Source organism: Prauserella sediminis (assembly GCF_014195435.1).
Classification (GTDB): Bacteria; Actinomycetota; Actinomycetes; order Mycobacteriales; family Pseudonocardiaceae; genus Prauserella; species Prauserella salsuginis.
The window spans coordinates 1,293,548-1,350,616 of record NZ_JACIBS010000001.1 but is presented as its reverse complement, the minus strand read 5'-3'; the positions used below and the strand labels follow the sequence as shown (position 1 = coordinate 1,350,616).

General features: G+C 70.0%; 58 protein-coding genes (2 of these 58 only partly in view). 43 read left to right on the top strand and 15 right to left on the bottom strand.

Translation table 11 applies throughout. The features are described 5' to 3' along the window. Positions 1-214, top strand: the 3' end of a protein-coding gene (gene hemC / locus FB384_RS06035) for a hydroxymethylbilane synthase (protein WP_183779980.1). 728 nt of this gene lie to the left of the window's left edge; 214 of the gene's 942 nt are visible here — the last part of the coding sequence; the start codon falls outside the window, past its left edge; it ends in the stop codon at positions 212-214. A 211-nt stretch (positions 215-425) separates the two neighbouring features. After that, complete coding sequence (locus tag FB384_RS06030) at positions 426-1,958, top strand: bifunctional uroporphyrinogen-III C-methyltransferase/uroporphyrinogen-III synthase (RefSeq protein ID WP_183779977.1); 1,533 nt, start codon at positions 426-428, stop codon at positions 1,956-1,958. Between the two features lie 186 nt (positions 1,959-2,144). On the opposite strand, the gene FB384_RS06025 is transcribed toward FB384_RS06030, so the two are convergent. After that, positions 2,145-3,269, bottom strand: coding sequence for a M20 family metallopeptidase (locus FB384_RS06025; RefSeq protein ID WP_183779974.1), 1,125 nt, complete (start codon positions 3,267-3,269; stop codon positions 2,145-2,147). A gap of 102 nt (positions 3,270-3,371) precedes the next feature. Between FB384_RS06025 and hemB the strand changes: the two genes are divergently transcribed. Then, the gene (hemB, locus tag FB384_RS06020; RefSeq protein WP_183779971.1) at positions 3,372-4,352 is read left to right on the top strand and encodes a porphobilinogen synthase; all 981 of its coding nucleotides are present in this window, start codon (positions 3,372-3,374) and stop codon (positions 4,350-4,352) included. A gap of 97 nt (positions 4,353-4,449) precedes the next feature. Here the strand turns inward: hemB and FB384_RS06015 are convergent, their stop codons facing one another. Both FB384_RS06015 and FB384_RS06010 read right to left on the bottom strand, forming a co-directional pair. Next, a complete protein-coding gene (locus tag FB384_RS06015) occupies positions 4,450-5,274 on the bottom strand; it encodes a class I SAM-dependent methyltransferase (protein WP_183779968.1) in 825 nt (274 codons plus the stop codon). After that, on the bottom strand, positions 5,271-5,951 hold the full coding sequence (locus FB384_RS06010) for a TetR/AcrR family transcriptional regulator (protein WP_183779965.1): 681 nt from the start codon (positions 5,949-5,951) through the stop codon (positions 5,271-5,273). Before FB384_RS06010 ends, FB384_RS06015 begins: the two co-directional genes overlap by 4 nt. A gap of 163 nt (positions 5,952-6,114) precedes the next feature. On the opposite strand from FB384_RS06010, the gene FB384_RS06005 reads away from it, so the two are divergent. The 10 genes from FB384_RS06005 (at position 6,115) to FB384_RS05960 (ending at position 16,166) form a co-directional block, all read left to right on the top strand. Continuing rightward, entirely contained in the window at positions 6,115-6,633 is a 519-nt protein-coding gene (locus FB384_RS06005; protein ID WP_183779960.1) for a hypothetical protein, read from the top strand. Then, on the top strand, positions 6,630-7,316 hold the full coding sequence (locus FB384_RS26745; protein ID WP_228725969.1) for a hypothetical protein: 687 nt from the start codon (positions 6,630-6,632) through the stop codon (positions 7,314-7,316). Before FB384_RS06005 ends, FB384_RS26745 begins: the two co-directional genes overlap by 4 nt. Further along, on the top strand, positions 7,309-7,809 hold the full coding sequence (locus FB384_RS05995) for a hypothetical protein (RefSeq protein WP_183779957.1): 501 nt from the start codon (positions 7,309-7,311) through the stop codon (positions 7,807-7,809). The genes FB384_RS26745 and FB384_RS05995 overlap by 8 nt, the downstream gene beginning before the upstream one ends. 156 nt (positions 7,810-7,965) lie before the next feature. Continuing rightward, positions 7,966-9,288 (top strand): glutamate-1-semialdehyde 2,1-aminomutase, encoded by a 1,323-nt coding sequence (gene hemL, locus FB384_RS05990; RefSeq protein ID WP_183779954.1) that lies wholly within the window; start codon positions 7,966-7,968, stop codon positions 9,286-9,288. After that, positions 9,285-9,914: a histidine phosphatase family protein gene (locus FB384_RS05985; protein ID WP_183779951.1), complete on the top strand. Its 630-nt coding sequence runs from the start codon at positions 9,285-9,287 to the stop codon at positions 9,912-9,914. Before hemL ends, FB384_RS05985 begins: the two co-directional genes overlap by 4 nt. Beyond that, a complete protein-coding gene (locus tag FB384_RS05980) occupies positions 9,911-10,531 on the top strand; it encodes a TlpA disulfide reductase family protein (protein ID WP_183779948.1) in 621 nt (206 codons plus the stop codon). The genes FB384_RS05985 and FB384_RS05980 overlap by 4 nt, the downstream gene beginning before the upstream one ends. Positions 10,532-10,851: 320 nt before the next feature. Next, positions 10,852-11,610, top strand: coding sequence for a cytochrome c biogenesis CcdA family protein (locus tag FB384_RS05975; RefSeq protein WP_183785039.1), 759 nt, complete (start codon positions 10,852-10,854; stop codon positions 11,608-11,610). Beyond that, entirely contained in the window at positions 11,607-13,367 is a 1,761-nt protein-coding gene (resB, locus tag FB384_RS05970) for a cytochrome c biogenesis protein ResB (RefSeq protein WP_323985133.1), read from the top strand. Before FB384_RS05975 ends, resB begins: the two co-directional genes overlap by 4 nt. A 12-nt stretch (positions 13,368-13,379) precedes the next feature. Next, complete coding sequence (gene ccsB, locus FB384_RS05965; RefSeq protein WP_183779945.1) at positions 13,380-14,372, top strand: c-type cytochrome biogenesis protein CcsB; 993 nt, start codon at positions 13,380-13,382, stop codon at positions 14,370-14,372. A gap of 216 nt (positions 14,373-14,588) precedes the next feature. Further along, positions 14,589-16,166 (top strand): MinD/ParA family ATP-binding protein, encoded by a 1,578-nt coding sequence (locus FB384_RS05960; RefSeq protein ID WP_228726214.1) that lies wholly within the window; start codon positions 14,589-14,591, stop codon positions 16,164-16,166. A gap of 135 nt (positions 16,167-16,301) precedes the next feature. Here FB384_RS05960 and FB384_RS05955 read toward each other — a convergent pair whose 3' ends face one another. Both FB384_RS05955 and FB384_RS05950 read right to left on the bottom strand, forming a co-directional pair. Then, positions 16,302-16,511, bottom strand: a complete 210-nt coding sequence (locus FB384_RS05955) for a hypothetical protein (protein ID WP_183779942.1) — start codon at positions 16,509-16,511, stop codon at positions 16,302-16,304. 110 nt (positions 16,512-16,621) lie between these two features. After that, positions 16,622-16,831: a BldC family transcriptional regulator gene (locus tag FB384_RS05950; protein WP_183779939.1), complete on the bottom strand. Its 210-nt coding sequence runs from the start codon at positions 16,829-16,831 to the stop codon at positions 16,622-16,624. Positions 16,832-17,045: 214 nt separating this feature from the next. Here FB384_RS05950 and FB384_RS05945 point away from each other — a divergent pair, with 214 nt between their 5' ends. The 3 genes from FB384_RS05945 to cds1 are packed head-to-tail and all read left to right on the top strand — an operon-like array spanning position 17,046 to position 19,216. Further along, positions 17,046-17,522 carry an Lrp/AsnC family transcriptional regulator gene (locus FB384_RS05945; RefSeq protein WP_183779936.1) on the top strand — a complete coding sequence of 159 codons (477 nt, stop codon included), beginning with the start codon at positions 17,046-17,048 and terminating at the stop codon, positions 17,520-17,522. A gap of 3 nt (positions 17,523-17,525) precedes the next feature. After that, entirely contained in the window at positions 17,526-18,143 is a 618-nt protein-coding gene (locus FB384_RS05940) for a DUF4229 domain-containing protein (RefSeq protein ID WP_183779933.1), read from the top strand. Beyond that, positions 18,140-19,216: an L-cysteine desulfhydrase Cds1 gene (gene cds1 / locus FB384_RS05935; protein WP_323985132.1), complete on the top strand. Its 1,077-nt coding sequence runs from the start codon at positions 18,140-18,142 to the stop codon at positions 19,214-19,216. Before FB384_RS05940 ends, cds1 begins: the two co-directional genes overlap by 4 nt. 60 nt (positions 19,217-19,276) lie before the next feature. Here the strand turns inward: cds1 and FB384_RS05930 are convergent, their stop codons facing one another. Next, positions 19,277-19,693 carry a CBS domain-containing protein gene (locus FB384_RS05930; RefSeq protein ID WP_183779930.1) on the bottom strand — a complete coding sequence of 139 codons (417 nt, stop codon included), beginning with the start codon at positions 19,691-19,693 and terminating at the stop codon, positions 19,277-19,279. A 43-nt stretch (positions 19,694-19,736) separates the two neighbouring features. Further along, complete coding sequence (locus FB384_RS05925) at positions 19,737-20,771, bottom strand: baeRF2 domain-containing protein (RefSeq protein WP_183779927.1); 1,035 nt, start codon at positions 20,769-20,771, stop codon at positions 19,737-19,739. A 578-nt stretch (positions 20,772-21,349) separates the two neighbouring features. Here FB384_RS05925 and FB384_RS05920 point away from each other — a divergent pair. From FB384_RS05920 to mbp1, 3 genes are all read left to right on the top strand, one after another. Then, positions 21,350-21,826 carry a DUF6292 family protein gene (locus FB384_RS05920; RefSeq protein WP_183779925.1) on the top strand — a complete coding sequence of 159 codons (477 nt, stop codon included), beginning with the start codon at positions 21,350-21,352 and terminating at the stop codon, positions 21,824-21,826. Between the two features lie 515 nt (positions 21,827-22,341). Beyond that, the gene (locus FB384_RS05915) at positions 22,342-22,551 is read left to right on the top strand and encodes a DUF2795 domain-containing protein (RefSeq protein WP_183779923.1); all 210 of its coding nucleotides are present in this window, start codon (positions 22,342-22,344) and stop codon (positions 22,549-22,551) included. 149 nt (positions 22,552-22,700) lie between these two features. Then, positions 22,701-22,949 (top strand): microaggregate-binding protein 1, encoded by a 249-nt coding sequence (gene mbp1 / locus FB384_RS05910; protein WP_183779921.1) that lies wholly within the window; start codon positions 22,701-22,703, stop codon positions 22,947-22,949. Between the two features lie 147 nt (positions 22,950-23,096). Here mbp1 and FB384_RS05905 read toward each other — a convergent pair whose 3' ends face one another. From FB384_RS05905 to FB384_RS05885, 5 genes are all read right to left on the bottom strand, one after another. Further along, positions 23,097-23,834, bottom strand: a complete 738-nt coding sequence (locus FB384_RS05905; RefSeq protein WP_183779919.1) for a GAF and ANTAR domain-containing protein — start codon at positions 23,832-23,834, stop codon at positions 23,097-23,099. Continuing rightward, positions 23,831-24,262 (bottom strand): STAS domain-containing protein, encoded by a 432-nt coding sequence (locus FB384_RS05900; RefSeq protein ID WP_183779917.1) that lies wholly within the window; start codon positions 24,260-24,262, stop codon positions 23,831-23,833. Before FB384_RS05900 ends, FB384_RS05905 begins: the two co-directional genes overlap by 4 nt. 350 nt (positions 24,263-24,612) lie before the next feature. After that, positions 24,613-25,485, bottom strand: a complete 873-nt coding sequence (locus FB384_RS05895) for a 1,4-dihydroxy-2-naphthoate polyprenyltransferase (protein ID WP_183779916.1) — start codon at positions 25,483-25,485, stop codon at positions 24,613-24,615. A 328-nt stretch (positions 25,486-25,813) separates the two neighbouring features. Then, positions 25,814-27,052, bottom strand: coding sequence for an AMP-binding protein (locus FB384_RS05890; RefSeq protein WP_183779914.1), 1,239 nt, complete (start codon positions 27,050-27,052; stop codon positions 25,814-25,816). Positions 27,053-27,130: 78 nt separating this feature from the next. Further along, a complete protein-coding gene (locus FB384_RS05885; RefSeq protein WP_183779912.1) occupies positions 27,131-28,054 on the bottom strand; it encodes a 1,4-dihydroxy-2-naphthoyl-CoA synthase in 924 nt (307 codons plus the stop codon). Positions 28,055-28,102: 48 nt separating this feature from the next. Between FB384_RS05885 and menD the strand changes: the two genes are divergently transcribed. Together menD and FB384_RS05875 are read left to right on the top strand one after the other, a co-directional pair. Further along, entirely contained in the window at positions 28,103-29,809 is a 1,707-nt protein-coding gene (menD, locus tag FB384_RS05880) for a 2-succinyl-5-enolpyruvyl-6-hydroxy-3-cyclohexene-1-carboxylic-acid synthase (RefSeq protein ID WP_183779909.1), read from the top strand. A gap of 250 nt (positions 29,810-30,059) precedes the next feature. Continuing rightward, a complete protein-coding gene (locus FB384_RS05875) occupies positions 30,060-30,530 on the top strand; it encodes a DUF3592 domain-containing protein (RefSeq protein ID WP_183779907.1) in 471 nt (156 codons plus the stop codon). An 85-nt stretch (positions 30,531-30,615) separates the two neighbouring features. Here FB384_RS05875 and FB384_RS05870 read toward each other — a convergent pair whose 3' ends face one another. Further along, a complete protein-coding gene (locus tag FB384_RS05870; RefSeq protein WP_183779905.1) occupies positions 30,616-31,443 on the bottom strand; it encodes an inositol monophosphatase family protein in 828 nt (275 codons plus the stop codon). Between the two features lie 320 nt (positions 31,444-31,763). Between FB384_RS05870 and FB384_RS05865 the strand changes: the two genes are divergently transcribed. From FB384_RS05865 to FB384_RS05840, 6 genes are all read left to right on the top strand, one after another. After that, on the top strand, positions 31,764-32,882 hold the full coding sequence (locus FB384_RS05865) for a glycosyltransferase family 4 protein (RefSeq protein WP_183779903.1): 1,119 nt from the start codon (positions 31,764-31,766) through the stop codon (positions 32,880-32,882). A gap of 25 nt (positions 32,883-32,907) precedes the next feature. Then, positions 32,908-34,059: a glycosyltransferase gene (locus FB384_RS05860; RefSeq protein WP_323985131.1), complete on the top strand. Its 1,152-nt coding sequence runs from the start codon at positions 32,908-32,910 to the stop codon at positions 34,057-34,059. Between the two features lie 224 nt (positions 34,060-34,283). Continuing rightward, entirely contained in the window at positions 34,284-34,781 is a 498-nt protein-coding gene (locus FB384_RS05855; RefSeq protein WP_183779898.1) for a hypothetical protein, read from the top strand. A gap of 38 nt (positions 34,782-34,819) precedes the next feature. After that, positions 34,820-35,428, top strand: coding sequence for a DUF3558 domain-containing protein (locus FB384_RS05850; RefSeq protein ID WP_228726209.1), 609 nt, complete (start codon positions 34,820-34,822; stop codon positions 35,426-35,428). A gap of 80 nt (positions 35,429-35,508) precedes the next feature. Next, entirely contained in the window at positions 35,509-36,846 is a 1,338-nt protein-coding gene (locus FB384_RS27055) for a hypothetical protein (RefSeq protein WP_183779894.1), read from the top strand. 6 nt (positions 36,847-36,852) lie between these two features. Further along, positions 36,853-37,590, top strand: a complete 738-nt coding sequence (locus tag FB384_RS05840; protein WP_183779891.1) for an ESX secretion-associated protein EspG — start codon at positions 36,853-36,855, stop codon at positions 37,588-37,590. A 60-nt stretch (positions 37,591-37,650) separates the two neighbouring features. Here the strand turns inward: FB384_RS05840 and FB384_RS05835 are convergent, their stop codons facing one another. Beyond that, on the bottom strand, positions 37,651-39,171 hold the full coding sequence (locus tag FB384_RS05835) for a class I adenylate-forming enzyme family protein (RefSeq protein WP_183779888.1): 1,521 nt from the start codon (positions 39,169-39,171) through the stop codon (positions 37,651-37,653). Between the two features lie 132 nt (positions 39,172-39,303). Continuing rightward, positions 39,304-40,272: a phosphotriesterase family protein gene (locus FB384_RS05830; protein ID WP_183779885.1), complete on the bottom strand. Its 969-nt coding sequence runs from the start codon at positions 40,270-40,272 to the stop codon at positions 39,304-39,306. 123 nt (positions 40,273-40,395) lie between these two features. Between FB384_RS05830 and FB384_RS05825 the strand changes: the two genes are divergently transcribed. From FB384_RS05825 to FB384_RS05750, 16 genes are all read left to right on the top strand, one after another. Then, positions 40,396-41,001 (top strand): QsdR family transcriptional regulator, encoded by a 606-nt coding sequence (locus FB384_RS05825; protein WP_183779883.1) that lies wholly within the window; start codon positions 40,396-40,398, stop codon positions 40,999-41,001. Positions 41,002-41,169: 168 nt separating this feature from the next. Next, a complete protein-coding gene (locus tag FB384_RS05820; RefSeq protein WP_183779880.1) occupies positions 41,170-41,883 on the top strand; it encodes a class I SAM-dependent methyltransferase in 714 nt (237 codons plus the stop codon). Positions 41,884-42,139: 256 nt separating this feature from the next. Continuing rightward, on the top strand, positions 42,140-43,411 hold the full coding sequence (locus FB384_RS05815; RefSeq protein WP_183779878.1) for a geranylgeranyl reductase family protein: 1,272 nt from the start codon (positions 42,140-42,142) through the stop codon (positions 43,409-43,411). A gap of 558 nt (positions 43,412-43,969) precedes the next feature. After that, on the top strand, positions 43,970-44,377 hold the full coding sequence (locus tag FB384_RS05810) for an NADH-quinone oxidoreductase subunit A (RefSeq protein ID WP_258938053.1): 408 nt from the start codon (positions 43,970-43,972) through the stop codon (positions 44,375-44,377). A gap of 6 nt (positions 44,378-44,383) precedes the next feature. Continuing rightward, entirely contained in the window at positions 44,384-44,932 is a 549-nt protein-coding gene (locus FB384_RS05805) for a NuoB/complex I 20 kDa subunit family protein (protein ID WP_183779873.1), read from the top strand. A gap of 9 nt (positions 44,933-44,941) precedes the next feature. Further along, positions 44,942-45,700 carry an NADH-quinone oxidoreductase subunit C gene (locus FB384_RS05800; RefSeq protein ID WP_183779871.1) on the top strand — a complete coding sequence of 253 codons (759 nt, stop codon included), beginning with the start codon at positions 44,942-44,944 and terminating at the stop codon, positions 45,698-45,700. 112 nt (positions 45,701-45,812) lie between these two features. Then, on the top strand, positions 45,813-47,186 hold the full coding sequence (locus FB384_RS05795; RefSeq protein ID WP_183779869.1) for an NADH-quinone oxidoreductase subunit D: 1,374 nt from the start codon (positions 45,813-45,815) through the stop codon (positions 47,184-47,186). Continuing rightward, entirely contained in the window at positions 47,183-47,947 is a 765-nt protein-coding gene (nuoE, locus tag FB384_RS05790) for an NADH-quinone oxidoreductase subunit NuoE (RefSeq protein ID WP_183779867.1), read from the top strand. Before FB384_RS05795 ends, nuoE begins: the two co-directional genes overlap by 4 nt. A gap of 73 nt (positions 47,948-48,020) precedes the next feature. Further along, positions 48,021-49,373, top strand: a complete 1,353-nt coding sequence (gene nuoF / locus FB384_RS05785) for an NADH-quinone oxidoreductase subunit NuoF (RefSeq protein WP_183779864.1) — start codon at positions 48,021-48,023, stop codon at positions 49,371-49,373. Next, positions 49,370-51,844 (top strand): NADH-quinone oxidoreductase subunit G, encoded by a 2,475-nt coding sequence (locus FB384_RS05780; RefSeq protein WP_183779861.1) that lies wholly within the window; start codon positions 49,370-49,372, stop codon positions 51,842-51,844. The genes nuoF and FB384_RS05780 overlap by 4 nt, the downstream gene beginning before the upstream one ends. Further along, on the top strand, positions 51,844-53,226 hold the full coding sequence (nuoH, locus tag FB384_RS05775; RefSeq protein WP_183779858.1) for an NADH-quinone oxidoreductase subunit NuoH: 1,383 nt from the start codon (positions 51,844-51,846) through the stop codon (positions 53,224-53,226). Before FB384_RS05780 ends, nuoH begins: the two co-directional genes overlap by 1 nt. Then, entirely contained in the window at positions 53,213-53,779 is a 567-nt protein-coding gene (gene nuoI / locus FB384_RS05770; RefSeq protein WP_183779855.1) for an NADH-quinone oxidoreductase subunit NuoI, read from the top strand. Before nuoH ends, nuoI begins: the two co-directional genes overlap by 14 nt. Further along, a complete protein-coding gene (locus FB384_RS05765) occupies positions 53,776-54,696 on the top strand; it encodes an NADH-quinone oxidoreductase subunit J (RefSeq protein WP_183779852.1) in 921 nt (306 codons plus the stop codon). Before nuoI ends, FB384_RS05765 begins: the two co-directional genes overlap by 4 nt. Further along, on the top strand, positions 54,693-54,992 hold the full coding sequence (nuoK, locus tag FB384_RS05760) for an NADH-quinone oxidoreductase subunit NuoK (RefSeq protein WP_183779849.1): 300 nt from the start codon (positions 54,693-54,695) through the stop codon (positions 54,990-54,992). The genes FB384_RS05765 and nuoK overlap by 4 nt, the downstream gene beginning before the upstream one ends. Positions 54,993-55,010: 18 nt before the next feature. Then, positions 55,011-56,909, top strand: coding sequence for an NADH-quinone oxidoreductase subunit L (gene nuoL / locus FB384_RS05755; protein WP_183779846.1), 1,899 nt, complete (start codon positions 55,011-55,013; stop codon positions 56,907-56,909). Further along, positions 56,906-57,069 carry the beginning of an NADH-quinone oxidoreductase subunit M gene (locus FB384_RS05750; RefSeq protein ID WP_183779843.1) on the top strand. Its footprint extends 1,384 nt past the window's final position, so 164 of the gene's 1,548 nt are visible here — the first part of the coding sequence; it begins with the start codon at positions 56,906-56,908; its stop codon lies off the right edge, out of view. Before nuoL ends, FB384_RS05750 begins: the two co-directional genes overlap by 4 nt.

Genomic DNA, 57,069 nt, shown 5'->3' with positions numbered 1-57,069 from the left:
GGGAGCGCTCGCCGATGTCGTGGAGGACCTCGACAGCGAGGGACAGGTCGTCGACCGTCTCTCGTTGCGCGGGATCGCCGCCACCGGGGTCGACGGTGACTCCGTGAACATCCTGAAGGCCTCGGCGATCGCCGAGACGAAGGACGCCGACGAACTGGGCCGCGCGGTCGCCGCCGAGCTGCTCGACCTGGGCGCAGGCGCGCTCTCGTCCTGAGTCGGCGCGTTCGCTTCCGCCGCGGCGGGAACCCGGTGGGCGTCGGGTGCGTGGCCGGCGCCTGCGCTGTGCAGGCGCCGCAGCCGGAGCACGCAGGCAACACGTAACGGACGTGACATTCGCGTCGGGAACGTCAGAGAACCGCAGAAGGACAAGTACGAGTTCGGCCGCCGGCCTCGGTGCGGCCGCTGCATGAGGAGAGACGAAGCACATGACCCCCCCAAGCAAGACCACGGGGCGCGTCGCCTTCGTGGGCTCGGGCCCCGGTGACGCGGGACTGCTCACGGTCCGCGCCCAGGAGCTGCTGGCCAAGGCCGACGTCGTCGTCACCGACCCGGACGTGCCGGCGGGCGCGCTCGCCTACGCCCGCGAGGAGGCCGAGGCGCGTCCCGCCGTCGGCGAGCCGGGGGACGTCGCCAAGGACCTGGCCACCGAGGCCGAGTCGGGCCGCGTCGTGCTGCGTCTCGTCGCGGGTGACCCGCTGACGCAGCCCGCGGTCGTGGCCGAGGTGCAGGCCGTGTCGAAGACCGAGGTCGTGTTCGACATCGTGCCGGGTGTCGCGCCGAGCACCGCGGTCCCGGCGTACGCGGGCCTGCCGCTCGGCGGCACGCACACCGAGGTCGACCTCACCCGCGACGTCGACTGGAAGGGCGTCGCGCAGGCGCAGGGCCCGATCGTGCTGCACGGCACGTCGAGCCACCTCGCCGAGGCCGCCTCGCAGCTCGTCGACAACGGTGTGCCCGCCGACACGCCCGTGGCCGTCACGTCGAACGGCACCATCAACACGCAGCGGACGACCGAGACGACCCTCGCCTCGCTCGGCGCCGACGCAGGTGAGCTGGCGGGTTCGCTGATCGTCACCGTCGGATCGATCGTGGCGGACCGCAAGCAGCTGTCGTGGTGGGAGTCCCGCGCCCTGTACGGCTGGAAGGTCCTCGTGCCGCGCACGAAGGACCAGGCCGGCGACATGGCCGAGCGGCTCCGCAGCCACGGCGCCACCTCGCACGAGGTGCCGACGATCTCCGTCGAGCCGCCCCGCAGCCCCGCGCAGATGGAGCGTGCGGTGAAGGGCCTGGTCGACGGGCGGTTCCAGTGGATCGTGTTCACCTCGGCCAACGCGGTGAAGGCTGTGCTGGAGAAGTTCACCGAGTTCGGCCTCGACGCCCGCGCGTTCGCCGGCGTGAAGATCGCCTGCGTCGGCGAGGCGACGGCCGAGAAGGTGCGCTCGTTCGGCATCCAGCCGGAGCTCGTGCCCGAGGGCGAGCAGTCGAGCGAAGGCCTGCTCAAGGAGTTCCCGCCCTACGACGACGTGCTCGACCCGGTGAACCGCGTGCTGCTGCCGCGCGCCGACATCGCCACCGAGACGCTGTCGGCCGGGCTGACCGACGCGGGCTGGGAGGTCGACGACGTGACGGCCTACCGCACCGTGCGTGCCGCGCCGCCGCCCGCCGAGACCCGCGAGATGATCAAGACGGGCGGGTTCGACGCCGTGTGCTTCACCTCGTCGTCCACCGTGCGGAACCTGGTCGGCATCGCGGGCAAGCCGCACGCCCGCACGCTCGTGGCGTGCATCGGCCCCAAGACGGCCGAGACGGCGACGGAGTTCGGGTTGCGCGTCGACGTGCAGCCGGAGACGCCGAACGCCGTGGTGCTCGTCGACGCCCTCGCCGCCCACGCGGCGAAGCTGCGCGCCGAGGGCGCCCTGCCGCCGCCGAAGAAGGCCAAGCGCACGCGCCGCTCCTGAGTCTCGCCGAAACGCCCCGCCGCACACCCCGTGCGGCGGGGCGTTTCGCTGTCCAGGCCCGTGTTGCGGTTTCCGGGGCCCGTGTTGCGGTGTCGGAGTGCAGGACACGCGTGCCGGAGTGCAGGACACGCGGTGCTGGGCGCAGGACACGCGGTGCTGAGTGCAGGACACGCGATCAGGCGGTGCTCATGCTTCGCACCACCGGGCGGCGACCCGGCGGATGGTCTCCTCCGACTCGCGGAGTTTGGCGATCGACACCCACTCGTCGGTGACGTGCGCCAGCTCGGGTTCGCCCGGGCCGCAGACGACGGTCGGCACGCCGCCCAGCGCCGGCGCCAGCACCGACGCGTCCGTGAAGTACGTCGCCGCCCGCGGCTCGCTGCCCTGAGGCCGGCCGGTGACGTCGGCGGCGATCGCGGCGACGGACGCGGCCCAGCCGTCGGCAGGGTCCGTCCACACGGCGGGCAGGTCGATGAGCGCCTCGAGTGCCGCGTCGTCGCCGACACGGGCCTGCAAGCGGTCGGTGATCGCGGCGTGGTCCTGGCCGGGCACGGTGCGGATGTCGACCGTCGCGACCGCCGAGTCCGGCACGGAGTTCGTGTTCAGCCCGCCGTGGAAGGTGCCGACGTTCAGCGTCGGCGCGCCCATCGCCGGATGCGCCTGCTCGGTGAAGGCGAACCGTTCGAACGTTCCCACCGCACGGGCCAGCTTGTAGACGGCGTTGTCGCCCAGGTGCGGCATCGACCCGTGGGCCGTCACGCCCTCGGCCCGCGCGGACAACCACAGCGCGCCCTTGTGCCCGTGGAAGACGGCGCCCGCCGTGGGTTCGGCGATCAGCAGCGGACCCGACGGCTTGCCGCGCAGCACGTCGAGGGCGCCCCGCGCGCCGTGCGAGCCGGTCTCCTCAGCGGCTGTGAGCACGAGGCGCAGCCCAGCCCGCGGCGCGCGAGTCGACGTCGCGACACCGATCGCCGCGCACACGATCGCGGCCACCCCACCCTTCATGTCCGTCGTGCCGCGGCCGTACAGCCGGTCGCCGTCGGGCTCGGCGCGGAACGGGTCGTGGGACCACTCGGCGCTGCCCAGCGGCACCGTGTCGACGTGCCCGGACAGGCACAGCGGCGGTGTCTGCGCATCGGTGTGCCACTCGGCGATCAGCGTGCCGCGGCCCGGTTCGTGCTCGACGGTCCGGACGTCGAAGCCCGCCTCCTCCAGGTGCGGCGCCACCACGGCGAGGGTGCGGCTCTCGTCGTGATCGATGGTGTCGACGGCGACGAGTTCTCGGGTCAGGCTCAGCACGTCCGGGCTCATGACGATGTCCTTCCGCTGGGGCGGTGTCGGTCCCGCCGGGCCGGCGGGCCGGGGATCTTGCCGCCGTCAGGGTAGGCGCACGCGCGGGAGTACGGTGTCGATGTGTTTCCCGAGCATCGTCCACGCAGGCTGCGGACCACGCCGGCCGTGCGCCGGCTCGTCGGCGAGACGACGATCCGCCCGCGTCAGCTGATCCTGCCCATGTTCGTCTCGGAGGAGGCCGACGCCGCGGGTGCGCCGAAGCCGATCTCCAGTATGCCCGGCGTCGTGCAGCACACGAGGGACTCGTTGCGTGCCGCGGCGGCGACGGCCGTCGAGGCGGGTGTCGGCGGGCTGATGCTGTTCGGCGTTCCGTCCACACGCGACGCCGTCGGTTCGGGTGGGACCGACGACGACGGCATCCTCAACGTCGCGCTGCGCGACCTGCGGTCCGATCTCGGCGACGACACGGTCCTCATGGCCGACACGTGCCTCGACGAGTTCACCGACCACGGCCACTGCGGCGTGCTCGACGACGCCGGCCGGGTCGACAACGACGCGACGCTCGAACGGTACGCCGAGATGGCGCTGGCCCAGGCGCGCGCGGGTGCGCACTGGCTCGGGCCGAGCGGCATGATGGACGGACAGGTCGGCGCGATCCGCCGTGCGCTCGACGACGGCGGATTCGGCGACGTGAGCATCCTGGCCTACTCGGCCAAGTACGCGAGCGCGTTCTACGGGCCGTTCCGCGAGGCCGTCGACTCCCAGCTGCAGGGCGACCGCAACGCGTACCAGCAGGACCCGGCCAACATCCGCGAGGCGAGCCGCGAGATCGAACTCGACCTCGCCGAGGGCGCCGACGCGATCATGGTCAAGCCTGCGCTGTCCTATTTGGACGTCATCAGGGCGGCGTCGGAGATCTCGTCGGTCCCGGTCGCGGCGTACAACATCTCGGGCGAGTACTCGATGATCGAAGGCGCGGCCGCCAGCGGCTGGGTCGATCGCGAGCGCACGATCCTGGAGGTGCTCACCTCGATTCGCCGCGCAGGCTCCGACATGATCCTCACGTACTGGGCAGCGGAAGCCGCCACCTGGCTCGACTGAACCACCGCACCGGTGCGGAGCTGCAACATTCGCGGTCCTGGCGGCTGCCCCAAGGGCACCTTGGGGGCGCCAGCGGTGTTGCGGGGGTGCGACGTGATCAGAAGCGGTAGCGGACGATCCAGGCGCCGCGGCGGGCCTGCGCGGGCCAGCGGGCGAACGTCCGCGCCATGAGCCGGTACGCCAGCGGCAGGCGCTCCCGCTCCGGTGCGGCATCGCCCCACTGCTCCTCCACGAAGGTCAACTCCGGCGCGAGGGCCACGACGTCCTGCGGATCGCCGATACCGAACGTGCGGTAGTCCGGCGGCATGCCGACCGTCCGCAGGTATCGGCCCGCCATCCGGGCGGCCAGCCTGCTGTAGGCGTTGAAGACCAGTTCGCCGCTCGCGAAGTGATCGGTGATGTGCGGCAGCAGCCGCCGGTTCTGCTCCTCGGTGAGGAATCCGACGACCCCGTCGGCGACGACGATCGTCGGCCGGTCCCGCGGAATCCCGTCGGTCCAGCGCGTGTCGAGCAGTGAAACGCCGACGCCGTGCGCGTCGTCCCGGTCCGGAAGCAGCCGTTCCCGCAGCTCGATGACCTCGGGAAAGTCGATGTCGTACCAGTCGACGGTCTGCGGCGGGTCGACGCGGAACCGGCGCGTCTCCAGTCCGCTGCCGAGCTCGACGACGACGGCGTCCGGATGGGTGCGGACGAACCCGGCGACCGCGCGGTCGAGCATCGCGCTGCGGATGGCGACCGCTTCCGGCACGCCCGCCATCAGTTTCACCGAGCCGGTGTCGTAATCCAGCCGGCCGAGCACGTCGGTGGCGAGCGCGTCGCCCAGGAGAGGATTGGCGCCCTGGCTGTCGACCGCCCGTCCTTTCAGCGTGATGAGCAGTGTCTTCTGCATCGGCGTGAGGTGGTCGATGGACACGAGGGTCACGGCTCGCCTCCCCGGTCGTCGGTGCGGTACTCGGCGGTGGATGCGCGGATCCGCTCCCCGGCCGGCGAGGCCGCGAAGTCGGCCATGGCGGCGTAGACGTCGAACATCGCCGCGCCGATCCGATGCGGGTGAGCACGGTCGAGCGGATCGACGCCGAGGTGGCGCCCGATGTGCCGGTGCAGGACGACCGTGCCGGCGTGCATCGCCGTCATCACCGCCGCGGCACTGTTCGCCGCCGCCGAATCCGGCGGGAACCGGTCCGGCCACGTGGTGCTGAGGAACTCCGCGGTACCCGCCGCGAGGCGGTCGAAGACAGTGTCGGCCGCAGGTGACCCGTCCACCGTGGCGCGGGCGAAGTACCGCAACAGCGGGCCGCTCGTGGCGAGGAGTTCGGCGAGCAGGCCCGACTCCACCAGCGAACCGGCCGTGGCGGCGGCCGCCAACCGGTGCCCCAACGCGTCGACCACGGCGTCGTCACACGCGCGCCGCAGGGCCTCCTTCGACCCGAAGTGGTGCTGCACCAGGCCCGGTGAGACGCCGGCCGCCTCGGCGATGCCCCGCATGGTCGCGCCCGCGACACCGCGTTCGGCGAACTGGGTCAGCGCCGCGTCGCGGATCCTGGCGCGCGCCGTCAGGTCGCCCGGCGGTCTGTCCACCGCTTCATCGGCTTGAACCACATGTCGACAATACGGCTGACCAGTATCCCATTCAACTGTATTGTCGCCGCAGTCGCCGCAGTCGCCGCAGTCGCCGCAGTCGCCGCAGTCGCCGCAGTCGCCCGCCCGTCGCCCGGCCACCGCCCCCCAGTGCGCCGCTCCGCGGCCCCTACTCTTTGGGGGCATGAGCGAAGCCGACGAAAGCGACGACCAACGGCGGGCACGCGGTCTGCCGCCCTCGCCGCACCTGCCCGGCGATCCCGACCGGGAGCTGCCCGAGCCGCCGAAGCCCGTCAACGTCGGGTTCGGCCTGATCGTGGCCGCGGCGGTGGTGCTGGTCCTGGCCTTCGTGCTGCAGCTGCTCGACAAGGACGCGCTCACCGAGGAACTGATCTCGCAGAACACCGACGAGAACGTCACCAATGCCCAGATCGCTGCGGGTGTCGAATCGATGCTGTGGGCACTCGTCGTCGGGGCGGCCGCGGTCGGCGGCCTGATCGTGCTGTTCGCCTGGAAGGCGCGGCAGGGCACCCGTTCCGCGCGCACCGTCGTGACCGTGCTCGTCGTCGTGATCGCGCTGTTCTCGCTGCTCGGTGGTGGTTACACGGTGATCGGCGCGGTGCTGCTCGCACTCGGCGGCACATCGCTGATGTACCTACCCAGCGTCGACCCGTACTTCCCGAGGGTGGTCAAGAACCCGTGACCGGCAACGACGCCGAGGACACACGCGCCGAGGACACGGCCGCCAAGGGGACACGCGCCGGGGACAACGAGTCCGCCGACACCGCCGACACCGCCGACACCGCCGACACCGCCGACACCGAGGACTCCGACACCGATGACTCGGGCACCGATGACTCCGACACCGTGTCCTCGGTAGCCGAGGGCACGGCCGCCGAGGACACACGCGCCGAGGACGAGGGCACAGCTGCAGTCCCTGACGAGGTCACGGTTCACTACCAAGAACCGGGCGCGACGCTGTGGCGGCTCGGGCTCGGTCCGGCGTTGGCCGCGCTGGGGTTCGTCACGGAGCTGATCCTCGGCCAGCCGCCGCACTGGTTGATGTGGATCATCACCGGCGTCGGTCTGCTGTGGCTGAACGGCCTCTGGGTGTTCGCTCGCCGCAAGTTCCTGCGCGTCCGGGTCACCGACACCGAGTTGGTGCAGGGCACCGAGACACTGCCGATCGCGGACATCGCCTCGGTGCTCACCCGCGAGCCCAAGCTGGGCACCCGCGTGCTCGGCGGTGGCCAGACCGTGCCTCGCCGGTACGAGGCCGTCGGACTCAAGCTGGTGGGCCGCAAGCACGTGCAGGCGTGGTCGCAGGACTCGGAGACGTTCACGGCAGCGTTGCGGACGGCCATGCGAAACTCACGCCGTGACTGAATCCGCGGATCGCACCGCCACCGACTCCGCCGCGCCGGCCGGGCCGGCCGCGTCCGCGGCGCCGCGCGCGCCCCGGCCACGGGGCCGCCGTAGGGCCGGAGCGGGCCGCGGCAGGCTGCACCAGCCGTGGCGGATCGTCGTCGCCGTCGTCGAACTCGTCGTGGCCGCGGTGGCCGTGTGGGGTGCCTTCCCGCTGTGGGGGTCGGCGATCCGCGAGGTCACCGTCCGCCTCGACGACGGCAGTGCGCTGACCTCACGCGTCTACGAGGGTGACCGGATCGCGCTGGCCGTCGCGCTCGGAGCGCTGGCGGCCGTGCTGGTGATCGACGCCGTCCGCCAGGTGATGCTCGGCGTCGCGGCCAAGGGCAAGAAGCCGAAGAAGCGTAAGCAGCCGGACCCCGATGCGGACGTTCCCGACCCGGACCGTCCCGAAGGGGACCGCGACGGTGCGGAAAGCGGCGGTGCCGGGCGCGCGGCCCGCGCACGAGACTGAACACCACACGCGCCCGTTCGGGAGCCCGTCCGCGGTCCAAGCCCGAGTCCCACCGGCAGGCACACCGAGCCGCCCGGTCGCTCGGGAGCATGCCCGCGGTCACTCCCGCCGGAGGCAGTCGTCGCAGGCCGCGGCCGTTTTGCGAGACTGGCGGACGTGACAGGTGGCAAGAGCACGGTCGAGAAGTCCCAGTCCTGGTTCCGGCGGGCCGCCGCGGCGACCCCCGGTGGCGTCAACTCCCCGGTGCGCGCGTTCGCATCCGTCGGCGGTGACCCGCGATTCGTGGTGAAGGCCGACGGTCCCTACCTGTGGGACGCCGACGACAACCGCTACGTCGATCTCGTGTCCTCGTGGGGGCCGATGATCCTCGGGCACGCCCATCCCGCCGTGGTCGAGGCGGTGCGCGAGGCCGCGTCGCACGGCCTGTCGTTCGGCACGCCCACCACCGGTGAGGTCGAGCTCGCCGAAGAGATCATCCGCCGCGTCGAGCCGGTCGAGCAGGTGCGCCTTGTCAACTCGGGCACCGAGGCCACGATGAGCTCGATCCGCCTGGCCCGCGCGTTCACCGGGCGCGCGAAGATCGTCAAGTTCGCGGGCTGCTACCACGGCCACGTCGACGCGCTGCTCGCTCAGGCGGGCTCGGGTGTGGCCACGCTGGGCCTGCCGACGTCGCCGGGTGTCACCGGTGCGCAGGCCGCCGACACGATCGTCGTGCCGTACAACGACCTCGACGCCGTGCGGAAGGTGTTCGCCGAGAATCCCGGCGACATCGCCGCGGTCATTACCGAGGCCGCCGCGGGCAACATGGGTGCCGTCCCGCCCGTCGAAGGGTTCAACGCCGCGCTGCGCGACATCGCCCACGAGGAGGGCGCGCTGCTGATCATCGACGAGGTCATGACGGGCTTCCGCGTGTCGTCGGCGGGCTGGTACGGCCTCGACGGCGTCGCGGGCGACCTCTACACGTTCGGCAAGGTCATGTCAGGTGGGCTCCCCGCGGCGGCGTTCGGTGGCCGCGCCGACGTGATGGCCAAGCTCGCGCCGCTCGGGCCCGTCTACCAGGCGGGCACGCTCGCCGGTAACCCCGTGGCGGTGGCCGCGGGCCTGACGACGCTGCAGCACGCCGACGCGTCCGTCTACGAGAAGCTCGACACCAACGCGGGGCGGGTCGCCTCGATCCTCGGCGACGCCCTGTCGGCCGAGGGCGTCACGCACACCGTGTCGCAGGCGGGCAACCTCGTGACCGTCTTCTTCGGCGACCGGCAGCCGACGAACTTCGACGAGGTCGCCGCCACCGAGACGTGGCGCTACGGCCCGATGTTCCACGCCTTCCTCGAGGCGGGGGTCTACGGCCCGCCGAGCGCGTTCGAGGCCTGGTTCGTCAACTCCGCGATGGACGACGCGGCCTTCGAGGTCATCGAGGCGGCCGCACCCGCAGCGGCCCGCGCCGCCGCATCGGCGACCCCGCCGGAGCGGGTATGACCAGCACGGTCGTCCACCTGCTGCGGCACGGTGAGGTTCACAACCCCGAGGGCATCCTCTACGGCAGGTTGTCCGGTTACGGGCTGTCCGAGCGGGGCAGGCAGCAGGCGGTGACCGTCGCGCAGGCGCTGAAGCCCCACAACCTGGTGCGGGTCGTGGCCTCGCCGCTGCAGCGCGCGCAGGAGACGGCCGCACCGATCGCGGGCGGCCACCGGCTCGACGTCGTCACCGACGAACGCCTCATCGAGGCGGACAACGTGTTCGAAGGCATGCGGGTCAGCGTGGGCGACGGGGCGTTGCGCAGCCCGAAGCACTGGCCGAAGCTGCGCAATCCCGTGGTGCCGTCGTGGGGTGAGCCGTACGTCGACATCGCGCGCCGCATGCTCGGTGCCGTCTACCGGGCGCGGGCCGCAGCCGAGGGCGGCGAGGTGCTGTGCGTGTCGCACCAGCTGCCGATCTGGACCGTGCGCCGGTTCCTCGAAGGCAAACGGCTCTGGCACGACCCGCGGGCCCGGCAGTGCTCGCTGGCGTCACTGACCAGTCTCGTGTTCCGTGAGGAGGAGCTCGTGGACATCGTCTACAGCGAACCCGCAGGCGCGACGGACCCGACGGTGACCGGCGCATGAGCGGGCGCGGCGGCAGCAACCGCAGGTCGCTCGGCACGCGGCTGGCGGCCGCGGTGCTGGTCGGCGGCCTTGCCCTCACCGGCTGCAGCACGGGCGACGGTGCCGCAGCAGACACGGCCTCGTTCAACTTCGTCGCCCCCGGCGGCAAGACCGACATCACCTACACCGGCGCCGACCGGCAGGAGATGCCGGAGATCAGCGGCGAGGATCTGTTCGACGAGAGCAAGCGGATCTCCAGCGAGGACTTCCACGGCAAGGTGCTCGTCATCAACATCTGGGGTCAGTGGTGCGGGCCGTGCCGCACCGAGGCGCCGGAACTGCAGAAGGTGTACGAACAGACCAAGGACGACGGCGTGCGGGTGCTCGGCATCGACGTGCGCGACTTCGACCGGTCGGCGCCGCAGGACTTCATGCGTAACCGAGGCCTGACGTACCCGTCGATCTACGACCCGTCCGGGCGGTCGCTGATCGGGCTGACGGGATATCCGCGCAACGTCGTCCCGTCGACGATCATCGTCGACAGGCAGGGTCGCGTCGCCGCGGTCTACCTGCGCGACCTGCTCGCCGACGACATCCTCCCTGTCGTCCGCGACCTGGCGGAGGAACGCGGCTCGTAGGCAGCCGCCGTGTTGCGGACTCCGGGGACCGTGTTGCCGGTTACAGGGGCCGTGTTGCGGATTCCGGGGACCGCGTTGTCGATTCCGGGGGCCATGTTGTGCCCGCCCGGCTTTCCGGCCACCGCCCGCCAACGGCGGGCGACCGTGCTCCCACGGTGCGGTGCGTCCACCGTTCGCTGATCCCGGTGGGGGCCGGATCGCGTGGCCCCGGGTCGGCGATAGTGACGGGCGCCGCATTCTCGCAGGTGGAGACAGGGGGCGGCGATTTAACACCGACCCCATTCCCTAGTCTGGGTGTCGTGAACGCGACCGAGCTGGCGATGTCAGGGCCGCTGCTGCTGGCCGCAGCCGTGGCCCTGCTCGCGGGCACGATCTCGTTCGCCTCACCGTGCGTGGTGCCGCTCGTCCCGGGCTACCTCGCCTACCTCGCCGCACTGGTCGGCTCCGACGCCCCTGCCGTCGACGCCGAGGAAGCCGCCGACACACCGAAACGCGGCAAACGTCCCGTCGTCGGGGCGACCGCCTTGTTCGTGCTCGGCTTCACCGTGGTGTTCACCGCCGGTGTCGGCGGCCTCGTCTGGCTCGCCGACGCGCTCCTCGTGAACGCCGAGACGCTGCAGCGCGTCGGCGGTGTGATCACGATCTTCATGGCGTTCGTGTTCCTCGGCTTGGTGCCCGGACTGCAGCGGGAGGTGCGTTCGCACCACGTCCCGCGCGCGGGCCTGTGGGGCGCGCCTGTGCTGGGCGCCGTGTTCGGCCTCGGCTGGACCCCGTGCATCGGGCCGACGCTGTCGGGAGTGCTCGCGATCTCCGCGGCCAGCGGCAGCACCGGCGCGCGCGGCTTCGTGCTGGTGCTCGTGTACTGCATCGGCCTCGGCCTGCCGTTCCTGCTCATCTCCGCGGGCACGAAGTGGGCCGTCTCCGCGACGGCGTGGCTGCGCCGCAACGGCAGGCGCGTGCAGCTGTTCGGCGGCGCCCTGCTGCTCGTCGTGGGGATCATGCTGGTCACGGGGCTGTGGATGGAGCTCACGTCGTGGCTGCGGGACGCCTTCATCACCGACACGAGGTTGCCCCTGTGACCCCAGCGCCGCCCCAGCGGACCGACAAGGCCGACGACCCCACGCCCTCCTACCGCGCGACACCGCTGCGCAAGGCGTGGGCGTTCGTCCGCAACACCTGGCGCGGCCTGACGTCGATGCGCACCGCGCTGATCCTGCTGTTCCTGCTGGCCGTCGCCGCGCTGCCGGGTGCGCTGCTGCCGCAGCGGTCGGTCAACGAGCGCAACGTCAACGGCTACCTCGCCGAGCACGGCTGGTGGGGCAGTCTGCTCGACGGCCTGCAGATGTTCGACGTCTACTCCAGTGTCTGGTTCTCGGCGATCTACCTGCTGCTGATGGTGTCGATCATCGGGTGTCTCGTGCCCCGGACGTCGGACTACATCCGCAGCATGCGCTCCAAGCCGGTGCTGACGCCGCGCAACCTGCGCAGGCTGCCGCACCACGACCGCGCCGAGACCACCGACGACGTCGACGCCGTGATGGCCGCCGCGCGCAAGCGCCTGCGCGGGTGGCGGCTGACCGAACGCGAGGAGGCGGGCGGCGCCCGCAGCATCAGCGCAGAACGCGGCTACCTGCGCGAAACCGGCAACCTGCTGTTCCACTTCGGCATGCTCGGCGTGATCATCTCGTTCGCGGGCGGGGCGCTGTACTCGTACGAGGGCCAGGTCATCGTCCTGGCCGACGGTTCGGAGTTCTGCAACGCCGGTATCTACAACTTCGACTCGTTCGAACCGGGGCTGCAGGTCGACGGCACCCAGCTGAACCCGTTCTGCGTGCGGGTCAACGACTTCCACGCCGAGTTCGAGCGTGGTCAGCCCGTGGCCTACAACGCCGGCATCGACTTCCAGTCGGGCGACGATCTCGCCGAGGGTGACTGGCAGCCGTACGACCTGGCCGTCAACGAGCCGCTGCGCACCGCGGGCGACCGGTTGTACCTCCTCGGCCACGGCTATGCGCCGACGTTCACGGTGACGTTCCCCGACGGGCAGAGCCGGACGCAGACCATCCAGTGGCGGCCGGTCGACGAGACCACGCTCCTGTCCGAGGGTGCGACGAAGTTCGAGGAGCCGGGCATCACGGACCCGGCCGAACGCCGGGAACGGCAGCTCGCGGTGACGGGCCTGTTCGCGCCGACACCGTCGATGCACGGCAAGATCCTCTCGTCGGCGGGGCCACAACTGACGGACCCGACGGTCGCGGTGGACATCATGCGGGGCGACCTGGGCGTCGATTCGGGACGTGGGCAGTCGATCTTCGAGGTCGACCAGTCGATGGTGGACGCGGGCAGGCTTGAACGCGTCGCACGCGAGAACCTCGAGGTCGGCCAGTCGCTCGCCCTCGACGACGGCACGACGGTGCGGTTCGACGGCGTCGAGCGGTTCGTGTCGCTGCAGGTTTCGCACGACCCGTTGCAGAACTGGGTGCTGGCGTCGGCGGTGGTGATGTTCGCCGGGCTCGGGGCGTCGCTGTTCATCAAGCGGCGCAGGCTGTGGGTGCGCGCCACTCCCGTGGGCGGTGACGACGACCCGGCCGGCACGCAGGCACGCGGAGTCCCCGCGGATGACACCGCCGTGGCGGACACCGCTGGTGACACCGCGGTGGAGGACGCCGCTGGTGACACCGCGGCCGGTACCGAGGCCGACGACGCAGCGGCGGGTGGGACCGGCACTAATGAACGACGTACCGTAGTAGAAGTGGGCGGGCTCGCCCGCACCGATCAAGCCGGGTACGGCGAGGAGTTCACGCGCATCGCGGCAGAACTCCTCGGCCGGAAGTAGAAGGGCCTGGAGATGCCGGTAAACGAGACGTTGTCGCAGTACAGCGACTGGTCGTACACCACATCCGTCGTCATCTACATCCTGGCGATGGTGTTCTTCCTCGTCGAGCAGTCCTTCGGCCGACGCGGCAAGCAGGCCGCCGAGCGCACGCGCAGCCGTGAACTCGTCGGCGCCGGTGCCGGGAACAGCTACACGGCTTCCGGAAGCGACAACACGACCTCCGGAACCGACAACACGGGCGCGGCACCGACGCGGGCGGAGCGGTTCGGCCGCATGGGCGTCGCGCTCACCGTGCTGGGGCTGCTGCTGCACGCCTCGGCGCTCGTGCTTCGCGGGCTCGCGACGAACCGTGTGCCCTGGGGCAACATGTACGAGTACGTGATGATCACGTGCTTCGTCGCCGTCGCGGCGTGGCTGGTGCTGCTGCGTAAGCACCCGGTGCGGCACCTGTCGATGTTCGTTCTGCTGCCGAACGTGATCCTGATGTTCATCGGCGGCACGTGGCTCTACGCCGTCGCCGCGCCGCTGCAGCCCGCGCTCCAGTCGTACTGGCTGATCATCCACGTGGCGGCCGCCGCGGCGTCCTCGGGCGTGTTCCTCGTGCCCGGCGTCGCGAGCATCTTCTACCTGGTCAAGGCGCGGAACGAGAGCAACCCGGAAAAGTTCGCGAAGTTCGCGGCGAAACTGCCCGCCAAGGACGTGCTCGACCGCATCGCGTACCGGACGACGGTGTTCGCGTTCCCGATCTTCACCTTCGGCGTGCTGTGCGGCGCGGTCTGGGCCGAAGCGGCGTGGGGCCGGTTCTGGGGCTGGGATCCGAAGGAGACGGTCGCGTTCATCGCATGGATCGTCTACGCCGCCTATCTGCATTCCCGCGCGACGGCCGGCTGGCGTGGGAACCGTGCCGCGGTCATCAATGTGATCGGTTTCGCAGTGACGGTTTTCAACCTGTTCTTCGTCAATCTCGTGACCACCGGGCTCCACTCGTACGCGGGAGTTGGCTGACGGAACCGTCGAGTGCCGGGTAGCGTCGCACCTGGTACGACGACCATGCGAAGGATTGAAGCGGTGACCGCAGCGAACGACCCCAACGGGCAGGAACCGCAGAAGCCTCATGGGGCGCACCACATCCGCGACGCCGCGGATGTGGCGGGTGATGCCACCGATTCCACCGCGGCGCCAATGGATCCGGCGTCCATGGATCCGGCGCCCATGGATCCGATGAGTGCGCCGGACAGCCCCGAGGTGACGCAGCGCGTCAGCCCGCCGCCGGGTCAGCAGGCGCAGGCTCCGCAGGGCGGTCAGATGCCGTCGGCCGAGGAGGCCCAGCCCGCGGTGCACTACCCGGCCCAGCAGCCGTACGATCCGAACCTGCCGCCGCTGACCCCGGACCAGACCGCCGGTGACGGTCAGCAGGCGCACGCAGCGGCGTATCACCAGTACGCGCAATACTCCCAGTTCGCCCAGCACGACGCGCCGCACGGCCGCCCGCCACAGCAGGCTCCGCAGGCACCGCAGCAGGCGGTTCAGGGGCAGCCGCACTACGACCATGCTCGCCCCGAGCATGCGCAACCGGAGCAGCCGCAGTACGAGCCGCCGCAGTACGCGCAGCCGCCGGAGGCGCCGCGGGAGTCCTACGCGCAGCGGTACTTCGAAGGACAGCAGGGCCAGTTCGGCAGGCCGGTGCAGCCGCAACAGGGCCAGCCCCAGCAGGCCCCGCCGCAGCAGCCGATGCAAGCCCAGCACCCGCAGCAGGCACAGCAAGGGCAGCAGGCACAGCAAGGGCAGCACCCGCAGGCCGTGCCACAGGGGCAGCCGGGGGAGCAGGGGCTGCCGCCGTTGCCGCAGCCGCAGCGTTCCGCACAGGGCGGTCCCGCCGACCTGGCGGGCAACAGCCTGGTCAGGCAGACCAAGCGGCCGCCGCGGTCCGGCTGGCGCAAGGCGCTGTACGTCGGCACGGGCAAGCTCGTCAACCCGGGCGAAGGCCCGGCGGACCGTGCCGAGCGGGATCTGACCGCGCGGGTCCAGCAGCCGCTGCGCGGCTGCTACAAGATCGGCATCCTCAGCCTCAAGGGCGGTGTCGGCAAGACGACGACCACGACGACACTCGGATCGACGTTCGCGTCGTTGCGCGGCGACCGGGTGATCGCAGTGGATGCCAACCCCGACCGCGGCACCCTGTCGCAGAAGATCCCGATCGAGACGACCGCGACCGTGCGTCATCTGCTGCGGGACGCCGACCGCATCACGCGGTACAGCGACGTGCGGGCGTACACCTCACAGGGCGGCAGCAGGCTCGAGATCCTCGCCAGTGAGCAGGATCCGGCCGTGTCGGAGGCATTCTCCGAGAACGACTACCGCAGGGCCGTCGACCTGCTCGAGCACTTCTACAACATCGTGCTCACCGACTGCGGCACCGGACTGATGCACTCGGCGATGAAGGGTGTGCTCGACCTCGCCGATTCGCTGGTGATCGTGTCGTCGGGTTCGGTGGACGGTGCCCGCAGTGCGTCCGCGACGCTCGACTGGCTCGACGCGCACGGCTACGGCGAGCTGGTGCAGCGCTCGATCACGGTGATCAACTCGGTGCGCCCGAAGTCCGGATCGGTCGATCTCGACAAGCTCACGGCGCACTTCTCGGCCCGCACGCGCGGGGTGGTCAAGGTGCCGTTCGACCCGCACCTCGAAGAGGGCGCCGAGATCGATCTGGAGCGACTGGACAAGGCCACCCGTACGGCGCTGCTGGAACTGGCGGCCACCGTCGCTGACGGGTTCACCATGGACCGCATGGCCCACTGAGCCGTCAGCGCCGCGCGGGGTGGCGGCACCCGTGGCGCGGTGAAGACCGCGGCCTCCCGCGGTGCCGGATGCCGACAACGACGTCGGCCGCGGCCCTGTCCGAATGAACAGTGACCGCGGCCGACGCGCTTGCAGCTACTTGGTGTCGTCCTCGTCGGGGCGCTGGGGGTCGGGGCGTTTCGGCTTCTGTTCGCCGAGCTTTCGCAGGAATTCCGGGTCGTCGTCCGGCGCGACCGGGTTGGCGCGGTTCGGCCGGGTTCCTGCGCCGACGCGCTCCTGGCTCAGCAATCGCCACACCACGACGGAGATCGTGATGGCGCCGACCACCGCGAGCAAATACAACATGCCCGCTCCTTCCCATGGGCTGACTACCACCAGCCTAACGTGTCCGCGGCAGTAGCCGGTCCGCAACGGGCGGTCCGGACACGGCGGGCGCGTTCCCGGCGAGGAGAACCTCAGGAGTTCTGTGGTCCGTCGGGGTCGGTGGTCAGCTCCGCGAGCAGCTCGTTGACCTCGGCCTCCCGGAACCTGCGGTGTCCGCCCGGGGTGCGAATGGAACCGATCCGGCCCGCCGTGGCCCAGCGCGTCACCGTCTTCGGGTCCACGCGGAACAACGCAGCGACCTCACCCGGGGTGAGCAGCCGTCCTCCTGTGGTTGCGGTCACGAATCCGCCTCCTTTGAACCACCGTTGATGTCTGTCCAGATGCAGGACTGTTCCGCAATCGTTGCACTCCGCCCTTCGGGTACTCGAACGGTGTTTGCCGAGTAAAGAGGAGGTAATGGACAAACGGGCCGGTTCGGACATTTTCCCAGGTCGTGGTGTTGCCGGGTCGAACCCGGAGGGGTGCCTCGTGTGAGGTGGGCTTTAACGTGGCCGCGTGGACCGTCTCGACCGCAAGATCATCGCCGCCCTCCGGGACAACGGCAGGGCGACGTACGCCGACATCGGCAGGGCCGTGGGACTGTCGCCGTCGTCGGTGCACGAGCGGGTCGGCAAACTCGAGGCCGCGGGTGTCATCACCGGCTACCACGCGACGGTGGACCCGCGCTCCGTCGGACTCGGCGTGACCGCTCTCGTCGGCATCCAGCCCACCGACACCGGCTCCAACGACGAGATCGCCGACGAACTGGTCGGCCTCGCCGAGGTGGAGAGCTGCTACGCCGTGGCCGGTGACGAGGCGTTCGTCGTCAAGGTGCGTGTGGAGACCGTCGACGAGCTGGAACACACCCTCGGCAGGCTCCGCAGGATCGACGGTGTCGCGCGGACCCGCACCACCGTCGTGCTGTCCACCCGCTTCGAGGGCAGGCCCAACAACCGTTTACTCGACGCCGACGACGACGGCGTAACCTCGTAAAACGTGAACGCACCAGCATCCTCGGCCGCCTCGGCCCCGTCACGGCTGGGCCGCGACCTGACGCTGTACCTGCTCGCACGGTTCGTGCTCGTCGCCGCGATCGCCGCGTTGCTCACCGTCGTCGGGGTGCCGCTGCTGGTGTCGGTACTCGTTGCCCTGGTCGTCGGCCTGCCGCTCGGCATGCTGCTGTTTCGTGGCCTGAACGCCCGCGTGACGGCCGGGCTCGCCGATCGGAACAAGCACCGCGCCAGGGAACGCGCCCGGCTGCGCGCCGAGCTGCGCGGCGAGCGCGTCGCACCGGCACCGGCCGACGACTCCGCCGTGACCGCAGACGAGGACGCCGACACCGAGGACGCCGCCGACGCCGAAGCCCGCGGCGGGAACGGTGACGCAGCCGACCACGCCGACGCAGCCGGCTCCGCCGGTGAGGCCACAGCGGACGGCGCTTCGCGGGGCAGCGTCTCCGAGAACGAGGCCTCCGAGAACGACGCCTCCCAGGACGACGCCTCTCACGACAGGGCGGCCTCTCAGGGTGAGACCTCTCAGGACGGCGCCCAGCAGGACGGACCCGACGAGGGTCCGGCAGGCGAGGATCCGGCAGGCGAGAGGACCCGCGAGTGACCGCGGCACCGGCGCATCGGGAGTGGGTGCGCGAGGCGGTCCGCATCATCGAGGCCGACGCCAATCGCTCCGCCGACACGCACCTACACGTCTTCCCGCTGCCGCCCGAGTGGGGCATCGACCTGTACCTCAAGGACGAATCCGTCCACCCGACAGGCTCGCTCAAACACCGCCTCGCCCGTTCGCTCGTGCTGTACGGGCTCGTCAACGGGCAGATCGGCCCGGATACGACGCTGATCGAAGCCTCCAGCGGATCCACCGCCGTGTCCGAGGCGTACTTCGCGCGCATGCTCGGACTCGACTTCGTCACCGTCGTTCCCCGCAAGACCAGCCAGGAGAAGATCGACCTCATCGAGTTCTACGGCGGGCGGTGTCACTTCGTCGACGTCCCTGTCGCGATGTACAGCGAGGCCGAACGGCTCGCCTCCGAATGCGGCGGGCACTACCTGGACCAGTTCACCTACGCCGAGCGGGCCACCGACTGGCGGGGCAACAACAACATCGCCGAATCCGTGTTCGCCCAGTTGGAGCTGGAGCGGCACCCGGTGCCCGCGTGGATCGTCGTCGGCGCGGGCACGGGCGGGACGAGCGCCACGTTCGGCCGTTACGCGCGTTACCGCCGCTACGACACCCGCATCGCGGTCGTCGACCCGGAGAACTCGGCGTTCTACGGAGCCTGGGAGACCGGTGCCCGCGACTACGCCACCGGCATGCCGTCCCGCATCGAGGGCATCGGGCGACCGCGGGTGGAGCCGTCGTTCGTGCCGGAGATCATCGACGACATGATCCGCGTGCCCGACGCGGCGTCGATGGCGGCGATCCGGTTCCTGCGGGAACGCACCGGGCACTGGGCGGGCGGTTCCACCGGGACCAACCTCCACGGCGCGTTCACGGTCATCGCGCGCATGCTCGCCGCGGGGGAACGCGGCAGCGTGGTGACACTGCTCTGCGACGGGGGCGAGCGCTACGCGAACACCTACTACGACGACGGCTGGCTCGCCGAGCAGGGTTTCGACCTGGAACCGCACCTCGCCGCCCTGCATCGCTTCCTGGACACGGGCCGCTTCCCGTAGGCCGCCGAGGCCCGCGAGTGGGGCCTCGGCGGCGGTGAGACCGAGATCAGCCGTGAACGCTCACTCGGCGGAGAGCGCTGCGACCAGTTCGCCGGTGGCGTCCTGCGGCAACGCGCGGGCGACATCCGCGATGCTGATCATCCCCACGAGCCGGTCGTTGTCGATCACCGGGAGTCGCCGTACCTGGTGCCGGGTCATGGTCGCCAGCACTTCGTCGGCGGAGTCGTCGGCGCCGATCGTGACCGCTTCCGCCTGATTGAGGTTGCCGGCCGGGAAGGTTCCGGCGTCCCTGCCTTGGCCGACCACCTTGACGGCGATGTCGCGGTCCGTGACGACTCCTTTGAGCTTGTTGTCCGGACCGCAGATCGGCACGGCACCCACGCGGTGCCGCGCCATCAGCCGCGCGGCGTCCGCCGCGGTCTGGTCCGTGTCGACGCATTCGACGCCGCTGGTCATGATTTCTCGTGCCGTCGGCATTGCTATCTCCTTTCTGCGATTCGCATCGCCGCCGCCGGTGTTGTCAGAAGTTGACGGGGTAGCGCAGGATCGCGCCCACGCCCGCGTCGAGCTCGGTGCCCGTGGCCACCAGGTCGACGGCTGCGTCGGTGTCGCTGCAGGTCTTCAGTAGGAACGCCTCGCGGGTGGCCTCCCTGCCGGGTTCGAGCAGGAGTGTCTCGACCGCGCCCATTTCAGCCGCGCGCGCGACGGACTGTGCGCCCTGTGCGGCGAGCTCGTGTGCCAACGCCGCCTGCCATTGCTCGCTGCGCTGACTGGCGTTGTGTTCGCTCGTCCTCTCGGCGATGGCAAGGAGTTCGTCGGTGAGCGCACTGTCGGACTCCTTGGCGCCGTCACCGCCACGGTCCGTTTCGGACAGAATGTCGCCGAGTTCGTCGGGCAGTTCGGCGCGGATTGCCTGGCGGCCCTGGGTTTCCCCGGCCAGCACGAGGGCGTGCGGTTGGAAGTTCGAGCTGATCTTGCGCAGCCGCTCGACGACGTCCTTCGCGTTCTGACTGGCCGCTTCGTCGGCACGGCGCTGGATCCGGCCGTGCGATTCGCCTTGGCCCCGCGGCTTGTGCACTTGTTCGTAGGCGCTGCCCTCGATGTCGTCGGCACGTACTTCACGTGGTTCGTGCTGTTCCGCGATCACCAATTGGCGCACCGTTGCGCCCTTCTGGCTTGCCGTGACCACGAGTTCCCGAATCGCACGTGCGTGCTCGCGCACGTAGGAACCCAGGTCGGGAAGCTGTTGCCAGACGGCGCCGTCGCCGGTTCCGAGTGCCGCGTCCCAGCGCGCGTGCAACGTGACGCCGTCCTCGTTCGCGACCAGTATTCTCCCGTTTGCCTGTTCTTCCCCGGAGAGCGCGGCCGCCAGTGCGTCGTCGAGTGCCTCGAGCGCACTCTCCGCCGCACCCTGGGAATGCAGCCGCTCGCGCAACTCGCGCCAACGCAGCCGCGTCTGCTCTCTGGCGTCCTCCGCAGGGGAGCGGCCCTCCAGGTAGACCGTGGCGAACGGTCCGGGTTGTTCGTACACGTGCCGCAGCGCGGCCAACCTCATGCGAGCCTCCATACGTGTCAGGGCCGATTGGTACCCGAGAAAGGGCGTATGCAAACGTCGATCGGACATCGCGGGAAGTGGCGCATCGGCAGTGCCGTGCGCATCGGGAGTTGTGCTCACCGTCCGGGCGTCACGACCTGGCCGGGCTCGCGGACCGCACCGCACCGGGCTTATCGGATGTGCCGGGCTTGTCGGACGTGCCGGATGTGCCGGGTCCCGCGGTGCGCGGCGCACGCTTCGACCGCGCGGGGATCTAACTCCGACCGTAAAGCATTCGCGCCTCTGGCGCGACGGGTCCTCCGGCGTGCAGGGAATGACCGGTGGTGTCGCGGTCCTCGTCGCCCGCCGGAACCGCCGAACCCGGCCGATCGATTCACGGGTAGATGCCGACAAGCGAGCGCGCTACGTCGACAACGCGCTGAGTGGATCGTGGGAGCGATACGCGGAATCGGGTAATCTCGAATCCACCAGTGGAACACCAGCTGGATCGGAACAGTATCGATGCGGGATACCGTTCGGTTCGGCTCAGGTGGAGCTCCCGGGGTCCCGTCATCGATGTGCTGGAGAGGAGCGCGTCGATGGAACCCCGCGCTGAATGGGGATTGCGCAGATACATCCACGCGGTGGCGGCGGGTCTCGGACTCGGCCCGGAGTCGACCTGGTGTGAGCTCGATGTCGGAGCGCGCGCCTACGTGGCCCTGGAAAACCGACTGCCGTGGGTACCGGACCGCGATGCCGCGCTGGTGTGGAATGCGAGCCACGGTTGGGCAGTCGGTGTCGAATACGGTGGTGCGGCCACAGTGCTCGCCTTGAGTTATCGCGGCGCCCCACTGCTTCCGTCTCCGGGTGATGTGGTCGCCTTCGTCAAGAAGGCGTTCGCGGGCGTCCCTGTCGGGTCGGCATCACCGTCCGAACTGGACTGTCCGGATCTTCGACGGCAGCTGGAGCGCTACGCCTCTGCGGAGTCGTGCCAGGGATTGCGCCGAGTCGGCTGCATGGCGATCGACAGCGGTGCGAGCGTGGCAGCGGGTTGCACCACCGATTTCCGGTGGTAATCTATGGACAACGGCGCGTCAGTTGAATGCTTCGCGGCCAGCTGGCGGAGGTTTTCGGAAGACGGAGGACGTTCGCCGTACGGTCGCGTTTTCTGATTGCGATACTGTACCTGCGCTCGTCTCTTATCCGTGTCCGATCTCTTATCCGTGTCCGAGCCCTGGTCTCCGGGTAGCAGCTTCCTGCAGTGGTGCGCCGGACAGCGCACACACTCGTCTGCTGTGGACGGGAACGCGATCGCACTACGGCAGCGGTTCACGCTGTCGGGCCGCCGGCCCGAGCGGCTGCGGACTCCCTGCGACTACGGAATCCCTGCGGTTACGGAATACCCCAGCGTTTCTCGAATGCCGTGATCGTGTCGTTTCGCGATGAGTCCGAAAAGGATCATTGCTGTGGAAGGGATCACTACGCGGATAGGAGGGATTCGTACGTCCGGAATTCGTCGAGCACTGCGACGTCAGCCCACTGCCCGACACCGCAACCGACACCGACACCGACACCGACAAGAGGAGGGTCGATGACCGATGCAGACGACCGCCGGGTACGCAAGGCCATTCAAGGCGTGCAGTTTCCGGCCGACAAGGAAACCCTCGTGGCCTACGCCCAGGAACGTGACGCCGATCCACGGACCCTGCGGGCATTGCGTGCACTGCCCGAGCGCGACTACGGAAACGGCGACGAGGTGGCTAGGGCCGTGCCCCAGCGGCCCGAGCAGACGTCCGGTTGACGTCCGTGTGGAATTCCGCTCTCCGCGGCGCGGGGTGCTGCGGAGAGAGCAGCGACACGTCGAGGTCTGTCTCGGCTGTTGCCGCGAGCGCCGATCGCTGACCCACCGGGCGTCGAGCGGCGTCCGGCCCGACGAAAGGAGTATCGATCATGGTGGAGAACCGTGACCGCGACCAGGCCGACGGCATCAAAGGTGCCGTCGAATCCGTGAAGGGCCGCCTCAAGCAAGCGGCGGGCACCGTGGCGGGCCAGGACTCGCTGGAACGCGAGGGGCAGCAACAGCGGGAGAAGGGACAGGCACAGCAGGAGGCCGAGCGCAAGGAGGCCGAGGCCGAGCAGGCCCGGCAGCGGGCCGCCGAGAGCGAAACCCGCGAACGGCGCGAGCAGGACGAGAAGTAGCGGTCACCGCCGTCGGCTCCGGTCAGCGGACCGGCGGCGGTAACCGACACACGCCGGCGGCGACGCCGGGCCCGGGCCTCGCCTGGCGCCGGCATGTCGCGGAGCCGGGCGGCGAACACGGCCGCGTCGGCGCCGCTGCCGGGCACATCAGCGTTGCTGTGTCTGGCTGCGGACGACCTCGGCGGCAATGTCGCGGAGTTTGACGTTGCGGTTCTGGCTGGCTTGCCGCAGCAGCTTGAAAGCGCCGTCGGCATCGCAACCCTGTTGCGCGATGAGGATTCCTTTGGCCTGGTCGATGACTTCACGAGAGGTGAGGACCTGTTCGAGCTGGTCACCCAGTTCCTGCTTGTCGGCGTGCTTGAGCAGGCACCACAATGCGCTCGCGGCCAGGTCGGCGACGAGCTGACCGAGAATGAACGACGGGCCGAACACCTCGTCGCGCTTGGCGTAGAAATTGAGCGAGCCGAGTACCTGGTCGCCGGCGATCAGCGGGATGGACATCGACGATCCGACGCCCCGTGCGGCCGCCCGGCCCGGGTAGTCACCCCAGCGGTGTTCGCTGTCCATGTCAGTGACGAGGACGGGTTCCCGATCACGCATCGCCTGCATCGCCGGGCCGTCCTCCGCGGAGTACTGCAGCTCCTCCAAATCGGAGTACTCGGCCTCGGCGCGGAGTATGGAGATCGGCCCACCGTCGCGCACGACCGTCACCCCGCACGCGTCGACGTCGTCGGCCGCTCGGACGGCGAGCGTGGCGGTCTTCCAGATCACCTCGTCGATCGCGTCGGTGCTGAGCATGATCCTGGGCAGCGTCCCCAGTCCCGCGACCATGTCGGCGACAGTCGTCGGAGCGGATTCTCCGTTCGCGCTGTCCGGTGCGTTCATCCTCGTGGTCCTCCAGCCACCGCCGTACTGCTGCTGCTCTGTGCGGTCGTGCTGTCGGAGGACGAGTCGTCCGCGAGCAGGTGCTCGAGCTGCGCAGCGCGTAGTCCGCGCTCGACCGCACGCGCACCGCCCGAGACTACGCGCAATTCGATGCCCAGCAACGGTGCACGGTCGGCGGCCTGCGAGAGTATGCGCAGACCGTCGACGCACAGGAAGCTGACGGCGCTCAGGTCGACGACCAGTGGGCCGGCCGCTTCGTCGAGACGGCTGAAGATCGTGTCGGCAGCTGCCGTGACGGAGAGTTGGTCGATCTCTCCTTCGAGACGGACTACGTCCCGGCCACGGGGTTCGGAGTCAACAGCGGGCGGCACCGACGAGCCGGCCGACTGCGGAAACGAGGCGTTTCCTCCCGAGATGGATACGGACAACAAGTCTCCCTTCGGATACCTTGGCAGGCAGCCGCGGAGCCGGTCGTCCGAAAACAGGGCCGTTCGAACACTGGAACGTTCGAACACTGGGCCGTCGGAGTGCTGGGCCGTCCGAGCACTGGGCCCCTCGAGCACTGGGCCGTCCGAACATCTAGTACGAGATCGCCAGCGGCCACCCGCAATGGGTAGTGAGCCGGCTGGCGTTTTCAACCGTGCCGCTTATTATACCGCATTCACAACCGGGTGGCGGCCGACGTCGAGGCCGGGTGGGTGCGCGCGGAGTGGCTAAGGGAGGAGCGGCTGGGACGAACCGATCCCGGCCGGTCCGTGCCGCCCCGAAGGCGGCGAGCTCACGCGAAAGCGAGGGCCCCTCCGGCGAGGACGGCCCACGCCAACATCGCCAGACCCGTATCGCGCAGCACCGGGACCAGGTCCAGACCGGTGCGGCCACCAGCGACCACCCGGACCGGGTTGACCAACAGCAACACGGCAGCCAGCGCGATGAACGCCAGCGGATGCGCCAGCCCGAGAGCCACCGTCACCACGACCGACACCGCGGCCAACGCGACGTACAGCCAGCGCGAACGCGTGTCCCCGAGCAGCACCGCCAGGGTCCGCTTGCCCGACTCGGTGTCGGTCGGAATGTCGCGCAGGTTGTTGGCCACCAGCACCGCCGACGACAGCGCCCCCACCGCGACCGCGCATCCCAGCGCCTCCCAACTCACCGTGGACGCCTGGACGTACACGGTGCCCAGCACGGCGGCCAGGCCGAAGAACACGAACACGGTGACCTCGCCGAAGCCCTTGTAGCCGTACGGGCTGCGCCCGCCGGTGTAGAACCACGCCGCGGCCAGGCACATGCCACCCAGCAGTAGGAGGCGCCAGTGCCCCGTCGCGATCACCAGGGCCAGGCCGAACACCGCGGCCGCCCCGAGGCAGGCCACGGCGGCCGTCAGCACCTGGATCGGCAGTGCCGCGCCCGAACCGACCAGCCGCAGCGGGCCGACGCGGTCGGCGTCGGTGCCGCGCACGCCGTCGGAGTAGTCGTTGGCGTAGTTCACGCCGATGATCAGAGCCAGCGCGACCAGCAGAGCCAGCAGGGTCCGCCACCACGAGAACGCCCCCAGCTGCGCCGCCGCGCCGGCGCCGGCCAGGACGGGTGCGACGGCGTTGGGCAGCGTGCGCGGACGTGCGCCTTCGATCCACTGTGCGACTGTCGCCATGTCCGCATTCTTTCGCGAGCCGTGTGCGCCGCCGTCGGCAGGCGGGTTGTTGCCCCCAAGGGCACTTTGGTTGCATTCAACGCAACCAAAGTGCCCTTGGGGGCAATTCAGCGCCCTCCCTCAGCCCGGCCATCGCCAACTCTGCTGGAACGCCGTCCGGCGCGTACGGTCATGATCGTCCGACCTCACGCAGCGCGAATCCGCGTTCCCGACGTCCCCAGCCGACTCTGATGCGCCTTCCCGAGCGGCCCGTCGTCGAGCGGGCCGGAGGACAGCGAGCGGTCGGCAGGGTCGACGAGCATCCGGAAGCCGTAGCGCTCCAGTCGGTTCAGTCGTCGAAGACGGCGCGGACGGCGGCACGATCGACCTTGCCCGGGCCGATCAGCGGCAGTTCCGGCAGCTGCCGCAGCAGCTTCGGCACGGCGGCACGGCCGAGGCGTTCGCGGACGAGCGCACGCAGCTGCTCGTCGAGATCGTCGCGCGGCTGCGCACGGCCAGTCCGGTCGCCGGGCGCCTCATCACCGGCTGCCGGCTGGGCGGGGCCCGGCTCGCGGGGTTCCGGCACGATCACGGCCGCGATCCGCTGTCCCCATTCGGGGTCCGGCAGCGCCACGACACAGGCTGCGCGGACCTCCGGGTGGGCCGTCAGCGCCGCCTCGACACCGGCCGCGGGCACCTTCACACCGCCGGTGTTGAGCATGTCGTCGACCCGGCCGAGGACGACGAGGGCGCCGTCGTCGTGGAACGAGCCGACGTCGCTGGTGCGCAGCCACCCGTCGGCGGTGAACGCGTGCGCGGTGAGGTCGGGGCGCATGCGGTAACCGTGGCTCAGCGTCGCGCCCGAGAGCTCGATGCGGTCGCCGTCGCCCAGCCGGACGGACACGCCTTCCAGCGGGAACCCGTCGTAGACGCAGCCGCTGGCCGTCTCGCTCATGCCGTACGACGACACGGCCCGCACGCCCGCGTCCGCCGCGCGCCGGGCCAGTTCGTCGTCGAGCCGGGCGCCGCCGAGGACGATCGCGTCGTAGGCCGCGGCGGCGTGCACGGCGTCGGGGCCCGCGGCGAGCAGCCGGGCGAGCTGGGTCGGCACGAGTGCGGTGTAGTACGGCCCTTCGGAGTGCGGGCCGGGCGCGCCGAGCAGTTCGTCGGTCGCGGCAACGAAGGCGTCGGGGCGGAAGCCGCCCGCGATGTCCAGTGTCGTCGGCGGGCAGCCCGCGAGCTGTGCGCGCGTGAGGACCTGTAGTCCTCCGACGTAGTTCGCGGGAGTGGCGAGCAGCCAGCGGCCGGGGCCACCGAGCCTGGCGTGCGTGGCGCGCGCCGAAGCCAGCAGCGCCGACGCCGACAGCAGTACGCCCTTCGCCTCGCCCGTCGACCCGGACGTGGGGATGATCACCGCGGTGTCCGGTTCGACCGGTTCGCCGGGGGCCATGGCCTCGCGCAGGCTCTCGGCTCTCGGACTGCGCGGGTCCAGCGGCAGCAACGTCTCGCCGCCGTCGAGTGCGCTGCACAACGCCTCGTCGAGCGCTGCGACCGATGCGGGCGAACCGTCCGTGAACACGACCTGCACCGCACCAGCGTAGGCCGCGCCGCTGCGGACCGTGTTCACCCGGCACCGCCCGTGCCGGGTGAACGGTGAGCCCGCGCGTCAGTAGTAGTACGGGTGGTCGGTCCAGTCGGGGTCGCGCTTCTCGAGGAACGCGTCCCGGCCTTCGACCGCCTCGTCCTGCATGTACGCCAACCGTGTCGTCTCGCCGGCGAACAGCTGCTGACCGACGAGACCGTCGTCGATCAGATTGAACGAGTACTTGAGCATGCGCTGGGCCGTGGGCGACTTGCCGAGCACCTTCAGCCCCCACCGCAGGGCGGTCGACTCGAGCTCGGCGTGCGGCACGGCCTTGTTGATCGCGCCCATCGCCTCTGCATCGTCCGCGGAGTACGCCTCGCCGAGGAAGAAGATCTCCCGTGCCTTCTTCTGTCCGACCTGCCGCGCCAGGTACGCCGAGCCGAACCCGCCGTCGAACGACCCGACGTCGGCGTCGGTCTGCTTGAACCGGCCGTGTTCGGTCGAGGCGAGTGTGAGGTCGCACACCACGTGCAGCGAGTGCCCGCCGCCCGCGGCCCAGCCGGGAACGACGGCGATGACGACCTTCGGCATGAATCGGATCAGCCGCTGCACCTCGAGGATGTGCAGCCGGCCCGCGCGCGCCGGGTCGACCGTGTCGGACGTCTCCCCGCTCGCGTACTGATACCCGGCCCGGCCCCGAATACGCTGGTCACCACCGGAGCAGAACGCCCAGCCGCCGTCCTTGGGCGACGGGCCGTTGCCCGTGATGAGTACACAACCGACGTCGGAGCTGGTCCGGGCGTCCTCCAGCGCGCGGTACAGCTCGTCGACGGTGTGCGGGCGGAAGGCGTTCCGCACGTCCGGGCGGTCGAACGCCACCCGGACGACGTGCTTGCCCGAGCGGCTCTCGGTGGAACGGTGGTAGGTGATGTCGGTGAAGTCGAACCCTTCGACGGGTGTCCACGAAGCCGGGTCGAACAGTTCGGATACCTGGGTGTCATGCACGCCTGGGACAATAGGCCGTTCCACCCGTACAGCCGAGGGGGCTCGCACGTGAACCCTTCCACCGCACAGGCGAGGGTCATCGTCGACGAGCTGGTGCGCAACACCGTGTCGCACGTCGTGCTGTGTCCCGGATCGCGCAACGCACCGCTGTCGCTGGCGCTGTCCGACGCCGAGGCCGCGGGCAAGCTGACGCTGCACGTGCGCATCGACGAACGCGGCGCCGGATTCCTCGCGCTGGGGATCGCCGCCCGCACCGGACGTCCCGTCGCCCTCGTGTGCACCTCCGGTACGGCCGCGGCCAACTTCCATCCCGCGGTGCTCGAGGCCGACCGCGCCGGGGTGCCACTGATCGTGCTCACCGCCGACCGCCCGCCGGAACTGCGCGCGGCCGGTGCCAACCAGGTCATCGACCAGCAGCACCTCTACGGCGGCGCGGTGCGCTACTTCGACGAACTCGCCGTGGCCGAACGCCGCGCCGGGCAGAACGCCTACTGGCGCAGTCAGATCTGCCGCGCCTGGAACGCGGCGTACGGCGAGTGGCGGTGCGGTCCGGTCCACCTGAACGTGCCGTTCCGCGAACCGCTCGTGCCCGACGCCGACGACGGCGGTGGCGGCGCGGCGGGCGGTGTCGCGGGCGGCGCCGAGTGGTACGAACCGCTGGACGGCAGGCCCCGCGGCGCGCGGTGGACCGAATTGCCCGAGTACGGCGCCCTGCCGTCCTTCGTCGTGCCGTCGGCGCGGCAGGGGCTGGTGATCGCCTGTGACGCCGGGGTGCACGCCGCGAGCGAATGGGCGGCCGAACACGGCTGGCCCGTGTTGTCGGAGACCGGCGGGCTCGGCCTGGGCGGTGACACGGCCATCCCGGGCGGTCCGTGGCTGCTCGGCGTCGAGGAGTTCCTCGCCGAGCACAAACCGGAACAGGTGCTGTGCATCGGCAGGCCGACGGTGTTCCGCCAGGTGCAGCGGCTGCTGTCGGACCCGGCCGTCGAGGTGCTGCTCGTCCGTCCCGATTCGGACTGGCCGGCGCCCGCTCACAACGTGCGCCAGGTGGGGCAGTGGTTCGACGCGCCGACGAAACCGTCCGACCCGGAGTGGCTCGCGCGCTGGCAGTGCGCGGACGCGGCGGCTGTCGAGGCGGTCCGCGACACCCTGGGCCGGGAGCCGTGGCCCAGCGGGCTGCGGGTCGCCCAGGAACTGGTGCACGGCCTGCCGCGGGATTCGCTGCTCGTGGTGGGTTCGTCGAACCCGGCACGCGATGTCGCGCTTGTCGGCGGCAGGCGACCGGACGTGCTGGTGCACCGCAACCGCGGAGTCGCGGGCATCGACGGCACCGTGTCCACCGCCATCGGCGCCGCCTGCGTGCACCGCGGGCCGTCGTACGCGCTGCTCGGTGATCTGACGTTCCTGCACGACAGCAACGGCCTGCTCCTCGGCCCCGCCGAGGACCGCCCCGACCTGGCGATCATCGTCGTGAACGACGACGGCGGCGGCATCTTCTCGCTGCTCGAACAGGGCGCGCCGGAACACCGCGACGGGTTCGAGCGGATCTTCGGCACCCCGCACGGTGCCGACCTCGCCGCACTGTGCGCCGCGTACGGCGTGCCCCACCGCACGGCGGACGACCTCGAGCAGTTCCGCGCCGCGCTGGCCCCCGAACCGGGCCTGCGGGTCATCGAGGTGCGAGCCGACCGCAGCCGTCACCGCGATCTGCACGCCGCGTTGCGGGAAGCGGTGACGGCGGCCGTCTCCCGCTGAGCCGGTACCGCGGGTGCAACGACCTGTGGAACGCCGACCGGGCATGCGGCAGGGCGCCCCCAAGGGCACTTTGGTTGCATTCAACGCAACCAAAGTGCCTCTGGGGGCAACCACCAGGTGCGCCCACGGCCGCCGTCGCTGCCCGACGTCGGGGCCGCGTGGCCCCGGTGGGTGTCGAGCCGGTGGTGGTCGTCTCTCGGCGTGGGTGGTGGAGGAAGACGGGCTGGCGGGAGAACTAGGATCACGTGCCGTGACCCCTTCCGATCCGCGCAGGCAACGCGCGTGGCGCATCGGCGCGTGGGCCGTGCTCGGGCTCGCGCTGCTGATCACACTCGAATGCGCCGTCCTGTCCGCGGGCGCGTGGGTCAATGACCGGGACATCGCCGAGAACCACGGGGCCGCGGTCGCGCAGGTCGAACAGGTCACCTGGGACCGCACCCTCATCCGCTTCGACACCCCCGACGGCGAATCGCACAACCCCGACCTCGGCGTGCTGTACCCGCAGGGGCTGAGCCAGGGACAGCTCGTGCGCGTCGAGTACGACACCACGGAACCGGACCTGGTGAAGGTCGCGGGCCGCACGTGGGTGCTCACGCTGCTGCCGACGGGCACGACGGCGCTGTTCACCTGGCTGGTCGCCGGGCCGCTGCTGTGGTTCCTCCGGCGGCAGGCGGGCGGCCGGATCATGCCGCGCCGCCGCCGCAAACCCGCCCCCGCCTGACCTCGTCAGTCCCGGCCTGTCGCTCTCGATCCTGTTACACCGGTCCCCGCCTGCAGCGCCGGGCACGCTCCGGCCCGGCGGGCCGTCAGCCCTGGCAGCCCGACCACCAGGAGAGGACCTCGTCGGCCACATCCGGTGCCGCCACGAGCACCCCGTCGAGCGGCAGGGTCGCACCGCTGCCGCGGCGGTCGAGCACCACGGCGCCCGCCTCCACGGCCACCCCCAGCGCGCCCGCGACGTCCCATTCGCGGTACCCGTGCAGCACCGCGGCGACCGCGTGGCCGAGCGCGACCTGGGTGACGGCCAGCGCCGACGAGCCGAGCACGCGCGTGCCCGTGTGCGCGGCCGCGGCGCTCTCCAGGAACCCTGACAGGCCCGGCCACGCACTGCCGCCGCTCAGCTCCGTGCACACGATCGACCCCGCCGTGCGGGTGCGTCCCGGCACCCGCACGAGCGAGCCGTTGGCGCGTGCCCCACGTCCGCGTCCCGCGGTGTAGATCTGTCCGCGGTACGGATCCGCCACCACGCCGACGACCGGGCCGTCCGCGTCGACCAGCGCGAGACTGTAGGAACACCACGGGATGCCCGCCACATAGTTGGCGGTGCCGTCCACCGGATCGACCACCCAGCGGTACTCGGCGTCCTCCGATCCCGTGTCGTCGCCGTACTCCTCGCCGACCACGGGGATGTCGGGAAACTCCGCCGCCAGCACCCGCCGGGTGTGCCGTTCCAGGGTGCGGTCGGTGTCGGTGACCCAGTCGAACGGCGATTCCTTCGTGGTCGGCCGTGCGCCGCGGCCCGCCGTCGCGGTGATCACGTCGGTGGCATCGGTGGCGAGCCTGCCCGCCACCTCCAGAGCCTGGGAGAGCAGGCCGGGGTCGACCGGGCGCAGCGTTCGGGACGAGAGGGTCATGCCGCTTCAATGTGGCGGCCGCGAGTGTCCTGCATGCGACGTGCAGATGACACCCCGCTCGCGATCCGACGACGACTCGACCGGGGGAAGGGTGTGGGGAGCTCCCGCGGGAGCCCCCAAGGGCACCTTGGTGGCGTTGAACGCCACGAGGGTGCCCTTGGGGGCGTTGAACGCCCCGAATCTTCCCCTCGCGACTGCTCGCTCCCCTCGCGACGGCGGCACCCTGGGGATACGGCGCCGGCGACAGTGTTCGGCGACCGTTCCACGGCGCGTTACGCGCGGGTAGTGGGACGGCCGTCGGGGCAGGCGACGCTGGGGCCGTGCGCGTTGCCATCGTCACCGAGAGCTTCCTGCCGCAGGTGAACGGCGTGACCAACTCCGTGCTGCGGGTCGTGGAGTACCTGACGGCCCGCGGTGACGACGTGCTGGTTGTCGCACCGGGTGCCGGACCGGAGGAGTACTGCGGTGCGCCCGTGGTGCGGGTGCCCGCGGTGGACCTGCCCGTGGTCAACACGTTGCCGGTGGGCGTTCCCACCCGAACCGTGCTGACGGCGCTGGCGGCCTTCGGCCCGGACGTGGTGCATCTGGCTTCGCCGTTCGTGGTGGGCGCGCGGGGGCTGGCGGCCGCCCGCAGGCTCGGCGTGCCGACGGTGGCGGTGTACCAGACCGACATTCCCGGGTTCGCCGAGGCGTACGGCCTCGGGCTCGGCGCCAGGGCGGCGTGGCGGTGGGTGCGCAGGCTGCACTCGCGGGCCGACCGCACGCTGGCGCCGTCGTCGGATTCGGCGCACCAGCTGCGGCTGCACGGCGTGCCGCGGGTGCACCGCTGGGGCAGGGGCGTCGACGTCGAACGGTTCGACCCGGCCCACGGCGACCCCGGCCTGCGCGCCGAGCTGGCACCCGGCGGCGAACTGCTCGTCGGCTTCGTCGGCAGGCTCGCCCCGGAGAAGGAGGTCGGCAGGCTGACCGCGCTGGCGGACGTTCCCGGGGTGCGGGTGGTGATCGTCGGGGACGGGCCCGAGCACGAGTCGCTGCGGGAGGCGCTGCCCGATGCGGCGTTCCTCGGGGTGCGGTACGGCGACGAGCTCGCCCGCATCTACGCGAGCCTCGACGTGTTCGTCCACACCGGACCGCACGAGACGTTCTGCCAGACCGTGCAGGAGGCGATGGCCTCCGGCCTGCCCGTGATCGCGCCCGCGGCGGGCGGCCCGCGCGACCTCGTCGACCACGGCCGAACGGGGTATCTGCTCCCTCCCGACCACGGCGCGTTCACCCGCGTGCTGCCCGGCGCGATCGACGACCTGCGGGATCGGCGGCAGCGCACCCGGCTCGGCGAGGCGGGCCGGGCCGCGGTGCTCGGCCGCACGTGGCCCGCCGTCTGCCGGAAACTGACGGGCCATTACGACGCGGTTCGCGGCCAGATCCTGCGAGCCGCGTGAGGGCCGCCCGGGGATGCGCGTGGTCGTGGCCGGTGGCAGCTGCCGGGAATTCGCAGCGGTAGGGTCGAGTCACATCGTCCAGCTCGCCAACTTCTACGGGCCACGCTCCGGCGGCCTGCGCACGGCGTTGCACCACCTCGGCGCGGGCTACGTCGCCAGTGGACATCGCGTGACGCTCGTCGTGCCGGGGCCGGGCCACGACGACACGACGCTGCCGAACGGGGTGCGCAGGCTGACGCTGCCCGCACCGCGGATCCCGGGCACCGGCGGCTACCGGGCCGTCGATCCGCTGCGGGTGCGTACGCTGCTGCGACAGCTCCAGCCGGACCTGCTGGAGGTGTCGGACCGGTTGACGTTGCGCGGCATGGGCGCGTGGGCACGGGAGCACCAGGTGCCGAGCGTGGTGATCTCACACGAACGACTCGACCGCCTGCTGCAACAGTTCCTGCTGCCGCGGCCGCTGGCCGAGCGGGTCGCCGACGCCGCGAACCGTCGCATGGCGCGTCACTACGACACCGTCGTGTGCACCACGACGTTCGCGCGCGGCGAGTTCGACCGCATCGGCGCACCGAACGTGCGGCGCGTGCCGCTCGGCGTCGACCTGGCCACGTTCACCCCGGACCGGCGGGACGGCGAATGGCGGCGCGACCTGGCGGCGGGCGCCGACGCGCTCATCGTCCACTGCGGACGCCTGTCCCCCGAGAAGCACGTGGAACGCAGCGTGGACACGGTGGCCGAGCTGACCGAGTCGGGGGAGAACGTGCGGCTGGTGATCGCGGGGGACGGTCCGCGGCGGCGAGCCCTGGAACGCCGTGCGCGCGGGCTGCCCGTGCGGTTCCTCGGTCACCTCCCGCGGCGCGACGACGTGGCGCGGCTGCTGGCGAGCGCCGACGTGTCGCTCGCGCCGGGGCCACACGAGACGTTCGGGCTGGCCGCGCTGGAGGCGTTGGCGTCCGGCACGCCGGTGGTCGTGTCCGAGTCGTCGGCGCTGCGGGAGATCGTCGAACCGGGCTGCGGCGCCGCCGTGGCCGACCGCGCCTGCGCGTTCGCGGGCGCGGTGACCGGCCTGCTCGGCAGCCCGGAGCCGGTGCGCAGACGGCTGGCGAGGGCACGGGCCGAGGAGTTCACCTGGCCCCGCTCCGTCGACGGCATGCTGCGTGTCCTGACCTCCGCGTGAGGCGCGACCGGTGGTCTGAGCGGTGGTCCGACTGGTGGGCTGATCGAGTGGTGCGGGCCGCGCCGCGGAACGTGCCTCCGGAACAGCCGTCGAAGGTACGGCAGGTGGGTACGCGGCCCGTGTGGTTCCGGTCGCGATATCCGGTATTTCGGCCCCGGTCGGTCAGCGTTCCGTTACGCTGGGCCGCCGCACGACCTGAGGTGAACAACGGGGGAGGGTCCGTCATGGCCGAGGGCGACAACGTGGGCGCCGCTGCGTTCGCCGGCGCCGAAGCCAGTGCGAGCGGCAGCACCAAAGACGGCGCCGGTTTCTGGGATCAAGCGACTTTCGCGGTCAAGGGCGCCAAGGGCACCGCGACCGCCGACGGCTGGGCGATGGGCGCAGTGACCTCGGGAGCGGTCGCCGGTGGATTCATGATGGACCCGGAGACCGCCGAAGGCATGGTCCGCAAAGCCAAGTGGATCTCGACACAGATGCGGGAGCAGCACGAGAAGGCCAAAAACTTGGTGTACAGCGAGCCGCCCGCCAACGATCCGGGTAGCGAAGCGTTCCAGTCGGTCGCGACCGGCATGTTCGAGCTGGGTTCCGAAAGTATGAAAGCCCAGTGGCAGCGCTACCGGGACATTGCGGAAAAGCTGCAGAAGGCGCTCGACGTGTACAACGAGGTGGACGAACAGGCCGGCAAGGACGCGAAGAAGTCGGGTGGAGGGCTGATCGATTGAGGTACCTGGTCAAGGCTGCCGTTCTGGCTGTAGTTGCGATGGCGGCGACGGCGTGTTCGGGTGGCGAGTCCGACGGCCAGGCACAGCCGCAGCCGTCCAGCCAGGCGGGGTCGACGGCGTCCGCGGCTCCTAGTAGTCCTGCGGATGATGGCCAGGAATTGCCTCATAGCGGTGCGCCTGCCGTCGCGAACCCGCTGCCAAGATCGGTTCTCAGTGGTGATGCGTGTGCCGAGGCGCTCACGAACACCCAAGCCAAGGAGCTCCTAGGCGACGCTGTCACGAGTAAAAACGCCGATTCTTCGAGGTTGGGGCCGGGATGTAGCTGGTCGAACCAGGACACCCAGGCGGGGTTCACGTTGAACTACGACGTCAGAGGCGGCCAGGGGCTGAGCGCGGTGTACGCCAATGGCAGGCCGAAGGTGGACCACTTCGCGGAGATTGATCCAATCGGGGGTCTTCCCTCGGTGCAGTACTGGGATAACGACGAGAATCGCGCGTGCTCGACGGTCGTCGGTTTGGCCGATGAGTACGCCGTAGTCATGACCTTGACCATCGGCACCAAGGGCGCTGAACAAGGCGACGATCCGTGCGAGGCTGCGCGCACCGTGATGGATCGGGTCGTGGGCAATCTGAAGGCGAAAGCCTGAACCGTACGAATCTGGCATGATGCCGCGTAGTGAGGATTGCCGCGGGACGTAGCAGGACTGCGGGGCACAGGGGGAACACGATGGGGAAGTTGTTCGGACCCCAGGACGAGTTGGCCGACCAGAAGGCGAAGATCCTGCTGGAGCAGGTCAACCCGTTCTCCGGGTCGATGGACCTGCACGAGCTGGTGCGCCGTGTCCGCGAGGGGGACGCGGCGAAGTGGCAGACCACGGCCGAGGAGATGTTCGGCGTCGCAGCCGGCAACGAGGAGGCCGCCAACGCGGGGCGGGAGATGCTCCAGGCGCTGGAGAGCTCCTGGTCCGGGGAAGGCGCCGACGCCGCCTCGCAAGCCATCGGTTCCAGCATCAAGGTGACGCAGGACGCGGCCGACATCTACCAGCGTGACTCCGAATTCCTCGGAACGAACTCGGGGCAGTTCGAGGACATCAAGAACCGGCTTCCAGACGTGCCGGCCAAGGAGCCCGAGACGGGCGCCTGGGACACCATCACGCCATGGGACACCGACGCCGAGGACGCGGCCAACAAGTACAAGGCCGACGTCGAGGCCGCCCGGTCGATGTACTCCGGCTACGAGGGCAATATCCACCGGTCCGCCTACGACATGCAGGCCGACTTCGGGCAGATGAAGGACCTCGGCGGCGACTTCGGGTCCATGGAGCGTGGCCGCTCCGACTCCGACTCCGGCTCCGACTCGGGCTCGGGAGTCATCGACATTCCGGGCTCCGGTGAAGGCGGCGACACGAGTCGTCCCGGCGGTTACGACGGTTCGGTCGGCGGTGGTCCGGAGCGGGGTGGCACGTCCGTCCCGCCCGGTGGCGGATACCAGTCGCCGACCGGCCCGAACTCGCCGAACGACAACACCGGCACCTCCGGCTACACGCCGCCGAGCACGGTGACCCCGCCCGCGGCGAACTATCCGTCCCCGAACGCCCCCGGCGGTGCGCCGGGCAACACCGGTTTCGGCCCCGGCGGTTCGTCGAGCGGAGGCGCGGGCGGACGGTTCTCGGCGCCCGGCATGGGACGCGCGGGCGGCTATTCCGGTGGCGCGGGTGGCTACTCCGGCGCAGGCGCCGGAGGTGGCGGCGGCGCGCCCGGCTCTGGTGCGGCACCGGGGTCGGGCAAGATGACCGGCGCGTCCCCCGGCGGCTTCGGCCCGACCGGTTCCGGCGGGGCGGCCGCCGCGGGCGGCGGTTCGGGTGCCGGCGCCGGTGGTCGTGGTGGCGGAATGATGGGCGGCATGGGCGGCGCGGGCCGCGGCGGCCAGGGCGGCGACGACGAGGAACACCAGCGCAAGTACCTCGCCGACACCGACGAGGCGTTCACACTGACCGACGAGGGCGAGGTACTGCGCGACCCGGTCACGGGCCACGTCGTCACCCCGCCCACCATCGGCGAGTGACCCGGCATGGCCGTATTGCACCGCCCCGTCGTGATTCGGCGGGAGACCCTGCTGCGCGTGTGGGAACTCGAAGGGCTCGGCGACACCCACCCGGTTATCGGCGCGCGCACGAAGTACGTGCCCATGGGTCTCACGGGCGAGACGAACCGCGAATGCTTCCGCGTGCTGGAAGAACTGGGACTCGCCGAGGGTGAAACGCCCACCCGGGAATTCCGCGTCGCACTGCGGGTGCTCAATTCACCGATCCGCGACCTGTACTGCTACAGCGAAACCGCCCGCGGGAAAGTCCGGTTCGCCGCCGCGTCCGGCGGTGGCGTGACCGTCGGGGTGCAAGTGGACGGTGACCTGGTGACGCTCGCGACCGCCGGCGAGAACGACCTGATCGACGGTTTTCTCTCCGAGCTTCCCGAATTCCGGCCCGCGTCGATCCCACCGCTGCACACCACGAAACAGGATTTCGCGCAGCGCGACGAGAACCACGACATGTTCGCCGCGAAACAGAGCCCGGAAAAGCAGCTCGAGGACGCGATGAAGGCACCGCGGCTGGGCGTGCACCAGGTGTACGTCGGGGGCCGCATGTCCGACGGCCGCTACCGCAGCAGTAAACCGTTCACCGTCATCGACATCCGGGATCGGGGACGTGTCGTCACGTTCGCCGACCCCGGCGGTGGACTCCACTGCCTGCCGGGCGATGCCGGCACGTTGACGAAAACGTTCCTGGCGACCTGGCAGTCGCTGCCCTGACCGGGAGGTCGGACCTCGGCGGCGGTGCCCGCCGGGTCCGTGCCACGGTCCTCGGGGACGTCACGGCAGGGGATCGCCCCATTCGACGTCCTTGCGCAACCGGTCCTTGATCAGCTTGCCGCCGGGGTTCCGCGGCAACGGCTGGTCGGAGACCACCACGTATTGCGGGATCTTGAACTCGGCCAGCTGCTCGCGGCAGTGTTCGATGACCGCGTCGACGTCGACCCGCTCACCGCTGCCGTGGATCACCGCGCCGACCTTCTCACCCATCACCTCGTCGGCCACGGCGACCACGGCGGCCTCGGCGACGCCGGGTGCGGCCGCCAGCGCGGCCTCGACCTCGATGCTGGAGATGTTCTCGCCGCCCCGGTTGATGATGTCCTTGATCCGGTCGACGATGTGCACGCGTCCCGCGTCGTCGACTCGGACGACGTCGCCGGTGTGCAGCCAACCGTCCACAATGGTCGCCGCATCGGCTTCGGGGCGATTCCAGTAGCCACGGGTCACGTTGGCGCCGCGCACCACCAGTTCGCCCACCGTGGGGTCGTCGCCGACGGGTGCGATGCCCAGTCGGACCGATGGGACCGCGTACCCCACCGAGTCGGCGTGATCCACCGCTTCGTGATCGGGCAGGACCGTCATGAGCGACGCCGTCTCGGTCATGCCGTACCCGTTGAACACCTGCGCGCCGGGGAACGCCCGCTTGAGCGAGGCCACCAGCGAGGGTTCGATCGGCGCACCGCCGTAACCGACCCAGCGCACGCCCGAGACGTCCGCGCCGGCGAACGCATCGTGCCGCAGCGCCAACGCGTACACCGCTGGCACGGTGACCAGCAGCGAGATGCGTTCCTCCGACACGGCGGAGATCAGCTCCCCGACGTCCAGCGACGGCATGATGACCGCGGTGCCGCCGAGGTGGACGGCGGTCAGCAACTGCGAGTTGCAGCCCGTCACGTGGAACAGCGGCACCGAGATCAGCGTCCGCAGTTCCTCGCCCACGTCGCGTGGGACGCCGAGGCCGCGAGCCATGTTCTCGGCGTTGGTCACGAACGCCTCGTGTGTGGTGGGCACTCCCTTGGGCTTGCCGGTCGTGCCGGAGGTGTAGAACAACGCGGCCACGGCGTCGGCCGTCGCATACTCGGTGACGTACGGTTCGCCGTCCGGCAGCGGCACATCGCTTGCGAGGTCCACCGCCGTTCCGGAGTCGGACAGGATGAAGTCGACCTCCGGCTGCGCCGAACGCGTGTTGACAGCGACCGCCACGGCGCCCGCCATCACCGCTCCCCAGAACGCCAGCACCCAGTTCGTGCCTGCCGCGTAGCGAACCGCCACGCGGTCACCCGGGCCGACACCGCGCGCCCGCAGTCCTCCGGACACGCGGGATGCGCGGTCCCACAACTGCCGGTAGGTCAGCCGCTCCGCGCCCAGCTCCACCACGGCCTCGCTGTCCGGGCGCGTGTCGACCTGCGCCCTGAGCAGGTCGAGCAGGGTCGCCGGCAGGTCGTCGTAGTGCGGCTCACCGTCGCGCCGCGACACACCGTCGGTCGGGAACGGGTTGTGGCTGCGTGGAATCTCGATCACTGCCGGACGGGTAGTCATCGTCGCTGTCCCTCCTCGATCAGAACCCGACACTGCCGGCGACGCCGTCGCGATCCCGCGTCGTCCACGTCTCGTACGGTCGCGCGCGCCTCGTGCGAATCTCGTCCGACGGGCTCATTCGAAGTACCGCCGCGGATTCCGCACCAGCATCGTGTCGATCTGTTCGTCGGTGACCCCGCGCTCACGCAGCGCCGGCAGCACGTCGTCGCTGATGTGCGTGTAGATCCAGTTGGGGACCGTCTCCGCCTTCGCCTCCTCGGAGAACCAGTCGATGAAGCACGACGCGTCGTGCGAGAGCACCATCTTCTCGGCATAGCCGCGCTTGGCGAGTTCGGCCACGGTGTCGACGCGCTGTTCGAACGGCAGCAGCACATCCAGTCCGAATCGGTCCATGCCGAGATACGACCCGGCGTCGGCCAGCGCGCACAGGTAGTCCAGGTCGGTGCTGTCGCCCGAGTGCCCGATGACGACCTTGCTCAGGTCCACGCCCTCCTCGGCGAGCACCTTCTGCGCGACCAGCCCCGACTGCGTGTGGACGTTGGTGTGCACGGTGATCGGCACGCCCGTCTCGACGTGTGCCTGCCCGACCGCCCGCATCACGCGTTCCACGCCCGGGGTCAGGCCCTGCTCCTCGATTGCGCACTTCAACAGCCCCGCCTTGACCCGTGTTTCGGCGATTCCCTCGCGAATGTCGGTCACGAACAGCTCGACCATCGGCTCCGGCCGGTCGAACAGCAGCCCCGGACCGGTGTAGTGGAACTGGAACGGGACGTCGTTGTAGGTGTACAAGCCGGTCGCGGCGATGATGTTGATGTCGACCTGCTCGTTGATCCGCTGAATGCGTGGGATGTAACGGCCGAGGCCGATCACGGTCGGGTCGACGATCGTGTCGATTCCGCGGGACCTGCACTGCTGCAGTTTGTCGACCGCGTCCGCGACCCGGCGGTCCTCGTCCCAGCGGTTCGGATAGTTCGGGTAGTTCTGCCGCATCTCCTCGCCCAGCACGAACACGTGCTCGTGCATGAGCGTGTTCCCCAGCCGATCGACGGGTACCGGACCGCGGACGCTCGGGACCTCCGTCATCTGAATGCCTCCTCGTTGAAGCGCACGATGCACCGCGGATCATGTATCGCGGATCACAGCGGGACAGTCGGCAAGTTTGTCCTGGCAGTGACACACAGTCAAGGTTTGTCCCATACTCGCTCCATGAGCGACCTGCAGAACCGGTCGGGCGCACGCCTCGGCACCCAGCTGAGCCGACGCGCTGTCGTCGACGCCGCGACGCGTCACTACTTGGCCTGCTCACCGCTGGACATGTCCGCACTCGCCACCGAGCTCGGCATCGGCCGATCCACGCTCTACCGGCTGGTCGGCAACCGCGAAGAACTCATCGCCACCGTGCTGGCCGAACAGACCGAGCTCACGTTTCAGCGCACGGCCGCCCGGGTCGCCGCGGCCGAAACCGGAGCCGACCGCGTTCTCGCCGTGCTGGGGCGGTTCATGCGCGCCGTGTCCGACGCGGCGCCGCTGCAAGCGCTGTCGAAGCGGGAGCCGCTGCTGTTCGTCCGCGTCGCGCTCATGCCGGGGCCCGTCGAACACACGTCGACGCGGCTGGTCGCAGAGCTGCTGACGCAGGAACACGCCGCGGGCAGGCTGGAACTGACGCTGCCACCGGACGTCCTCGGACAGGCCATCATCCGCATGTGCGACGCACACCTCTACGCACCGCTGCTCGGCAAGCCCGAGCCCGAGATCGACACCGCGCTCAATCTGGCCGCCGCCCTGCTCGGCATCCCGCCGCGCACTCCGTAGACCACGGGCGCTCGGCGGATACGCCGCACGCGCCCCAGAACCCGGGCCCAGACCCGCCCGTCTCCCACCACCGCCCAAGGAGACACGCTCCGCGTGGCCGCATACGCCCGCCCGTCTCCCACCGCCACCCAAGGAGACACGCTCCGCGTGGCCCCCTACTCTCGAACCATGTCTCGTGCGTCGCTGGACAAGGACCCTCGCGAGGTCGCCGCCATGTTCGACGGTGTCGCCGCGGGCTACGACCGTGCCAACTCGGTGATGACGTTCGGCTTCGACCGGCGCTGGCGGACCACCACGGCCGGAGCCCTGGACGCACGCGAAGGCGAGCGGGTGCTCGACCTGGCCGCGGGCACCGGCGTGTCCACCGAGGAGTACGCCCGCGACGGTGCCTGGTGCGTCGCGGCCGACTTCTCCCTCGAGATGCTCCGCAACGGCCGCGACCGGGGCCTGCCGATGATCGCAGCGGACGCGCTCCGCCTGCCGTTCGCCGACGAATCCTTCGACGCCGTGACCATCTCCTTCGGGCTCCGCAACTTCGTCGACACCAAGGCCGCACTCGTCGAGATCATGCGGGTCGTCAAGCCCGGTGGCAGGCTCGTGATCTGCGAGGTGTCCACGCCGACGTTCGCGCCGATCCGATTCGTGTACCGGAAGATCGTTCTGCGGCTGCTGACCTGGCTCGGCCGTCGCGCCGCCTCCAACCCCGAGGCGTACGGCTACCTCGCCGAATCGATGCTGACCTGGTACGACCAGCGCTCACTCGGCGAGGTCATCGCCTCGGCAGGCTGGACGCAGGTCGAATGGCTCAACCTCACGTTCGGCGCCGTCGCCATCCACCGGGCCCGCAAACCCGAGTCGCAGCAGCTCCCGGAGCTCTCGTAACCCGACCTGGCCCCTGCGTGGCAGGACTCGTGTTAAGCATTGCGGGGCCCGTGTCGCGGTTCCCGGGGCCGGTGTCGTGGTTCCCGGGGCGCGTGGTGCGGTTCCAGGGTTCTGTGTTGCGCGTTGTGGTTTCCGGGGTGACACGGCCGTCGCCCGACCACCACCCCCCAATGCCGTGCTCCGCACGGCTGGCCCGCCCGTCGCCCGACCACCAACCCCTCAACGCCGTGCTCCGCACGGCTGTAAGACTGGAACCATGACTCAGGATGCCGAGGTCATCGTCGTCGGAGCAGGGCCCGCGGGATCGACCGTCGCCACGTACCTCGCCCGTGCGGGCGTGGACGTGCTGCTGCTGGAGAAGACCACGTTCCCCCGCGACAAGGTCTGCGGGGACGGGCTGACCCCGCGTGGGGTCAAGCAACTGATCGACCTCGGCCTGGACATGAGCCCCGAGGCGGGCTGGACGTACAGCAAGGGCCTGCGGATCATCACCGGCGACCTGCACCTGCAGCTCGACTGGCCGGACCTGACGAGCTACCCACCGTACGGTGTCGCGCGCACCCGCCACGACTTCGACGAACTCCTCGCGCAGACCGCGGTCAAAGCGGGCGCGCGGTTGCAGGAGCGGACCACGATCACCGGTGCACTCACCGACGAACGCACCGGACGCGTGATCGGTGTGGAAGGCAAGGCGGGTCCCGACAAACAGCCGGTCAGCTATCGCGCCCCGCTCGTGCTCGCGTGCGACGGAGTGTCGGCGCGGCTGGCGCTGTCGGTGGGCATCGAGAAGAGCGACAAGCGTCCGATGGGCGTTGCCGTCCGCCGCTACTACAAGAGCCCGCGCCACAACGAGGACTACATCGAAGGCCACCTCGAGCTGTGGGACCGCGCGGACCCGGCGAACCCGAAGCTGCTGCCCGGCTACGGGTGGGCCTTCCCGCTCGGGGACGGCACGGTCAACGTCGGGCTGGGCATGCTGTCGACGTCGAAGTCGTTCCGCAACATCGACTACCGGCAGCTGCTGCGCTCGTGGCTCGACGGCACACCCGAGGAATGGGGCTATCGCGAGGAGAACGCCGTCGGGAAGATCGGCGGCGCCGGGTTGCCGATGGGCTTCAACCGCACGCCGCACTACCGGGACGGGCTGCTGCTGCTCGGTGACGCGGGCGGCATGGTCAGCCCGTTCAACGGCGAGGGCATCTCGGCCGCGATGGAGTCCGCGCAGCTGGCGGCCGAGCACGTGGTGCAGGCGCTGGCCCGGCCGGAGGGACCGTCGCGGGAACGCGCGCTCGCCGGCTATCCGCGTGCCGTGGCCGAGCTGATGGGCGGTTACTACCGGCTCGGCAACACGTTCGCCAAGCTCATCGGCAAACCGAAGGTCATGCGCGCAGCAACGAAGTACGGACTGCGCGTCAACCCGATCATTCCGCTCGTCTACAAGGGCTTGTCGGGTTGCTACGACGCGAAGGGCGGCGACGTGGTGGACCGCATCATCGCGGCCGCCTCGCGCGTCACACCGACTGCCTGAACCGACTGTCTGAGCCCCGCGCCGCGAACTCGCGAGCAGGGGTGACACGTGTGATAGATCACGTCCGTTTCCATGATCGACATGGCCGCTGCCGTCGGTGTTCCTTTTGTGCTGGTGATGGCAGGTGCGGCTATGGGGGCGGACGTTGTGCAGGGCGTCGACTTAGGTTTGCCTTATATGCCGGGGATGTGGCGGGGGCTAGCGACAGCGTGTGACTCGCGTCCTACACTGACCCCATGCTTTGTGAAGCGGTTCACAACCACGACGGAGTGCTTGTGAACGATTTCACGACGTCAGTGCGTGACGTGCCACGAAGGGCGCACGCGCGACCACGCAGATCGCTGTGATCTGCACCGCCGACGCCGTGGTCGGGGCCGTAGCCCGGGTCACGTCCGCCGGCGGACCGTCAGCCCCAACACGTCCGAACGCAACGCCGCGGAAAGGATGGTGCCCGCAGTGAACGTCACGTTCGCGCCGGCCGGATTCGCTTCGGCGACCCGGGTTCCGGCCGAGCACGCGCCGGCAGGCCCGGGTCTCACCGAGACACCGGCCGATCAGGTGCTGGCCGGCGGGCAGGTACTGGCCCAGGAAGCGGCCGCCGACATCGGGATCTACCTGCCCCTCGTGCTGCTGATCGTTCTCGCGGCCGCATTCGGCGTCTTCTCGGTGCTGCTGGGCCCGCTCGTCGGGCCCAGTCGCTACAACAAGGCCAAGACGGCCGCCTACGAATGCGGGATCGAACCGTCGCCGCAGCCGGTCGCCGGCGCGGGCCGGATGCCCGTCGCCTACTACGTCACGGCGATGCTGTTCATCCTCTTCGACATCGAGATGGTCTTCCTCTTCCCGTACGCCATCGCCGCGGACGCGCTCGGGTTGTGGGGTCTCGGCGCGGTGGCGCTGTTCATCGCGACATTCTTCATCGCCGACTTCTACGTGTGGCGCCGCGGCGGCCTGGATTGGAACTGATGCGCCATGGGTCTTGAGGAGAAACTCCCCAACGGAATCCTGCTGGCCTCGCTTGAGGGCGTCGTCAACTGGGCGCGCAAGAACTCGATGTGGCCGGCGACGTTCGGCCTCGCGTGCTGTGCCATCGAGATGATGACCAGCGGCGGGTCGCGGTATGACCTCGCGCGGTTCGGCATGGAGCGCTTCAGCGCCACGCCACGGCAGGCCGACCTGATGATCGTCGCGGGCCGGGTGACGCAGAAGATGGCGCCGGTCCTGCGGCAGATCTACGACCAGATGGCCGAGCCGCGCTGGGTGCTCGCGATGGGCGTGTGCGCCTCGTCCGGCGGCATGTTCAACAACTACGCGGTCGTGCAGGGCGTCGACCACATCGTGCCCGTCGACATGTACCTGCCCGGCTGTCCGCCGCGGCCCGAGATGCTGCTCGACGCGATTCTCAAGCTGCACGCGAAGGTGCAGGACGAACCGATCAACGCCCGCCGTGCGCAGCTGCGCGCCGAGAGCGGTGCCGAGACGGAGATCGTCCCGTCGTCCATCAAGTACGCGAAGAAGTAGGGCGAGGCCATGGCTGACGAGGACACGCAGAACCCCCGGACCGGAGGGGAGAACTCCAGCGCCGAACGCGCCGAGTCCGGTCTCGAACCGTGGGGTTCGGAACCGGCCCGCGTGGTCGCCGGTCACGAGCGCAGGGGCATGTTCGGTGTTTCCGGCAGCGGTGACACGTCGGGGTACGGCGGACTGCGCCTGCCCGCGTACACGCCCCCGCCCGCGGAACGTCCCTACGGCGGCTGGTTCGACGACTTCGCCGACGAGTTCTACGCCGCGCTCGGGGAGAACGGAATTCCGGCCGAGGCGGTCCTGCAGGTGACCGTCGACCGCGGTGAGATCACCTTCTACGTCGACCGCGACCACCTCGTCGCGATGTGCCGCGTGCTGCGTGACGACGAGGGGCTGCGCTTCGAGATGTGCAGCTCGGTGTCCGGTGTGGACTACGGCGAGGACGTGCCGCAGCGGCTGCACTCGGTGTACCACCTGCTGTCGATGACCTATCGGCGCCGTATCCGCCTCGAGGTCACGATGGACGTCGACGATCCGCACGTGCCGTCCATCGTGGAGGTCTACCCGACGGCGGACTGGCACGAGCGCGAGGCCTACGACATGTTCGGCATCGTCTACGACGGCCACCCCGCGCTGACCCGCATCCTCATGCCCGACGACTGGGAAGGGCATCCGCAGCGCAAGGACTACCCGCTCGGCGGCATCCCCGTGGAGTACAAGGGCGCCGAGATCCCGCCGCCGGAAACCCGGAGGTCGTACTCGTGATCTTTCCGCCGAAGTACGTGCTCCCGCTGGAGGCGCGGAGGACACCGCCGAAGTACGTGCTCCCGCTGGAGGCGCGGAGAGCACCGTCCGCATTCGTCCCGATGGAGGCGCAATGACCACTAGCGACCACATCGCCGACGTGTCCACCGGCACGGACACGACTCCGGAGGGGTCGGACAGCGCCCCGTACGCCGAGCCGCGGGAGACCACCGAGGGGCCGGTCTACACCGTCAGCGGCGGTGACTGGGACGACGTGCTCACCGATGCCTCGCACGACGAGCGCATGGTCATCAATATGGGGCCGCAGCACCCGTCGACGCACGGCGTGCTGCGCCTGGTGCTGGAGATGGAGGGCGAGACCGTCACCCAGCTCCGTTCGGTGATCGGCTACCTGCACACGGGTATCGAGAAGAACTGCGAGTACCGCACGTGGACGCAGGGCGTCACGTTCGTGACGCGCATGGACTACCTGTCTCCGCTGTTCAACGAGATGGGCTACTGCCTTGCGGTGGAGAAGCTGCTGGAACTCGAGGTTCCTCGCCGTGCGCAGCTGTTGCGGGTACTGCTCATGGAGATCAACCGCATCGGTTCGCACTTCGTCTACATCGCCACCGGCGGTATGGAGCTCGGCGCCACGACGGCGATGACGCTCGGTTTCCGCGAGCGGGAAGAGGTGCTGCACCTGCTCGAACACCTCACCGGCCTGCGGATGAACCACGCGTTCATCCGGCCCGGCGGGCTGGCGCAGGACATGCCGGACGACTTCGTCGAGAAGGTCACCGAGTTCTGCAAGGTCATGGACGAGCGGCTGCCGCTCTACGACAAGCTCTTCACCGGCCAGCCGATCTGGCGGAACCGGCTCAAGGGCGTGGGTTACCTGCCGCTCGACGCGTGCCTGGCTCTCGGCATCACCGGTCCGGTGCTGCGGTCGGCCGGTGTGGCGTGGGACCTGCGCAAGACCGACCCCTACTCCTGCTACGACGAGTTCGACTTCGAGGTGCCGACGTCGACCGACGCCGACTGCTGGGCCCGCTACCTGCTGCGCGTCGAGGAGATGCGCCAGTCGCTGCGGATCATCCGGCAGGTCCTCGAGAAGCTCGAGCCCGGTCCGGTGATGGTCGAGGACCGCAAGGTCGCCTGGCCCGCGCAGCTGTCGGTCTCCAGTGACGGCATGGGCAACTCGCTCGATCACGTCCGCAAGATCATGGGCCAGTCCATGGAGTCGCTGATCCACCACTTCAAGCTGGTCACCGAGGGATTCCGGGTGCCGCCGGGCCAGGTGTACTCGACGGTCGAGTCGCCGCGCGGCGAACTCGGTTTCCACCTCGTCTCCGACGGCGGTACGCGGCCGATGCGGGTGCACGTGCGCGAACCGAGCTTCGTCAACCTCCAGTCGATGCCCGCGATGTCGGAGGGCGGCCTCGTCGCCGACGTCATCGCGGCCGTCGCGTCGATCGACCCGGTGATGGGGGGAGTGGACCGATGAGCAGCGACACCACCGGCGGCGGTGCCCCGAGGACGGGCGCCACGTTCGGCGAGGACACGATCGCCGACGCGCGGGAGCTGATCGCGCGGTACCCGCAGTCGCGGTCCGCGCTGCTGCCACTACTGCACCTGGTGCAGTCCGTGGAAGGGCACGTCAGTCAGGAGGGCATGGCCTTCTGCGCCCAGCAGCTCGGGCTGTCGGAAGCCGAGGTCGCGGCCGTCGCGACGTTCTACACGATGTACAAGCGCAAGCCGTGCGGCGAGCACCTGGTGAGCGTGTGCACGAACACGCTGTGCGCGGCGATGGGCGGCGACGCGATCTACAAGCGACTCCAGGAGCATCTCGGTTCCGACGGCGCGCCGCTCGGCCACGAGGAGGTCGCGGGCACGCCCGGCGAGAGCGGTTCGCTCATGCTCGAGCACGCCGAATGCCTCGCCGCGTGCGACCTGGCTCCGGTGTTGCAGGTCAACTACGAGTACTTCGACAACCAGACCGAACAGAGCGCGGTCGAGCTCGTCGACGCGTTGCGGCGCGGGGACAAGCCGCATCCGACGCGCGGTGCTCCGCTGTCGGACTTCAAGACCGTCGAGCGGCGACTCGCCGGCCTGTTGCCCGATGACGACGACGAGTTCTGGACCGAAGTGGACGGACCGTCGCAGGCGGTCGAGACGGTGCGCGGCGCCCAGCTGGCCGCCGACCGCAACTGGACGGCCCCGCCGGCGCCCGAGGACGTGCCGATGCCGGAGGTGGAGGCGAAATGAACGACCATCGCGCACTCATTGTTCATGGAGCCGACCGGGTGCGGGTGTCCCGCAGGACACGGGTGGAGGCGAAATGAGTACCTCGGAGAAGGCGCCGTTGACGCCGGTGCTGACGAAGCGGTGGTTGTCGCCGCAGTCGTGGCGGTTGGAGACGTACGAGAAGCTCGAGGGCTACACCGCGGTGCGGAAGGCCCTGAGCGCCTCGCCGGAGCAGGTCATCCAGATGGTGAAGGACGCGGGCCTGCGTGGTCGTGGTGGCGCGGGTTTCCCGGCGGGCGTGAAGTGGGGCTTCATGCCGAAGAACGACGACAAGCCGCACTATCTGGTCATCAACGCCGACGAGGGTGAGCCCGGCACGTGCAAGGACATCCCGTTGATGATGGCGGACCCGCACGCGCTCATCGAGGGCTGCATCATCGCGGCGTACGCGATGCGTTCGCACCACTGCTTCATCTACGTCCGCGGCGAGGCACTGCACCCGATGCGGAGGCTGTACGCGGCGGTGCGCGAGGCGAAGCAGGCTGGCTTCCTGGGGCACGACATCCTCGGCTCGGGGTTCGACCTGGAGATCACGGTGCACGCGGGCGCCGGCGCATACATCTGCGGTGAGGAGACGGCGCTGCTCGATTCGCTCGAGGGCCGTCGTGGCCAGCCGCGGCTGAAGCCGCCGTTCCCCGCGGCGTCGGGTCTGTACGCGGCGCCGACGACGGTCAACAACGTCGAGACGATCGCGACGGTGCCGTCGATCGTCAACGGCGGTTCCGAGTGGTTCCGCGCGATGGGCAGCGAGAAGTCGCCCGGTCCGAAGATCTACTCGGTCTCCGGTCACGTCGAGCGGCCCGGCCAGTACGAGGCTCCGCTGGGCACGACGCTGCGGGAGCTGCTCGAGATGTGCGGTGGGATGAAAGACGGCGTTCCGCTGAAGTTCTGGACGCCGGGTGGTTCGTCGACGCCGCTGTTCACCGCCGACCACCTGGACGTTCCGCTGGACTTCGAAGGTGCCGCGGAGGCCGGGTCGATGCTGGGCACGACGGCCGTGCAGGTGTTCAACGAGACGGTGTCGGTCCCGTGGGCCGTGATGAAGTGGACGCAGTTCTACGAGCACGAGTCCTGTGGCAAGTGCACGCCGTGCCGCGAGGGCACGTTCTGGCTGGCGCAAGTGCTGGAGCGCATGGTCGACGGCCGGGGCAGCGAGCAGGACATCGACACGCTGCTGGACGTCTGCGACAACATCGGCGGGCGTTCGTTCTGCGCACTCGGCGACGCCGCGGTCAGCCCGATCCAGAGCGGTATCAAGTACTTCCGTGACGAGTTCCTCGCGCTGTGCGAGTCGAACAGGCCCGAGGCGGCGGGGGCGGCCGAGTCCCCCGAACCGGCGCAGGGCAGTGATTCCCAGGCCGCGCAACCGGTTGGAGCACAGGCATGACCGTGGCACCGGAGAAGTCCGATGTGGACGTGCCGGAGGGGTACGTCAAGCTCACCATCGACGGCGAGGAGGTCGTCGCACCGCAGGGCGAGCTGCTGATCCGCACCGCCGAACGACTCGGCACGGTGATCCCGCGGTTCTGCGACCACCCGCTGCTCGACCCGGCCGGCGCGTGCCGGCAGTGCCTGGTCGAGGTGGAGATGAACGGCCGTCCGATGCCGAAGCCGCAGGCCTCGTGCACGATGACGGTCGCCGACGGCATGGTCGTCAAGACGCAGGTGACCTCGGAGGTCGCGGACAAGGCGCAGCAGGGCGTGATGGAGCTGCTGCTCATCAACCACCCGCTGGACTGCCCGATCTGCGACAAGGGCGGGGAATGCCCGCTGCAGAACCAGGCGATGGCCCACGGCCGGGCCGATTCGCGCTTCGTCGACAAGAAGCGCACGTTCCCGAAGCCGTTGCCGATCTCGTCGCAGGTGCTGCTCGACCGTGAGCGTTGCGTGCTGTGCCAGCGGTGCACGCGGTTCTCCGACCAGATCGCGGGGGATCCGTTCATCGACCTGCTCGAACGGGGTGCGCATCAGCAGATCGGCACCGCCGAGACGGCCGACGTGCTCGACGCGGCGTCGCACACCTCGAGCGGGCAGCCGTTCCAGTCGTACTTCTCGGGCAACACCATCCAGATCTGTCCGGTCGGCGCGCTGACCAGTGCCCAGTACCGGTTCCGTTCGCGGCCGTTCGACCTGGTGTCGACGCCGAGCGTGTGCGAGCACTGCTCGTCGGGCTGTGCGGAGCGGACCGACTTCCGGCGCGGCAAGGTCATGCGCAAGCTCGCTGGTGAGGACCCGGACGTCAACGAGGAGTGGATCTGCGACAAGGGCAGGTTCGCTTTCCGTTACGCCAACGCCGAGCAGCGCATCCGCAGGCCGCTGGTGCGCAGCGCCGAGACCGGTGAGCTGGAGGAGGTCTCGTGGACCGAGGCGCTCCGGGCCGCGGCCGCCGGGCTGACGAAGGCGCGTGACGGCAAGGGCGTCGGGGTGTTGCCCGGTGGCCGCGTGACGATCGAGGACGCTTACGCGTACAGCAAGTTCGCCAGGGTGGCACTGCGCACGCACGACGTCGACCACCGCGCGCGGGCTCACTCGGCGGAGGAGCTGGACTTCCTGGCCTCCCGGGTCGCCCGTGACGGAGGTCCGGCGGGCGGCGGCGTGACGTTCGCCGACCTGGAGTCGGCGCCGGTCGCGCTGTGCGTCGCGTTCGAACCCGAGGAGGAGGCGCCGGCCGTCTTTCTGCGGCTCCGCAAGGGAGCTCGTACGGGCGACATCAAGGTGGTCCACATCGGACAGTGGTCGTCGCCGGCCGTGGAGAAGACCTTCGGCGAACTCCTCGCGTGCCCGCCCGGCGGCGAGGCGGACGCCGTCGAGGGCATCGCCCAGCACGCCCCCGACCTCGACGAGGCACTGTGTTCCGCCGGTGCGGTCGTGCTGGTCGGCGAGCGGGCAGCCGAGGTGCCTGGCTTGCCTACAGCGCTGCACCGGCTGGCCGAACGCACCGGTGCGCGCCTCGCGTGGATCCCGCGCAGGGCGGGCGAACGCGGCGCCGTCGAGGCCGGCACGCTCCCCACGCTGCTGCCGGGTGGGCGGCCCGTTGCCGACGCCGACGCCCGCGCCGAGGTGGAACGTCACTGGGGCCTCGAGGCCGGGACCCTGTCGGCGGAGCCGGGACGTGACGTGACGGGCATGCTGAACGCGATCGTCACCCGCGACCTGGACGGACTTCTCGTCGGCGGCGTCGACCTCGACGACCTGCCCGACCCGGCACTCGCCCGCAAGGCGTTCGACGCGGCCGGGTTCGTCGTGTCACTGGAGCTGCTGCCGAGCACCGTCACGCCGTACGCCGACGTGGTGCTGCCGATCGCTCCGGTGGACGAGAAGGGCGGCACGTTCGTCAACTGGGAGGGTCGCCGCAGGCCGTTCACCGTGACGCTCGACGGCACCGGTGCGCTGCCGGACTGCCGGGTGCTCGACACTCTCGGCGTCGAGATGGACACGGACCTGTTCACCCAGACGCCCGACGCCGCACTCGGCGACCTCGACCGGCTGCCGGCGTCGAGCGTGCGGGCGGCGGCACCGGACCACCCGTCCGCCGCACCGCCGACGCCCGGGCCGGGGCAGGCGCTGTTGGCGACGTGGCGGCAGCTCATCGACGACGGATCGCTGCAGATCGACGAGCCCGCGCTCGCCGGCACCGCGCGACGCGTCGTCGCCCGCATGTCGCAGGCCACCGCCGACGGGCTCGGCGACCACGTGACGGTGTCGACCGACCGTGGGTCGGTGACGCTGCCCGTCGAGGTCACGGACCTGCCGGACGGCGTCGTGTGGCTGCCGGGGAACTCGCCGGGTTCGAAACTCCGCGCGACGCTCGGTGCCGGGCACGGTGCGGTCGTCGACATCGCCGGGGGTGACCGGTGATGACCCCGTTTCTCGCGCAGGCTGCCACCGAACCGATCAACCGGGCCGAGCTGCTCGCCGACGACCCGCTGTGGCTGATCCTGCTGAAGGCCGTCGTGGTCATGCTGATCGGCCCGATATTCACGGTCGCGCTGATCGTCGGCGAACGGAAGATCGTCGGCCGCATGCAGAACCGTCCCGGCCCGAACCGGGTGGGCCCGTTCGGCCTGCTGCAGTCACTCGCCGACGCGATCAAGCTGCCGTTCAAGGAACAGGTCATCCCCGACACGGCCGACCGGAAGATCTACTTCCTGGCGCCGGTGATCGCGGTTGTTCCCGCGCTGATCGGCCTCGCCGCGATCCCGTTCGGCGGCGAGGTGACGATCTTCGGTGAACCCACCGTGCTGCAGCTGATCGAACTCCCGGTGAGCGTGCTGCTCGTACTGGCGGGTGCGTCGATCGGTGTGTACGGCATCGTGCTCGGCGGCTGGGCCTCCGGTTCGCCGTACCCGCTGCTCGGCGGGCTGCGGTCCGCGGCGCAGGTCATCTCGTACGAGATCGCGATGGGCCTGTCGATCATCGGCGTGGTGCTGTACTCGCAGTCGATGGCCACCAGCGGCATCGTCGCAGCACAGGCCGACGGCGGCTGGTACTTCTACCTGCTGCTGCCGAGCTTCGTCATCTACATGATCTCGATGGTCGGCGAGACGAACCGCGCCCCGTTCGACCTGCCCGAGGCCGAGTCCGAACTGGTCGGCGGGTTCCACACCGAGTACAGCTCGATGAAGTTCGCGATGTTCTTCCTCGCCGAGTACTCGAACATGGTGATCGTGTCGGCGTTCGCGACGACGCTGTTCCTCGGCGGCGGCATGTTCCCGTTCTTCGGCGCCGACGCCGCGATCAACCAGGGCTGGTGGCCCGTCCTGTGGTTCCTGGCGAAGATGTGCGTGGTCCTGTTCGGCTTCATCTGGCTGCGCGGCACCCTCCCGAGGTTCCGCTACGACCAGTTCATGAAGCTTGGCTGGAAGGTCCTCGTGCCCGCCGCGCTGGTGTGGCTGCTGCTGATCGCCACGGTCAGGGCGCTGCGCAACGCCGAGGGCGTCTCCACCGGCCAGATCCTGATCATCGGCGGTGTGGCGATCGTCGTGGTCGTGCTGCTGATGCTGCTCATCCCGGAGAAGGAGATCCCGGACGACGAGGCAGCGGTGACGACCACCGGCGGCGGGCACCCGGTGCCCCCGCTGGACCTGAAGGTCCCGGAGACCACGCCGCGCCAGAAGGCCCTCGAGGCCAAGCGCAGGTCCGAGGAGAAGCGGCAGGCGGAGTTGAGTCCGTCGACGGCGGGCTCGCCGGGTGCGCCCGGCGCAGGCTCGAAGGAAGGAGAGTCCCATGGGGATCTTTGATCCGGTCAAGGGATTCGGCGTCACCTTCGGGATGATGTTCAAGAAGGTGGCCACGGAGGAGTACCCGGAGATCGGCGCGCCCGCCGCCCCGCGGTACCACGGCAGGCACCAGCTGAACCGTCATCCCGACGGGCTCGAGAAGTGTGTTGGCTGCGAGCTGTGTGCGTGGGCGTGCCCCGCCGACGCGATCTTCGTCGAAGGTGGCGACAACACCGAGGAAGCGCGGTACTCGCCCGGTGAACGCTACGGCGCGGACTACCAGATCAACTATCTGCGCTGCATCGGCTGCGGACTGTGCGTCGAGGCATGCCCCACGCGGTCCCTCACGATGATCAACTTCTACGAGCTCGCCGACGACAACCGGCAGGACCTCATCTGGACCAAGGAGGACCTGCTCGCTCCGCTGCTGCCCGGCATGGAGCAGCCGCCGCACCCGATGCGACTCGGTGACGACGAGCAGGACTACTACGTCAACGGCCCGGAACTCGCCCGCGGCCGCGGTGTTCCGGAACACGAGACGGTCGAGACCGACACCGAGGAGGCGGTCCGATGAGGGCGGAGACACCGCTGGTGCTGGCTCAGGCCGGGGCCGACGCGACGGTGTCCACCGGCGAGGCCGTCGCGTTCTGGGTGCTCGGCCCGATCGCGGTGGCCGGTGCGCTCTGCATGATCTTCGCGCGCAACGCGGTGCACTCGGCGTTGTGGCTCGTGATGACGATGCTGTCGCTGGGGATGCTCTACATGCTCCAGCAGGCGCCGTTCCTCGGCTTCACGCAGATCATCGTCTACACCGGCGCGATCATGATGCTGTTCCTGTTCGTGCTGATGATGGTCGGCAGGGAGTCGTCGGACTCGGTGCTGGAGGTCCTGCGCGGCCAGCGGCTCATGGCGGCGGTGCTCGGCATCGGCATCGCGGGCGTGCTCGCGGGTGCGCTCACCCGCGCGTTGGCCGACGTGCCGCCCGCACCCGCGATGAACCCGTGGACCCCGGAGGGCGGCGGCGCCGGCGGGCTCGCCCGCGTGATCTTCCAGGACTACCTGTTCCCGTTCGAGCTGACCTCGGCGCTGCTGATCACCGCGGCCGTCGGCGCGATGGTCCTCGCGTTCACCGACCGGCATTCCAAGCAGGGCAGGCGCAGCCAGCGCGAGCTCGTCGCGGCGCGGTTCCGTGGCGAGTACGAGCGTCCCTCGCCGAAGCCCGGCCCCGGCGTGTACGCGACGTCCAACTCCGTCGCCACGCCCGCGCTGCTGCCGGACGGCTCGATCGCGCCGGAGTCGCTGTCCGACCTCATCGAATCGACGCCGACGGCGCAGCTGCAGGCCCACCGCAAGCAGCTCGAGAGCCGCGCGGCGGGACCGGACACGCACGCGCTCGCCGGCCCCGAGGACGGCGCCGGTGACGGCGAAGCCGCCGGTGGTACGGCGACGGCCACGGAGGACGCGGTGACGGCCACGGAGGACAAGGCATGACCCCGACGTACTACCTGCTGCTGTCGGCGCTGCTGTTCAGCATCGGCGCGGTCGGCGTGCTGGTGCGGCGCAACGCGATCGTCGTGTTCATGTGCATCGAGCTGATGCTCAACGCCGTGAACCTCTCGCTCGTCACGTTCGCGCGCATCAACGCCGACATCGACGGACAGGTCATGGCGTTCTTCGTGATGGTCGTGGCCGCAGCGGAGGTCGTGGTCGGACTGGCCATCATCATGGCGATCTTCCGCACGCGACGGTCCGCCTCCATCGACGACACCAACCTGCTCAAGTACTAGGGGCAAGGGGAAAAAACTGTGATCGCATCATCGTGGCTGCTGGTCGCGTTCCCGGCGCTCGGTGCGCTCGTGCTGCTGGTCGGCGGCAAGCGCACGAACTCGTGGGGCCACCTGCTCGGCTGTGCGACCGTCGCGGCGTCCTTCGTGTACGCGCTGGCGCTGTTCGCGTCGGAATCGCTGAGCCAGGCGGCCGACACGACGCTCTGGTCGTGGATCCCGGTCGAGGCGTTGCAGGTCGACTTCGGACTGCGGATCGACCCGCTGTCGATGACGTTCGTCCTGTTGATCACGGGCGTCGGCGCGCTGATCCACGTCTACTCGATCGGCTACATGTCCGACGACCGGGATCGCAGGCGCTTCTTCGCCTATCTGAACCTGTTCGTCGCCTCGATGCTGATCCTGGTGTTGGGCAACAGCTTCGTGATGCTGTACCTCGGCTGGGAGGGCGTCGGTCTCGCGTCGTACCTGCTGATCGGCTGGTACACGGACCGCCCCGCCGCGGCGACCGCGGCGAAGAAGGCGTTCCTGATGAACCGCGTCGGCGACGTCGGCCTCGCGATCGCGATCTTCCTGATGTTCAAGCACATCGGCAGCACCAGCTACGACGCGGTGTTCGCCGGCATCGGGGATGTCTCGCCGGGCGTGGTCACGGCGATCGCGCTGCTGCTGTTGCTGGGTGCGTGCGGTAAGTCCGGCCAGTTCCCGCTGCAGGCGTGGCTGCCGGATGCGATGGAGGGTCCGACGCCGGTGTCGGCCCTGATCCACGCCGCGACGATGGTCACCGCGGGCGTCTACCTCATCGCCCGTGGCGCTCCGATCTACAACCTGACCGAGGACGGCAGGCTGGTGGTCGCACTCGTCGGTGCGTTCACGTTGCTGCTCGGCTCGATCATCGGCTGCGCCTACGACGACATCAAGAAGGTGCTGGCCTACTCCACGGTGAGTCAGATCGGCTACATGATGCTCGCCGTCGGGCTCGGCCCGTTCGGCTACGCGCTCGCCATCGCGCACCTGCTGACGCACGGCTTCTTCAAGGCCGGGTTGTTCCTCGGCGCCGGGTCGGTCATGCACGCCATGAACGACGAGGTCGACATGCGTAAGTTCGGCGGGCTGGCGAAGAAGCTGCCGATCACCGCGGTGACGTTCGGCCTCGGCTACCTGGCGATCATCGGATTCCCGTTCCTGTCGGGCTTTTTCACCAAGGACGCCATCATCGAGGCGGCGTTCGGCCAGGAAGGCTGGCGCGGCTGGGTGCTGGGCGGTTCGGCGCTGCTGGCCGCGGGCATCACGGGCTTCTACATGACGCGCCTGATGCTGCTGACGTTCTTCGGCAAGGAGCGCTGGCGGGAGACGACGTCGGCCGACGGCCGCGAGTTCCATCCGCACGAATCTCCGCCGACGATGACGGCACCGATGATCGTGTTGTCGATCGGTTCGGTCGCCGCGGGTGGGCTGCTCATCGGCGGGGACACGCTCGCCGAGTTCCTCAGCCCGTCGGTCGGGGCGTTGCAGGAAAGCCACCACGGCGTGCTGCCGCACGCGCTGATCCCGTGGTTGACGGTTCTCGTGTCGGCGCTCGGTGTGCTCGGGGCGTGGGCGCTGTTCGGTCGTCGTGAGACGCCGGTGCAGCGGCCGGAGCGGGTGTCGTGGCCGGTGCGCGCCGCGCGCAAGGACCTGTACGGCAACGCGCTCAACGAGGCGCTCGTCGCGACGCCGGGCATGTGGCTCACGCGGTCCGCGGTGTTCCTCGACAACCGGGGCGTCGACGGCGCCGTCAACGGGCTCGCCGCCGCGTTCGGCGGCGGCTCCGGACGGCTGCGCCGGATGCAGACCGGTTTCGTCCGCTCGTACGCACTGTCGATGCTCGGCGGCTCGTTCCTGATCGTCGGCGCACTGTTGTTGGTGAGGTTCGGATGACCTGGCTGCTCGCACTGATCCTGCTGCCACTGCTCGGTGCGGTGGCCGTGGCCTTCCTGCGCCGCGACGACCGGCTGGCCATGATCACCGCCTTCGCGGTGTCCATTGTGGAGCTCGTGCTGATCCTGCCGTTGTGGCTGAGCTACGACCCGGGCGGCGA

Coding starts and splice junctions, on each gene's coding strand:
- FB384_RS06030 (WP_183779977.1), top strand. CDS start 426: ATGACCCCCCCAAGCAAGACCACGGGGCGCGTCGCCTTCGTGGGCTCG.
- FB384_RS06025 (WP_183779974.1), bottom strand. CDS start 3,269: ATGAGCCCGGACGTGCTGAGCCTGACCCGAGAACTCGTCGCCGTCGAC.
- FB384_RS06005 (WP_183779960.1), top strand. CDS start 6,115: ATGAGCGAAGCCGACGAAAGCGACGACCAACGGCGGGCACGCGGTCTG.
- FB384_RS05985 (WP_183779951.1), top strand. CDS start 9,285: ATGACCAGCACGGTCGTCCACCTGCTGCGGCACGGTGAGGTTCACAAC.
- FB384_RS05980 (WP_183779948.1), top strand. CDS start 9,911: ATGAGCGGGCGCGGCGGCAGCAACCGCAGGTCGCTCGGCACGCGGCTG.
- FB384_RS05975 (WP_183785039.1), top strand. CDS start 10,852: ATGTCAGGGCCGCTGCTGCTGGCCGCAGCCGTGGCCCTGCTCGCGGGC.
- ccsB (WP_183779945.1), top strand. CDS start 13,380: ATGCCGGTAAACGAGACGTTGTCGCAGTACAGCGACTGGTCGTACACC.
- FB384_RS05960 (WP_228726214.1), top strand. CDS start 14,589: ATGAGTGCGCCGGACAGCCCCGAGGTGACGCAGCGCGTCAGCCCGCCG.
- FB384_RS05955 (WP_183779942.1), bottom strand. CDS start 16,511: ATGTTGTATTTGCTCGCGGTGGTCGGCGCCATCACGATCTCCGTCGTG.
- FB384_RS05930 (WP_183779930.1), bottom strand. CDS start 19,693: ATGCCGACGGCACGAGAAATCATGACCAGCGGCGTCGAATGCGTCGAC.
- FB384_RS05925 (WP_183779927.1), bottom strand. CDS start 20,771: ATGAGGTTGGCCGCGCTGCGGCACGTGTACGAACAACCCGGACCGTTC.
- FB384_RS05920 (WP_183779925.1), top strand. CDS start 21,350: ATGGAACCCCGCGCTGAATGGGGATTGCGCAGATACATCCACGCGGTG.
- FB384_RS05915 (WP_183779923.1), top strand. CDS start 22,342: ATGACCGATGCAGACGACCGCCGGGTACGCAAGGCCATTCAAGGCGTG.
- mbp1 (WP_183779921.1), top strand. CDS start 22,701: ATGGTGGAGAACCGTGACCGCGACCAGGCCGACGGCATCAAAGGTGCC.
- FB384_RS05905 (WP_183779919.1), bottom strand. CDS start 23,834: ATGAACGCACCGGACAGCGCGAACGGAGAATCCGCTCCGACGACTGTC.
- FB384_RS05895 (WP_183779916.1), bottom strand. CDS start 25,485: ATGGCGACAGTCGCACAGTGGATCGAAGGCGCACGTCCGCGCACGCTG.
- FB384_RS05870 (WP_183779905.1), bottom strand. CDS start 31,443: ATGACCCTCTCGTCCCGAACGCTGCGCCCGGTCGACCCCGGCCTGCTC.
- FB384_RS05855 (WP_183779898.1), top strand. CDS start 34,284: ATGGCCGAGGGCGACAACGTGGGCGCCGCTGCGTTCGCCGGCGCCGAA.
- FB384_RS05850 (WP_228726209.1), top strand. CDS start 34,820: ATGGCGGCGACGGCGTGTTCGGGTGGCGAGTCCGACGGCCAGGCACAG.
- FB384_RS27055 (WP_183779894.1), top strand. CDS start 35,509: ATGGGGAAGTTGTTCGGACCCCAGGACGAGTTGGCCGACCAGAAGGCG.
- FB384_RS05840 (WP_183779891.1), top strand. CDS start 36,853: ATGGCCGTATTGCACCGCCCCGTCGTGATTCGGCGGGAGACCCTGCTG.
- FB384_RS05830 (WP_183779885.1), bottom strand. CDS start 40,272: ATGACGGAGGTCCCGAGCGTCCGCGGTCCGGTACCCGTCGATCGGCTG.
- FB384_RS05825 (WP_183779883.1), top strand. CDS start 40,396: ATGAGCGACCTGCAGAACCGGTCGGGCGCACGCCTCGGCACCCAGCTG.
- FB384_RS05820 (WP_183779880.1), top strand. CDS start 41,170: ATGTCTCGTGCGTCGCTGGACAAGGACCCTCGCGAGGTCGCCGCCATG.
- FB384_RS05815 (WP_183779878.1), top strand. CDS start 42,140: ATGACTCAGGATGCCGAGGTCATCGTCGTCGGAGCAGGGCCCGCGGGA.
- FB384_RS05805 (WP_183779873.1), top strand. CDS start 44,384: ATGGGTCTTGAGGAGAAACTCCCCAACGGAATCCTGCTGGCCTCGCTT.
- FB384_RS05800 (WP_183779871.1), top strand. CDS start 44,942: ATGGCTGACGAGGACACGCAGAACCCCCGGACCGGAGGGGAGAACTCC.
- FB384_RS05795 (WP_183779869.1), top strand. CDS start 45,813: ATGACCACTAGCGACCACATCGCCGACGTGTCCACCGGCACGGACACG.
- nuoE (WP_183779867.1), top strand. CDS start 47,183: ATGAGCAGCGACACCACCGGCGGCGGTGCCCCGAGGACGGGCGCCACG.
- nuoF (WP_183779864.1), top strand. CDS start 48,021: ATGAGTACCTCGGAGAAGGCGCCGTTGACGCCGGTGCTGACGAAGCGG.
- FB384_RS05780 (WP_183779861.1), top strand. CDS start 49,370: ATGACCGTGGCACCGGAGAAGTCCGATGTGGACGTGCCGGAGGGGTAC.
- nuoH (WP_183779858.1), top strand. CDS start 51,844: ATGACCCCGTTTCTCGCGCAGGCTGCCACCGAACCGATCAACCGGGCC.
- nuoI (WP_183779855.1), top strand. CDS start 53,213: ATGGGGATCTTTGATCCGGTCAAGGGATTCGGCGTCACCTTCGGGATG.
- FB384_RS05765 (WP_183779852.1), top strand. CDS start 53,776: ATGAGGGCGGAGACACCGCTGGTGCTGGCTCAGGCCGGGGCCGACGCG.
- nuoK (WP_183779849.1), top strand. CDS start 54,693: ATGACCCCGACGTACTACCTGCTGCTGTCGGCGCTGCTGTTCAGCATC.